General features: G+C 43.7%; 48 protein-coding genes. 23 read left to right on the top strand and 25 right to left on the bottom strand.

The annotated features are described in order from the left end of the window. Positions 1–104: 104 nt before the first annotated feature. The 10 genes from AC27HD_RS00005 to AC27HD_RS00050 form a co-directional block, all read right to left on the bottom strand. Entirely contained in the window at positions 105–839 is a 735-nt protein-coding gene (locus AC27HD_RS00005; protein WP_032094844.1) for an SIMPL domain-containing protein, read from the bottom strand. Between the two features lie 149 nt (positions 840–988). Further along, positions 989–1,204, bottom strand: a complete 216-nt coding sequence (locus AC27HD_RS00010) for a hypothetical protein (protein ID WP_487102976.1) — start codon at positions 1,202–1,204, stop codon at positions 989–991. A gap of 1,344 nt (positions 1,205–2,548) precedes the next feature. Next, positions 2,549–2,911: a hypothetical protein gene (locus tag AC27HD_RS00015; RefSeq protein ID WP_487102978.1), complete on the bottom strand. Its 363-nt coding sequence runs from the start codon at positions 2,909–2,911 to the stop codon at positions 2,549–2,551. A 116-nt stretch (positions 2,912–3,027) separates the two neighbouring features. Further along, a complete protein-coding gene (locus AC27HD_RS00020) occupies positions 3,028–3,360 on the bottom strand; it encodes a hypothetical protein (RefSeq protein ID WP_487102980.1) in 333 nt (110 codons plus the stop codon). Between the two features lie 87 nt (positions 3,361–3,447). Continuing rightward, positions 3,448–3,858 (bottom strand): hypothetical protein, encoded by a 411-nt coding sequence (locus tag AC27HD_RS00025; protein ID WP_487102981.1) that lies wholly within the window; start codon positions 3,856–3,858, stop codon positions 3,448–3,450. Positions 3,859–3,973: 115 nt separating this feature from the next. Further along, positions 3,974–4,411 carry a hypothetical protein gene (locus AC27HD_RS00030; protein ID WP_487102983.1) on the bottom strand — a complete coding sequence of 146 codons (438 nt, stop codon included), beginning with the start codon at positions 4,409–4,411 and terminating at the stop codon, positions 3,974–3,976. A 564-nt stretch (positions 4,412–4,975) separates the two neighbouring features. Continuing rightward, complete coding sequence (locus tag AC27HD_RS00035; protein ID WP_487102985.1) at positions 4,976–5,638, bottom strand: hypothetical protein; 663 nt, start codon at positions 5,636–5,638, stop codon at positions 4,976–4,978. Positions 5,639–6,948: 1,310 nt separating this feature from the next. Continuing rightward, positions 6,949–7,335 carry a hypothetical protein gene (locus AC27HD_RS00040; RefSeq protein WP_152561492.1) on the bottom strand — a complete coding sequence of 129 codons (387 nt, stop codon included), beginning with the start codon at positions 7,333–7,335 and terminating at the stop codon, positions 6,949–6,951. A gap of 140 nt (positions 7,336–7,475) precedes the next feature. Next, on the bottom strand, positions 7,476–7,775 hold the full coding sequence (locus tag AC27HD_RS00045; RefSeq protein WP_032095867.1) for a hypothetical protein: 300 nt from the start codon (positions 7,773–7,775) through the stop codon (positions 7,476–7,478). A gap of 275 nt (positions 7,776–8,050) precedes the next feature. Then, on the bottom strand, positions 8,051–9,019 hold the full coding sequence (locus tag AC27HD_RS00050) for a Gfo/Idh/MocA family protein (RefSeq protein ID WP_487102987.1): 969 nt from the start codon (positions 9,017–9,019) through the stop codon (positions 8,051–8,053). 566 nt (positions 9,020–9,585) lie between these two features. Here AC27HD_RS00050 and AC27HD_RS00055 point away from each other — a divergent pair. From AC27HD_RS00055 to AC27HD_RS00065, 3 genes are read left to right on the top strand one after another with little or no spacing between them, the layout of a single operon-like run. Continuing rightward, positions 9,586–10,173 (top strand): FlgO family outer membrane protein, encoded by a 588-nt coding sequence (locus AC27HD_RS00055; RefSeq protein ID WP_487103868.1) that lies wholly within the window; start codon positions 9,586–9,588, stop codon positions 10,171–10,173. Between the two features lie 4 nt (positions 10,174–10,177). Beyond that, positions 10,178–10,942, top strand: a complete 765-nt coding sequence (locus AC27HD_RS00060) for a FlgO family outer membrane protein (RefSeq protein WP_487102989.1) — start codon at positions 10,178–10,180, stop codon at positions 10,940–10,942. Next, positions 10,942–11,676: a FlgO family outer membrane protein gene (locus tag AC27HD_RS00065; protein WP_487102991.1), complete on the top strand. Its 735-nt coding sequence runs from the start codon at positions 10,942–10,944 to the stop codon at positions 11,674–11,676. Before AC27HD_RS00060 ends, AC27HD_RS00065 begins: the two co-directional genes overlap by 1 nt. A 2-nt stretch (positions 11,677–11,678) precedes the next feature. Here the strand turns inward: AC27HD_RS00065 and mnmC1 are convergent, their stop codons facing one another. Then, positions 11,679–13,859 carry an FAD-dependent 5-carboxymethylaminomethyl-2-thiouridine(34) oxidoreductase MnmC1 gene (gene mnmC1, locus AC27HD_RS00070; RefSeq protein ID WP_487102993.1) on the bottom strand — a complete coding sequence of 727 codons (2,181 nt, stop codon included), beginning with the start codon at positions 13,857–13,859 and terminating at the stop codon, positions 11,679–11,681. Between the two features lie 440 nt (positions 13,860–14,299). Here mnmC1 and fabB point away from each other — a divergent pair, with 440 nt between their 5' ends. Continuing rightward, positions 14,300–15,514 (top strand): beta-ketoacyl-ACP synthase I, encoded by a 1,215-nt coding sequence (gene fabB, locus AC27HD_RS00075; RefSeq protein WP_032096740.1) that lies wholly within the window; start codon positions 14,300–14,302, stop codon positions 15,512–15,514. A 152-nt stretch (positions 15,515–15,666) separates the two neighbouring features. On the opposite strand, the gene AC27HD_RS00080 is transcribed toward fabB, so the two are convergent. Continuing rightward, positions 15,667–16,356, bottom strand: a complete 690-nt coding sequence (locus tag AC27HD_RS00080; RefSeq protein WP_487102995.1) for a Crp/Fnr family transcriptional regulator — start codon at positions 16,354–16,356, stop codon at positions 15,667–15,669. A 94-nt stretch (positions 16,357–16,450) separates the two neighbouring features. Here AC27HD_RS00080 and AC27HD_RS00085 point away from each other — a divergent pair, with 94 nt between their 5' ends. From AC27HD_RS00085 to purF, 10 genes are all read left to right on the top strand, one after another. Next, entirely contained in the window at positions 16,451–17,206 is a 756-nt protein-coding gene (locus AC27HD_RS00085; protein ID WP_487102997.1) for a class II aldolase/adducin family protein, read from the top strand. A gap of 158 nt (positions 17,207–17,364) precedes the next feature. After that, positions 17,365–18,561: a 4-phosphoerythronate dehydrogenase gene (locus AC27HD_RS00090; RefSeq protein WP_487102999.1), complete on the top strand. Its 1,197-nt coding sequence runs from the start codon at positions 17,365–17,367 to the stop codon at positions 18,559–18,561. Between the two features lie 149 nt (positions 18,562–18,710). Further along, positions 18,711–19,727 carry an aspartate-semialdehyde dehydrogenase gene (locus tag AC27HD_RS00095; protein ID WP_334062696.1) on the top strand — a complete coding sequence of 339 codons (1,017 nt, stop codon included), beginning with the start codon at positions 18,711–18,713 and terminating at the stop codon, positions 19,725–19,727. A 550-nt stretch (positions 19,728–20,277) separates the two neighbouring features. After that, on the top strand, positions 20,278–24,354 hold the full coding sequence (locus AC27HD_RS00100) for a FimV/HubP family polar landmark protein (RefSeq protein WP_487103001.1): 4,077 nt from the start codon (positions 20,278–20,280) through the stop codon (positions 24,352–24,354). 114 nt (positions 24,355–24,468) lie between these two features. Next, positions 24,469–25,260, top strand: coding sequence for a tRNA pseudouridine(38-40) synthase TruA (truA, locus tag AC27HD_RS00105; protein WP_487103003.1), 792 nt, complete (start codon positions 24,469–24,471; stop codon positions 25,258–25,260). Between the two features lie 371 nt (positions 25,261–25,631). Beyond that, positions 25,632–26,477: an acetyl-CoA carboxylase, carboxyltransferase subunit beta gene (gene accD / locus AC27HD_RS00110; protein WP_487103005.1), complete on the top strand. Its 846-nt coding sequence runs from the start codon at positions 25,632–25,634 to the stop codon at positions 26,475–26,477. Continuing rightward, positions 26,477–27,778: a bifunctional tetrahydrofolate synthase/dihydrofolate synthase gene (folC, locus tag AC27HD_RS00115; RefSeq protein ID WP_487103007.1), complete on the top strand. Its 1,302-nt coding sequence runs from the start codon at positions 26,477–26,479 to the stop codon at positions 27,776–27,778. The genes accD and folC overlap by 1 nt, the downstream gene beginning before the upstream one ends. A 65-nt stretch (positions 27,779–27,843) precedes the next feature. Next, the gene (locus tag AC27HD_RS00120) at positions 27,844–28,470 is read left to right on the top strand and encodes an SPOR domain-containing protein (RefSeq protein WP_032096731.1); all 627 of its coding nucleotides are present in this window, start codon (positions 27,844–27,846) and stop codon (positions 28,468–28,470) included. 165 nt (positions 28,471–28,635) lie between these two features. After that, positions 28,636–29,124, top strand: a complete 489-nt coding sequence (locus tag AC27HD_RS00125) for a CvpA family protein (protein WP_032096730.1) — start codon at positions 28,636–28,638, stop codon at positions 29,122–29,124. A gap of 14 nt (positions 29,125–29,138) precedes the next feature. Next, a complete protein-coding gene (gene purF / locus AC27HD_RS00130) occupies positions 29,139–30,659 on the top strand; it encodes an amidophosphoribosyltransferase (protein WP_487103010.1) in 1,521 nt (506 codons plus the stop codon). 180 nt (positions 30,660–30,839) lie between these two features. On the opposite strand, the gene AC27HD_RS00135 is transcribed toward purF, so the two are convergent. Further along, positions 30,840–31,439 (bottom strand): Yip1 family protein, encoded by a 600-nt coding sequence (locus AC27HD_RS00135; RefSeq protein WP_032096728.1) that lies wholly within the window; start codon positions 31,437–31,439, stop codon positions 30,840–30,842. A gap of 548 nt (positions 31,440–31,987) precedes the next feature. Here AC27HD_RS00135 and AC27HD_RS00140 point away from each other — a divergent pair. From AC27HD_RS00140 to AC27HD_RS00150, 3 genes are read left to right on the top strand one after another with little or no spacing between them, the layout of a single operon-like run. After that, positions 31,988–33,340 carry a CHASE2 domain-containing protein gene (locus tag AC27HD_RS00140; protein ID WP_487103012.1) on the top strand — a complete coding sequence of 451 codons (1,353 nt, stop codon included), beginning with the start codon at positions 31,988–31,990 and terminating at the stop codon, positions 33,338–33,340. After that, on the top strand, positions 33,337–33,711 hold the full coding sequence (locus AC27HD_RS00145) for a hypothetical protein (RefSeq protein WP_052010237.1): 375 nt from the start codon (positions 33,337–33,339) through the stop codon (positions 33,709–33,711). The genes AC27HD_RS00140 and AC27HD_RS00145 overlap by 4 nt, the downstream gene beginning before the upstream one ends. Then, positions 33,701–35,296, top strand: coding sequence for a M48 family metallopeptidase (locus tag AC27HD_RS00150; RefSeq protein WP_032096727.1), 1,596 nt, complete (start codon positions 33,701–33,703; stop codon positions 35,294–35,296). Before AC27HD_RS00145 ends, AC27HD_RS00150 begins: the two co-directional genes overlap by 11 nt. A gap of 176 nt (positions 35,297–35,472) precedes the next feature. Here AC27HD_RS00150 and miaE read toward each other — a convergent pair whose 3' ends face one another. Continuing rightward, positions 35,473–36,267 carry a tRNA isopentenyl-2-thiomethyl-A-37 hydroxylase MiaE gene (miaE, locus tag AC27HD_RS00155; protein ID WP_081926682.1) on the bottom strand — a complete coding sequence of 265 codons (795 nt, stop codon included), beginning with the start codon at positions 36,265–36,267 and terminating at the stop codon, positions 35,473–35,475. A 180-nt stretch (positions 36,268–36,447) separates the two neighbouring features. Here miaE and AC27HD_RS00160 point away from each other — a divergent pair, with 180 nt between their 5' ends. From AC27HD_RS00160 to AC27HD_RS00180, 5 genes are all read left to right on the top strand, one after another. Beyond that, positions 36,448–37,032: an acyl carrier protein phosphodiesterase gene (locus AC27HD_RS00160; protein ID WP_032096726.1), complete on the top strand. Its 585-nt coding sequence runs from the start codon at positions 36,448–36,450 to the stop codon at positions 37,030–37,032. Positions 37,033–37,190: 158 nt separating this feature from the next. Next, positions 37,191–38,738, top strand: coding sequence for a S10 family peptidase (locus AC27HD_RS00165; RefSeq protein WP_487103015.1), 1,548 nt, complete (start codon positions 37,191–37,193; stop codon positions 38,736–38,738). Between the two features lie 14 nt (positions 38,739–38,752). Next, positions 38,753–39,763, top strand: a complete 1,011-nt coding sequence (locus tag AC27HD_RS00170) for a zinc-binding alcohol dehydrogenase family protein (RefSeq protein ID WP_487103017.1) — start codon at positions 38,753–38,755, stop codon at positions 39,761–39,763. A 180-nt stretch (positions 39,764–39,943) separates the two neighbouring features. After that, on the top strand, positions 39,944–41,329 hold the full coding sequence (locus AC27HD_RS00175) for a GGDEF domain-containing response regulator (protein WP_487103870.1): 1,386 nt from the start codon (positions 39,944–39,946) through the stop codon (positions 41,327–41,329). A gap of 198 nt (positions 41,330–41,527) precedes the next feature. Then, the gene (locus tag AC27HD_RS00180; protein ID WP_487103019.1) at positions 41,528–43,936 is read left to right on the top strand and encodes a PAS domain-containing hybrid sensor histidine kinase/response regulator; all 2,409 of its coding nucleotides are present in this window, start codon (positions 41,528–41,530) and stop codon (positions 43,934–43,936) included. Positions 43,937–44,049: 113 nt separating this feature from the next. On the opposite strand, the gene AC27HD_RS00185 is transcribed toward AC27HD_RS00180, so the two are convergent. Then, positions 44,050–45,045 carry a YhdH/YhfP family quinone oxidoreductase gene (locus AC27HD_RS00185; RefSeq protein ID WP_487103021.1) on the bottom strand — a complete coding sequence of 332 codons (996 nt, stop codon included), beginning with the start codon at positions 45,043–45,045 and terminating at the stop codon, positions 44,050–44,052. 126 nt (positions 45,046–45,171) lie between these two features. Here AC27HD_RS00185 and AC27HD_RS00190 point away from each other — a divergent pair, with 126 nt between their 5' ends. Further along, positions 45,172–45,582 (top strand): winged helix-turn-helix transcriptional regulator, encoded by a 411-nt coding sequence (locus AC27HD_RS00190; protein ID WP_487103023.1) that lies wholly within the window; start codon positions 45,172–45,174, stop codon positions 45,580–45,582. Positions 45,583–45,767: 185 nt separating this feature from the next. Here AC27HD_RS00190 and gtfA read toward each other — a convergent pair whose 3' ends face one another. From gtfA to AC27HD_RS00240, 10 genes are all read right to left on the bottom strand, one after another. Then, positions 45,768–47,267: a sucrose phosphorylase gene (gene gtfA / locus AC27HD_RS00195; protein WP_487103025.1), complete on the bottom strand. Its 1,500-nt coding sequence runs from the start codon at positions 47,265–47,267 to the stop codon at positions 45,768–45,770. 395 nt (positions 47,268–47,662) lie between these two features. Continuing rightward, the gene (locus tag AC27HD_RS00200; RefSeq protein WP_487103027.1) at positions 47,663–48,424 is read right to left on the bottom strand and encodes a type 2 periplasmic-binding domain-containing protein; all 762 of its coding nucleotides are present in this window, start codon (positions 48,422–48,424) and stop codon (positions 47,663–47,665) included. 96 nt (positions 48,425–48,520) lie between these two features. Next, a complete protein-coding gene (locus AC27HD_RS00205; RefSeq protein ID WP_081926690.1) occupies positions 48,521–48,694 on the bottom strand; it encodes an oxidoreductase-like domain-containing protein in 174 nt (57 codons plus the stop codon). 153 nt (positions 48,695–48,847) lie between these two features. After that, positions 48,848–50,605: a flotillin family protein gene (locus AC27HD_RS00210; protein WP_487103029.1), complete on the bottom strand. Its 1,758-nt coding sequence runs from the start codon at positions 50,603–50,605 to the stop codon at positions 48,848–48,850. A gap of 17 nt (positions 50,606–50,622) precedes the next feature. Further along, a complete protein-coding gene (locus AC27HD_RS00215; protein WP_487103031.1) occupies positions 50,623–51,237 on the bottom strand; it encodes an OB-fold-containig protein in 615 nt (204 codons plus the stop codon). 155 nt (positions 51,238–51,392) lie between these two features. Continuing rightward, the gene (locus AC27HD_RS00220) at positions 51,393–52,160 is read right to left on the bottom strand and encodes a hypothetical protein (protein WP_487103033.1); all 768 of its coding nucleotides are present in this window, start codon (positions 52,158–52,160) and stop codon (positions 51,393–51,395) included. 166 nt (positions 52,161–52,326) lie between these two features. Continuing rightward, positions 52,327–54,246: an alkaline phosphatase gene (locus AC27HD_RS00225; protein ID WP_487103035.1), complete on the bottom strand. Its 1,920-nt coding sequence runs from the start codon at positions 54,244–54,246 to the stop codon at positions 52,327–52,329. Positions 54,247–54,260: 14 nt separating this feature from the next. Continuing rightward, positions 54,261–55,844, bottom strand: coding sequence for an alkaline phosphatase (locus AC27HD_RS00230; RefSeq protein ID WP_487103037.1), 1,584 nt, complete (start codon positions 55,842–55,844; stop codon positions 54,261–54,263). 308 nt (positions 55,845–56,152) lie between these two features. Next, complete coding sequence (lpxH, locus tag AC27HD_RS00235; RefSeq protein WP_487103039.1) at positions 56,153–56,878, bottom strand: UDP-2,3-diacylglucosamine diphosphatase; 726 nt, start codon at positions 56,876–56,878, stop codon at positions 56,153–56,155. 136 nt (positions 56,879–57,014) lie between these two features. Further along, complete coding sequence (locus tag AC27HD_RS00240) at positions 57,015–57,506, bottom strand: peptidylprolyl isomerase (RefSeq protein ID WP_032096712.1); 492 nt, start codon at positions 57,504–57,506, stop codon at positions 57,015–57,017. Between the last annotated feature and the right edge of the window lie 165 nt (positions 57,507–57,671).

The raw sequence follows: 57,671 nt of genomic DNA on the forward strand, positions 1-57,671 counted from the left end.
TTCCAAATATGGGGCGCATACATGCAGGCGACAATGGCGAAGCCGCCTGTATGTTTGCGTCCCAGCGAGCGATAGCGAGTGCCATAATTTGTTTGTTATACGCCTTACTCAATAGTAAATACAACATAGACAGTCGCAGACGCTATCATTTCACCTATTTCAAATATCGCACCTGGTGGAGGTGGTGGTACACGATTTCTTGTTTGAACAGATGCATAATTTGATGATTGGCCATAAATTCCTTGAGTAGGTATCAAGTCATATGAGCTTTCGTCCCTCGTTTTGAACTCTGAAACAGAGTGAACGTCCTTAATTTTTTTTCCATTCAAATTCGCAAGTTGTTCTGCTTTTTCTCTGGCATCTTTTAAAGCTTCGAACAAAACTTCTTTTTTAACTTCCCTAGGATTAACAACTTTGACTTCAGCATTCAGCTTACCTGATATACCAGAGTCTACTAAAACTTGATTAAGTTGATGATATAAAGATATGTCTCTGAGTGTTATATCGATATTTCTTGAGACACTAGTGCCTTTGTCAATTCTTTCTCTGTCCTTGTACTCATAGTGTGGAGAAATTTGTAAAGGTGTGGTTTTGATATCCTCTCGCAAGATTCCAATCTCTCTTGCTGCAGTGATGAGGGTTTTAGACTTTTTGTCCACTTCCGACTTAGCGAGCGATGCGTCTGCATCATGGTGCTCGATGTATGAGCTAATGACTATGATCTCGGGTTTTACTTTCTTTTCTGCATACCCTTCGACATAAATGTGAGGGCTTGCAGGGATAACAGAACCCCATGAAGAAAAGCTTATTAGTAGCAATGGGAGTAATCTTTTAATCATACAAAATTCCTTTTAAAACTTTGATTTATCTAGAGGCGTATAACTTTCCAATAACTGGCGCAGACATGTGGGGCATAATGGCGAAGCCGCCCCGCATGTCTGCGTCCCAGCGAACGAAGTGAGTGTGTTGATTGGGTTGTTAGGTGCGTTCATGAAACGACAGTGTTTTCTTTTACATCTTTTTTAAGAACCAACACAATTAAAAATATTAGTGCTATGGGCGGGACGAAAGCCGTGAAAAAAGCAATCACGGAGGTTAACACAGGTGTTGTGGTTTTACGCTTTCCTAGATAATAGCCAGCTATTGCCATCAATATAGCTAAAATGATTACGATTTGACCGAAAAGTGTCGCGTTGATATTCATGAATAGTTCCTTCTACTTTTGATTATTTTGGTAGCACATAACGCTAAGCTTTGGGGCGCTAGCACGTGGGCTAAAATCCGAGCGAAGCGAGCCAGCCCACGTGTTAGCGTCTCCAGCGACCGGAGGGAGTGCCAACAGCGTTTTGTTAGGCGTACAAAGAAACGTACGCAGCATTGCTGCCACCACTAGCCAAATAGACCGCGTGTTTAAATTATTGAATTTAAGATAAAACAACCCTGTGCGAAATGCCAGATGTTAAAGATATTGCTGGATAAAAGAACGAGTTTAGAAAGCTGCGGATGCAGAATGTTGGCGTTGCGGTGTTGATGAAAAGCGCGTTGCTAAAGCCGTTGAAACTGCCGAAAAAGCAAGCTGCAAAGACAACCTAGCGAAACAACCTTGATGCTGGAGTGTCACAGTTAAACCTACTTTTTTATGCTGTAAGAAAATGACGCCTAACTTTCCAATAACGGGCGCAGACATGTGGGGCATAATGGCGCAGCCGCCCCGCGTGTATGCGTCCCAGCGAACGCAGTGAGTGTGTTAATTGGGTTGTTATAAGTCATTTTTGAAAACAACCTTCCTAGATTACTCAAGTAAAAGCAAAATTTTAGTTATAGCAACGACAATAAAAAGAACTGTAAGCGAAACCACTACAGCGGTATGTTTTGATTTTAACCAAATAACACTTGGTGATTTTCTGGAAATAGAAAAAAGGCCATTGATGTGAGCAGTGGCTAAACAGCATATAACCACGACGAGGATTGTATTAAAAAGCTCTGACATCAAAAGTTATTCCATTGACTTATAACTTTAAGCTAAGGGGCGCTAGCGCGTGGGCTAAAATCCGAACGAAGTGAGTCAGCCCGCGTGTTAGCGTCCCAGCGACCGAAGGGAGTGAACTTGAGCGCTTTGTTAGAAGCAGAGCCTGTTCCCTTGGCATGTTTAAAAACTAATAAAGCCAGCATACGACTGATTATTAACACAAACAAGCAAAATGCCAATGAAGTGATGTAGGTGATTTGACTGAAGCAAACCGCCACACGAACTAACAAACGCAATGGCGCTTGCTGGCCTCGAATAAGAACTTGGCGGTAAAGCGCCTATTGCGCAACCTTTGAAGTAAGCGCGGTGACATTAAAACTACCAGTGCTCGGGCGATGTTGGAGACAACAGGTGAGGGTAGTTGAACTGGTATTTTTATAAAGCCAAACGCAGTTAAGGCTGACGCCTTCTAACTTTCCAATAACGGGCGCAGACATGTGGGGCATAATGGCGAAGCCGCCCCGCATGTTTGCGTCCCAGCGAACGTAGTGAGTGCGTTTATTGGGTTGTTAGGTGCGCTCACGCCAAGACCCCATTTAACAGCATACTAGGCATAAAAAAGTAAAAAGCCAATAAGCCCGAACTTGTAAATAGAAGTGCTACGGCACAAAAAGAAGCTTGAACAAAAAAGACGGAAGGTTTAGCAGACGCACTATGCCTAAAAGCTACTACTGATGTTTTTAAACATTCATTAGCTGCTTGGTATTTAGTTGAGAACCAAGAAATGAGTGGAGCAAGGCTAGCAAAAACGAGAGCAAATGCGACTTCCATCCCGCCTAATTGAACTAAGAAGGCTATCTCTGGCAAAAATGCCGCCGCAACAACCATTGCGATGCCGATAACTGCGCGTTGTAAATTAGTTAATTCATTCCATGATTTCATAATTTTTCCTTTTAGCACCTAACTTTTAAATAAGGGGCGCAGACGCGTGGGCTAGAATGCGAAGCAGCCCACGTGTATGCGTCCCAGTGACCAACGGGAACGACTTAATTTTTTTGTTAGGTGCGTATGTCATTTCTGCCGCTCCAGCAAATTTTTACGAAAACAAATAAGGAAAACAATGTTGATATAGGAAGTAATAAAATTAATGGGATAACTTTGATTTGCTGAATGGCCCAGAGGATTGCTAGTAATCCTACAACACAAGCTAAAAAAATAGCTTGATATAGAATACTCTTAAAACAAAACTTACCTACAGTTTTGAAGTTATACTTTCCACTGTTAAAGAGTGAAACAATAAAGAGTAAAATACAAACAACACAAGCTAGTAACGGTACTGGGGCTAAAGTAAAAATAGCAAATGCAATATTTTTCGAAGATGTGATATCCATATTTTCTCCAAGCACCTAACACCGCATTAAGCGGCGAAAATCGCTCTTTATTTTTGTCCGCTTTAATGCTTTGTTATTTGCCAATTCTCAAACGCCCAAAGAATTTAAACGACTATTCAAATCTAAGATTTCTGACTCAGACACTTCCAATGGATACGTTGTGAGTTCATTTTTAATAGACCTTAAAACCGTTAAATTACGTCCACTCACGCTAGGGATTGATATCATCAGATTTAGGTGTTCTAAAAGCTTTTCGTCTATTTCTTTTTGAATTGAGATAAAGCCTTCATCAATAGACGAACGCCTTATTTGCATTAAAGTTGTTACAGAATCCAACTGAATTCCAAAAATGTAGTCTCGAACATCCTTTTTGACTTTAGATTCATAAGAATCGACTTCAATCATGCAAGACTCACTCAAATTGGGCAATGGATAAAACGTCTCTGCAGACACACCTATACTGCTGAAGGCAAGTAATAGATACATAGTAGGTTTCAAAATATCCTCCTTGGCAAATAACTTTTAAATAAGGGGCGCAGACGCGTGGGCTATAATGCGAAGCAGCCCACGTGTATGCGTCCCAGCGAACGAAGTGAGTAACTTAATTTTTTTGTTAGGTGCACTCATTTAAAACTGCCATCCCTAAATCAATGTGCGCGACAATATAGCCATATTCTTTGTTTGAAAGGTAACCATCTTTAAACTGCTTCTTCGCGATGGGATGCGTCCAAGCTTTACCGCATGGAGCATCGGGTATAGATGTATCAACTGATAGCAGATGAGTGTCGTTTATTGTATTACCTTTTTTAACAATACTTTTTGCACATAAGCTCAGTGCGTATTCAACAGCGTATTTATCGACGCTTGGTAAACCAACGAACTCAACGTCACAACCGAGTATATTATTACCTTGGGCATCAACATAATAAAGTTGACCGGTGGTGCATCCAGTCAGGGATATCAAAGTAGATATAGCTAAAATTTTTATTGAATTCAAAAGTCTTTCTTGGGCACCTAACTTTTCAATAACGGGCGCAGACATGTGGGGCATAATGGCGAAGCCGCCCCGCGTGTATGCGTCCCAGCGAACGTAGTGAGCGAATTGATTGAGTTGTTATATGCGTTGCTCATTTAAACCACTCGTCTTTGTGGGACTTGATGATAACTTCCTCAATCTCTGGAAGTTCGCTTAACTTTAAGCCACATGAATTACATGAGACAGCCCACATTCCTGATTTTGAATAAAAACTACCGTTGAATACGATGTTTAACAAGGAATAAAAACGTTTATTGCAACGCGGGCAAGTAGATAACGACAATCGAAACATTAAGAAGGAAAACAGGTAGATAGATAGCGGCGCAATTAAGCCTAATGGTGGAAATAAAAGACCAAGAAAGATTCCAATTGATGCCATATAAAAGCAAGGCCAACGAGCGGCGTGCACGTTGTCAGAACGAAGCTTGATTCTTCTTAGGCCAGCGAAATATTCTTCCATGAGTTAAACACCATTTAGCATATAACGCCTTACTAAGCGGCGTGAAATAGTTGGCTAAAATTGCAAGGAACGAAGCTAGCCAACTGTTTAGCGTCCGTTTGAGTTACTTGTTATACGTGTTAACACACAACCTCAAAAACACTTTCTACGACAAATTGTTCTTTTTCTATCTCGAAATAAACAGATAGTCCATGACACTGTATACCGAAATCAATTTGAGCACTATACACATTGTCATTCATTCGATTTGTTATGATTTCTAAACTGGAAACCTTTAGTTTATTGGCTTTTAAATACGCTGTAAAAACAGGATGAAGTTTAGGTTTCTTTAAAAGTGCACTCTCAACTAAAGCTGTTTTATTTCTCAAAATATTAAATAGATCTCGTTCAGGTATTAAATTACTCGCTATCGTTTTTTTGCCATATGCATAGCTTTTACAGGCACTTTCGTTGATATCAAGAATCCATACCATGGTCGATTTAAGATGGTCCTTAGGGTACTTATAATTGGGTACATCGTTTTCGAGATATTCAAATTCTAAATCTGCGATATTACTCTTACATATTCTTTTCGTCGAAAGTCGAGGATTAACCATTACTCGCACATATGTATTCCACTTTCCATCAACTAGGTGCTTTTGAGCATTTACCAAAGAGAAAGCGGTTTTACTTTTCAAGTATTGGGAGTTGAGTAAATCTAGCTCATAATTATTTAGCTTTTCTGCATTTACACAAGTACTGAAACTTATCAACAAAAGGGCTGCGAATAATCTATGAGGCATCATTGACTCCAATTACACGTATAACACTAAGCTTTGGGGCGCTAACATGGGGCTATAATCGCGAAGCGGCCCCGTGTTAGCGTCCCAGCGACCGAAGGGAGTGCCAACAGCGTTTTGTTAGGCGTACAACTGAACGTACGCAGCTTTGCTGCCACCACTAGCCAAATAGACCGCATATTTAAATTAGTGAATTTAAGATAAAACAACCCTGTGCGAAAAGCCAGATGTTAACGGCATTGCTGGATAAAAGAGCGAGTTTAGAAAGCTGGTGATGTTGAATGTTGGCGTTGCGATGTTGATGAAAAGCGCGTTGCTAAAGCCGTTGAAACAACCGAGAAAGCTAGCCGCGAACACGACCTAGCGAAACAACCTTGATGCTGCAATGTCACAACTGAACCAACATTTTAATGCTGTAAGTAAATGACGCCTAACGCTAAGCTTTGGGGCGCTAGCACGTGGGCTAAAATCCGAGCGAAGCGAGCCAGCCCACGTGTTAGCGTCCCAGCGACCGAAGGGAGTGCCAACAGCGTTTTGTTATGTTCGTTTTTCACGAAGAGATATTTCACCCCTGTTGTTCTCCATAATTTTGAGGAACAGTTTTCTTGCTAGAGCTGATGGGTCATTTAAGCAATTTGAAGGATATTTATTCCAGATCTTGTTCAGTAACCAATTTGGTAACTCTGTACCTTCTCCATCCCACTCTTCCGTTAACCACCTAGCCAATATTCTCTCATGAGGTGCCATGAGGTTTTGATATTTGGTTAAAACAATTAGGTGATGATTTTTCATAGAAGAACATAACACTAAGCTTTGGGGCGCTAACATGGGGCTATAATCGCGAAGCGGCCCCGTGTTAGCGTCCCAGCGACCGGAGGGAGTGCCAACAGCGTTTTGTTAGGCGTACAACTGAAAGTACGCAGCTTTGCTGCCACCACTAGCCAGATAGACCGCGTGTTTAAATTATTGAAATTAAGATAAAACAACCCTGTGCGAAATGCCAGATGTTAACGGCATTGCTGGATAAAAGAGCGAGTTTAGAAAAGTGGTGATGCAGAATGTTGGCGTTTCGGTGTTGATAAAAAGCACGTTGCTAAAGCCGCTGAAACTACCGGAAAAGCAAGCCGTAAAGACAACCTAGCGAAACAGCCTTGATGCTGTAATGTCACTGCTGAGACTACTTTTTAATGCTGTAAGTAAATGACGCCTAACTTTTAAATAAGGGGCGCAGACACGTGGGCTAAAATGCGAAGCAGCCCACGTGTTTGCGTCCCAGCGAACGCAGTGAGTGACTTAATTTTTTTGTTATGTTTTTAGCTAAAAACAACCTGCTTTGTTACCGCGACGGCATCACAACCTTCACCACTATAATCTACTAAAATATATTGTTTTCTAATTAATTCTCGTTTTACCGAATACCAAGCTACATATTTTCCGTCCACTTGATTGGCATAGAGCATAGTAAATAATGTTGGATCATCCATACTGTCGATAAATAACCCAATCATTTTAAAGGGAAAGCTTTCTATCTCTAAAGGTGCTTCGATCTCGACAGTGTAGCTTTCTGGCAATGAATAAGCAGTTACACTAACGAGATGTGAATACTTTTGATTCCAAATAAAGCTCTTATCTTCGGTGTCAATGCAGGTCGAAGAAAGGGCTTGAAAAGGTATTAATAATATTAAGAACATCCATCTCATTTAATTTCTACTCCTGAAACATAACCTTTAAATAAGGGGCGCAGGCATGTGGGCTAAAATCCGAACGAAGTGAGCAGCCCACATGTTTGCGTCCCAGCCCGCGCAGCGAGCGAACTTAATTTTTTTGTTATACGCCATACCTAAAGCTTCAATTCTTCATCTACCGGATCTTGGTAAGTAATAACACTAAATCTGTTCTCTTTAGCATAGTTAAAGGCTTGCTGAAGCAAAGGTTTTGTAATTTCTGCATCACTTGCCACTTTTCCAGTTTTTTTAACGTCAATTTCATTCCAGCCCAAATCGCCAAGATAAAGCGCAACATCCTCGATTATTTCTTTTAAATTCTCATCTCTGGAAAACATATTAAATGCATATCGTTTTCCCTTTTCGAAACGTCCATTTTCTTCTGTAAACTCAGCTGTTCCGTGTAATAAAAGCATCAGGTTCCAATCTCTGGCGTATAACAATTTAATGTACGGAAAAAGTCCTTTATGCAAGGTGGAATATTTCCGTCTATCACTCAAGTAATTATTCCACTTTCGCACGTAACTGCATTTGCATCAATATCCTACGCTTTCTTATAAAACGCTCATGGGCGAAAAACGGAAAATGCCCCTTTTATTTTCCGTTTAAATCAAATTTGCATTAACTGTGTTTGTATACAGTTAAATTTTTTGCCTTGGTACGCCTTAGTTTGCTATTTCAAGTTTCAGGCCTAACGCTTTATATTCTCGCTAACACCGCGCAAACGCTCTTGAAACCTGCGTGATACGGAGAAGGGCATTATATCAGATTCGTGTGTTTTATTTAAAATGTGCTTACACGCGTGGCTTATTTCAAACTCAAAACCACTGCCTTTGCGTTCATCCGAAAAGTGCGCTTCTACCTCTAATCCTTTATAGAGTATGCACTCTGTTGCCTTCCAAAAGTCCGGTATCTTTATGGTTCCTTCAGTGCCTATAAGAAGCGCGTCATTTCCTAAGTTGCTTTTAAAACTGCTGTGTAGCACCGACACAACTTCGTTATATCGATACATCCAAAGTACATCGTTGTCAGCGCCATTTGGTGCTACATCGCTGTTTAGCACAGCAGGGGGCGCATCATCTGTATTAAAAAGCGCATCCAAAGCAATAGGGTATATCCCCATATCTAGCAAGCACCCGCCTCCTAACTCACGGGCATACTCTCGACTTGTAGCAGAGTAGGGCATGGTAAATCCAAAGCTAGCTTTAACGTGAAGCAGTTTGCCTATTCGGCCGGCGTTAACCCACGCTAGCGCCTCATTAATTGCTGGTAAGAAGTAGGTCCACATTGCCTCCATGAAAAACCGATCTTTTGTTTTCGCCACGCTTATAATACGCTCTAACTCTTCCGGAGACGTAGTAGCTGGCTTTTCACATAACACATGTTTGCCCGCCTTAAGTGCGGCTATCGCATTGTCTGCATGAAGGGTATGAGGAGTGGCAATGTATATGGCATCAATATCTGGGTCGTTGAGTAAACCTTCGTAACTGCCGTACGCATGAGGTATATCGTGTGCTGCTGCAAATTCTTGCGCGCTATCGAGGTGCCGAGAGCCTACTGCCACTAACTTGGCGCTTTCACAGTGCGCAATGTCTTTTGCAAATGTATGGGCAATTCTCGCTGTTGATAATATTCCCCAGTTAACCGTTGTTTTTGACATTCGTTAAATCCTTTATTGCCTGTATAAGCGTTGAAATTCCACTAGCGATAGAATTCGCTTTGCGTTGGTACCATAACAACATGCTTGTTCAGTATTGCCAATACAATACTAACGCAATGTGCTGTGTGACGATGTTTTTGTAAAAGCTTTGTTAAGAGGCTTTGTGATGAAGTTTTACTAAGAGGCTTTGTAATTCTATTCTGTCTTTGCGTCTTTTAGGCGGCAAATATCTTCCGCTAATCAGTTCCTTTTTCTCCGCTTTTTTGTTCACTTCGATGTCGCTTGGCGAATAGTCATTACCATGGCCGCCCTTTATCCCACTCACTGCATGTCATTTGAGCCAGTTCACACTAACAAAAAGCGTAAAAACCTTGGTGTAAAACTTGCTACACAACGTTAATAGTAGGGTATTACGTACTGATTTAGTCCATCCTTGCCGCTTTTTTGACGGGCAGGTTGATAACACTAAAACCTGGCGTTATTCGAAACCGCGCTTTATTTGGAAACGTATTATGTTTAAACCGCTTAACATCAAGGCATACAGAAGTGCTGCGCTAGTTGTTGCAATGAGTGCTGCAATAGCCGTTGCCGTCACGGGGTGCTCATCGTCAAGTAACGACAATGCACAGAGAATACAGTCAGACCCCTCCATTTCTGCGTTAGGCAATGTGGAATATTACACATACATGCTGGCCAACGAGCTGTTTTCAGATGTGCGCACACCCCGTCAATCTCGCTACGCAGTTGTTGGTTTTGTTCCGGTCGATACAATGAAATATAACGCTGAACACCAACATCCTCTAATGTTGCTCGGCCATCAGCTTGAACAGGGAATGATGACAGAGGCCACAAAAAGAGGCTTTTCTACTCAAGAATTTAAGTTATCGAACGATATAATTGTTAGTGAAGAAAGCGATAGGATCCTGACACGGGATATCGAAAAGCTCTCGGGTATTGAACGGGTCGATTTTTACATCACCGGCACTATGGTGTACCAAGAGTCTGGCGCCATGGTAAATGCCCGCGTTATTGATGCCCGAAATAAAGATGTTGTTGCTGCTGCTACACGCTTCTTTCCTGCGGAAATTTTTTGGCAAAAAGAGCAAGTCACAACCCGCAATGGAAAGCTGTACAGAACTGAAGGTGTAAGGTAAGCCCATGAAAAAATTTAATAGCTCGGTAGCCTATATTCTATCCGCATCGTTTTTAAGCCTTAGCGGCTGTTCTATGATGATGGGCGACGAAGAAGTAGCAGAACAGGTACCTGCGCGTCCAGCAATGAATGTTATTGATATTACGGCTGAAGATCGCGCGCCTGTTGCGTCGCGCAAAGCTGATGACGAGACACAAGAGCAGGGGATGGATGCCTACGGCGCTATTGGTCAACCGCCACTGTACTCAAGTGTACAGGGTGCATATAAAGGCCGTCCGTTAACCAAGCATATCGGCGATTACGTAAAGAATATGACGCAAGATCTCATTGCTAATATGGAATACGTAAACAACAAAACGGCCATTGGCGTTACGCATTTTGCGCTATTAGACACAGACCTTCAGCAAACGGATTTACTTGGCCGACAAATGGCTGAGTCGTTTGTGCATGAGCTGCATAAGTTTCGCGTGCCGGTTATCGACTTTAAAGCTACTGAGTATATTCGCATTACCGAGGGTGGCGACTTTGTATTAAGCCGCGATTATCTCGAACTCAGCAGTAGCCTGCCTATTGAGTATGTATTAACGGGCACCATGACTAAGCATCAAGGCGGTGTATTAGTGAATGCTCGCATCTTGGGAATGGAGTCTCGCGCGGTTGTGGCGAGCGCACAAATGCTTGTGCCATTTTATGTTGTCGATGCCCTTATACCCAGCGATGGTAGTGAGAGTAATTCCATGCGTGATGGTGTGAAGTTAAGCCGAGGCTAATGATGAAGCTAACAGCGTTTTTTTATATTGCAGCTGTATCAAGCGTTTTAGCACTAACGGGGTGCTCAAGCACGGAATCAATCGGTTCATTTTGGTTAGGCGAAGACGGTGAAATTACCCATGATGCTGAGCCTGTTTCGGTACCAAGTCGCTCTGGTCTGGTTTACACCCCAGACTCTAGAGACAGAGAGTATCAGCAACATGTTGCGGTAAACCCCGGGTATAAAGATCCTATTCATTCAGGTTTCTTTCCTGCTAAAACCCACAAAGCATTAAACGATTACGCGTCGCAGTTGGCGATGGAGCTAATGGGCAACGCCACAAGACTCACTCAGCAGCACACTGTGGGTATTGCGAGTTTTGTACGTTTAAATGCGGGGCTAAGCGACAGTACAGTGCTGGGCAACCAATTGTCTGAATACTTAATTACTGAACTGCAAGATTTTGGCTTAGCCATCGTCGATTTTAAATTGACTGATGGCATAACAGTGACGCCGCAGGGCGACTTTGTAATGTCGCGAAGCGGTAATCGTTTGGCCAAAAGCGTTGAGATGGACCATGTAGTAACGGGCACCATCATCGAAGACGACAGAGGCGTTAGAGTGAATGCCAGGATCGTTTCACTGCAAAATAAGCAAATTGTTGCCAGCGCAAATGTGTATATTCCAGCGTTTATCGTAATGGATCTAAATAAGATGGCGCGGGTTGAAGCGCCATCATCCATCAACGAGTAAATTTAAAACTCGCCTCGCACGGCCTCACGCACCATAAAGCGTGAGGTGTTAACCGCATTAAGTAAATCGTTGTTCAGCGGCAGTGGCTCTCTTAATAATGTGCTTACCAATACTTCGGCTAACAGTGGGGCAGTAGTGAGGCCTCTTGAGCCTAAGCAGCTTAATGTAGACACATTGCTTTGCGGTAACGTACTCACCTGTTGAAACGGTTTTCCTACGCCTAAATCGGCATACTCTTGCTTTAGCGTTTTAAAATTATGCAGTGCGCCAACAACAGGCTGATGATCTGGCGAGCCAAGACGCGTCGCCGCTCTCGCCGTACCGTCATGCTTTAATTGGCTCACTATATCCGTATTCGCAAGGGCCTGTTCATGAGTAGCGAGGTTTTGCTCGCTTTCGTCTTCGCGAGGCTCAACGGCCAAATCATTTTTCACATAGGTAGAGCCCAGTGCATGGCGTCCTTCCATTGCAGGAGTCATATACCCTTTGTGGCAAAGCACTGTTTTTAATGCGTCAATAGGTTGTTGTGATGCAATGGCTTCAACCTGTCCTCGCACAGGCCGCAAAGGAAGACTATCGAATGCATCTGTGCCCACGGCGCCTGCGCCTAATGCAAGCACCACATGATCTGCCTTTATGCTTTTACCATGCGTAAATTCAACGTTTCCATCGCTAGTATGAGACACATAACAATGGTTGGGTTTTAGCGTTAGCTTTCCTGTTGCCTTGGCCAAATCGATAATATCGCTAACAAGTTGCGGGGGCGACAACCATCCGCCTTTGGGAATAAACAAACCTTCATAGGGTAAATCAACCCCAGCGATACGGCGTACTTCTTCACTGTCTACGTGCCTAATAAGCGCTGAAGGCCACACGTCGTCGTTTACCAATTTCGCTTGTCGTACACCCACTTTGTCATTAAATCTAAGCTGAATAACGCCACAAAAATCGTATTTATTTTCTTCTTTTGTGGGCTCTTGCTCGTTTACTTCGATGTTTGTTTTAGTGATGGTTTTGGTGCTGGTTTGCAATTGAATGTTGCTGTTAACGCTGTCGTAATAATCTCTTGCATATAAGAAGCAGTGAGCCTGCAAACGACTAGCGATACTCGCTTCACTATGAAGCTGAGGATAAAAGCCACCCTGAGGATTACCCGAAGCGCCTTGCGCTAGGCTATCGCCGTCAAAGCAAAGCGTTACGCGAATATCGCGCTTGGTTAGCGCCAAACACATTGTTGCAGCCGCAAGCCCAGAACCCACCACAACCACATGGTGTTCTTCTTTAAGGGGCGCGTTGTTATATCGATAGTAAGGCCCCTCTGGCAGTCGCAATTTCTGAGAGTGCTTCTTTTGTGTAGCTTTAGGTAAAGACTGGGGTGAGAGTTGTAACTCAGACTCAGGTGAGGACCGTACTGCCGTTTCTACATTATTGTTTTCATTTTCACTTGCCGATGTAAGTTGAAAATAACCGGTAAGCATATCTCGTTTGCGACCAAATCCTGCGCGTTTGTTTATCACAAATCCAACATTGGCCAACCCACGCTTTACAATACCCGCCGCCGTGAAGGTACCAAATGTGGTGTCATTTTTTGACAGCCTAGCCATTTGTGAAAACAAGGCATCGGTCCACATGTCAGGGTTTTTACTTGGCGCAAACCCATCTAAAAACCATGCATCTACAAGACCTTCTTCTGGTGAATGCCATTGCCCAAGTAACTGATGCACATCGCCTATCCACAAGTCTAGGGTGGTATCAAATGCAGTAAAATGCAGCCGATGGCACCCATCAAGCCCTATCGGATACAGCGCTATTAATGCCTCTGTTTCGGCCTGTAGCGACGGAAACGTTGATAACGCACGCTGAATATCGGCCTTTGGTAGCGGGTATTTTTCGGTAGTGATAAAAAATAAGCGCTTGAGAGGGTGGTGAGGGTTTGCCTGCCTAAACTGCTTAAATTCATGCATGGCTACCAAGAAGTTTAAACCAGTACCAAAACCGGTTTCAGCAATAGTAAAGTGTGGCTTATCCCATAACGCCCAGCGCTGATGAAGGTCATTACCTTTTATAAAAACATGCTGGGTTTCATTAATGCCACTGTCGTTAGAAAAATAAACGTCATCAAAATGATCGGCAATGGGTATGCCGTTTTCATTAAAATGAACTTGCGCATGTTTAGACTTCACTACTTATCTAACCTCTTCTTAAGCTATGTATTTCGTTGTGTTTCTACGTGTCATATTGGCGTCACTTGCCAAGGCTATATTCTACAAGGCCTCAAAAAACTTTACCGTAAAAGTTTTTAATTTATCTAAAGCGCGTTAACCATTGCTGAATAAATTGTGATGTGCAGCGTGTATAGAAGCGTTAATGAAAGCTTTTTCATTTTCTTAAAGCGTTGAGGCAGCGCGATATTCTAAGCCGAAGTTTCATGCTACCTTAAGAACAAGCTGTTTACACAGCGACAGCGTTACCGATAGAAGTAACGCATTAACAATCAAGGTGCGGGGGTTTGATTTAACCGTTACAGGTGTTCATAAAAAAGGGTTTTGTGTTGAAGTGCAAAGCAGACCACTTTATCTCGTAAAATCGTTAACATATGCCGCATCAACGCAAAGGGTAAACTATGAGAAGAGCAGTTATCACCGGCCTCGGTATTGTATCGAGCATCGGCGTAAATAAAGAGGACGTACTTGCATCACTAAAAGCAGGTAAGTCTGGGATCACATTTTCAGAGCAGTTCGCCGAGATGGGCCTGCGCAGTCAGGTGTGGGGTAATCTTGATATTGACTTAAAAGAGCACATCGACCGCAAAGCCATGCGCTTTATGGGTGATGCGGCTGCATACGCGTATGTTGCTATGCAGCAGGCTATTGCAGATTCTGGCCTTGAAGAAAGTGATATTTCAAATGATCGCACAGGTATTATTGCCGGCTCTGGCGGTGCGTCTTCTGAAAACCAAGTGCTATCTGCCGATATTCTTCGCGAAAAAGGGGTTAAGCGAGTAGGGCCATATATGGTTCCACGATGCATGGCGTCTACGGTGTCTGCATGTTTAGCCACACCGTTTAAAATTCGCGGTGTTAACTATTCAATCGCATCAGCCTGTGCCACAAGTGCACACTGTATTGGTAACGCACTAGAGCTTATTCAGCTTGGTAAACAAGATGTAGTGTTTGCCGGTGGCGGTGAAGAGCTTCATTGGTCACTTTCGAGTCAGTTCGACGCTATGGGCGCACTCAGCTCAAAGTACAATGACAACCCATCGGTAGCCTCTCGTACCTATGATGCAGCGCGAGATGGCTTCGTTAGCTCTGGTGGCGGCGGTATGGTTGTTGTTGAAGAGCTTGAGCACGCTCTCGCTCGTGGCGCGACAATTTACGGCGAAGTAACCGGCTACGGCGCTACCTCAGATGGCTTCGACATGGTCGCTCCTTCCGGTGAAGGCGCTATTCGCTGTATGAAGATGGCAATGCAAAACGTAGACGGTCCAATTGACTACCTAAACACTCACGGCACGTCAACGCCTGTTGGTGATGTAAAAGAGTTAGCGGCTATTCAGGAAGTGTTTGGCTCATCGGGCGTGCCCATCAGTGCAACGAAATCTCTCACTGGCCATGCGCTAGGTGCTGCTGGTGTCAACGAAGCTATTTACAGCCTGCTTATGATGCAAAACAACTTCATCGCGCCATCAATCAATATCGACACGCTAGATGACGCAGCCAAAGGCCTAGATATTGTTACTGAGGCAAGAGACGCTCAGCTAAATACGGTTATGTCTAACAGCTTCGGCTTTGGTGGCACAAATGCTACCTTAGTTATGCAGCGCTACAACCGCTAAAACGGTTTGTGCTTTTGATAAAAGCAATGTTGTAGTTCAGACGCCTTAATAAAAATCCCCCAACGAGCTTAATCGGTCTTGGGGGATTTTTTTATGCACTATTTTTCATGCCCCATTTTTTATAAACCATAAAAAACTGCGTTATTTAGCGACTACCTAAACCTGTAGTCGTGAAACAGTTTGTCGGGGTTGGGGATAGTTATCTTACCGTAGTGTAGTAAAACGAGGCCTTCTTGCTGCAGCTCACCTAAAAGCCGATTCACGGTTTGCCGACAGCTATTTATCATTTGCGCCAATGACTCTTGAGATAGTGTTAATGTAATGGCGCTGTTTTCAGGCACGTGTTGCCCGTAACTGGTGGTTAACATTAACAGTCGCTTTACCAATTGATGCTTTAAACTAAGCCCGGTGCTTGAATCGATAAACTGAAAGGCACTTCTTACCCTAGCGCAAAGTAGCCTAGCGAAATAAGGGTACAGTTCTGGAAATTTTTTCAGCAGTTCGTTAAACGCATTTTTAGGGATAACGGCAATGGTACTGTCGGTTTCGCAAAAATTATCGTGGGTGCGGGGAAGGTTGTCAAACATAGAAATTTCGCCAAACCAGGTTCCTGGGCCTAAAAGTGCAAGCAGCATCTCACTGCCATCTACGCCAATCGTGGTCACACGAAGTCGACCTTCGCATATTCCGTAAAAACCAACGCCGTCCTCGCCTTTAGCGTGCAGCTGTTGACCGGCTTTAAAGTGCTTAAGTCGCACTTTGCCTAATAGCTCATTTTGCAAATATTCAGGTAGCGAAGAAAACCAAGAAGAGCTTATCAGTACAGGTTTAAAATGTTCCATTTAACAAAATTATTACAATGTCGTTGTTACGACAGTCTATACCGGTTTTCAGGGGTAAGGTAGCAAAAAATTACAACACTATTTGAGGTGAGTTATGAGTGAATCTGTAAAGTCTCAGGTGAGCGAAGAAGAGTGGCAGGCCCGTGTAGATTTAGCCGCATGTTATCGTGCTGTGGCCATGTATGGCTGGGACGACCTTATTTTTACTCACATATCTGCTCGGGTACCCGGACCAGAGCATCATTTTCTTATTAATCCATATGGAATGATGTTCGACGAGGTAACGGCATCTAGCTTGGTAAAAGTAGACCTTCACGGCAATAAAGTGATGGACAGTGAGTACGACATTAATCCTGCAGGGTTTACCATTCACAGTGCAGTGCACGAAGCCCGTGATGATGCAAAGTGCGTCATGCACCTTCACACTGCTGAGGGCGTGGCTGTATCGGTACTCGAAGACGGGCTTCAGGCCTATTCACAGCAATCGCTATTTCCGCTTGCGTCGCTGTCTTATCATTCCTATGAAGGCGTCGCCTTGAATCCCGATGAAAAAGTACGCTTGGTGAGAGATTTGGGCGATACCCAATTTATGATCCTGCGCAATCATGGTTTGCTAACTTGTGCAGACAATATTGCCGACGCATTTCTGTTTATGTTTATTATGCAGCGAGCCTGCGAAATTCAGTTAAAAGCCCAGGCCACAGGCCAAAAGCTTATTCCTATCCACTCTGCAATACTGCAGGGGATTAAAGCTCAGGCAGCCCAAGTCACTAAACAGGCTGGTGGTTCGTTGGCATGGCCTGGTATAAAGCGCAGAGTAGAAAGGCGTTTCCCAGGCTTTGACGCCTAAATAAAGAAGCACAAAAAACGACGTTTTTCTGATTAAAGCAAGCCTTGAGAAAAATGTTCGATTAAAAAAACGCCTAGCGCATGCAGTGCTAAGCGTGAGCACAAGTTTACCCGTCTAATTGGGTTACTATCGCCCTATTTTGGGGTAAACTTGTAACCATGAAAATACTTCTTGAAGACACTATCCCATTTGGCGAGAGTTACCTTGACAACGTAGGCGAGGTAATCACTTACGCATGGCAAAATTTAGTGGCAAGCGACCTTGCTGATATCGATATTTTAGCCCTTCGCTCTACCACAAAGGTAACGCCCGAGCTGCTTAAAGATGCAAACAAACTTCAGTTTGTTACTACCGCCACCGCTGGAACCAATCACATCGATAAGGCCTGTTTAAACGCTAACAATATAGCGCACAGTTCAGCCGCCGGATGTAACGCCGTTGCGGTGGCCGAGTATGTACTCAGCGTTCTGCTGCACGCCCAAAAAAGCAAAACGCTGGATTTATACTCGGCAACGGTTGGTATTGTGGGTGCGGGTAACGTGGGTACTGCGCTTTCTGTATTGCTTGACGCTGTAGGCGTTAGCTATGTGCTGTGCGATCCGCCGCTTCAAGAAGCAGGAGATAAAAGAGCGTTTGTAGAAATGGATGACATTGCACGTTGCGACGTGATTACGCTACACGTACCGTTTGTACGCGGTGGGCCTCATCCAACAGGTAAATTAATTGATAGTGCATTGCTAAACCAACTTAATGAGCATCAGTTACTCATTAATGCCTGTCGCGGCGAAGTCATAGACGAACTCGCTTTACACGCTCGTTTAACTTCACCCTACGCGCCAACCGTGGTACTCGATGTTTTTGATAACGAGCCAGGTATCGATACCCGTCTCTTTGACCACTGCTGGTTTGTTACGCCTCATATTGCCGGTCATTCGGTTGAGGGAAAAGTGCGCGGCACACAAATGATATACGAGCAAATTTGCCACCGCACAGGCCAAAAAGCGACCAAAACGTTGTCTGACTTTTTAGAGTCAATTCCGCCTATCAAGGTATCTTTGCAACACCCGACACAAACGCGATTATCCGTAGATGATTTAATGGATGTGTTCCACCGAATTTACGATATCGCCATTGACGATATAACAATGAGGCAGTCAGTTAAACAAATAGAAAACGCTGACGCCCATACCCACGGTGAAAGTGTGGCCTCGCAGTTTGCAGCATTGCGCAAGCGGTATCGGGTACGAAGAGAGTGCAGTGCACACACATTAGTGGTGCCACATAATACCAGCGAAGAAATTGCGAAAACCCTTAAGAACCTAGGGTTTTCGGTACAGCGTGAGCAAGCGCAGTAGTTATTGTTTCGAATTTAGAGCCAATCACTTGCTGTACGCGCGGCCTAACTGGCAGTAATGCGAGTGAAGATGGCGTTATATCAATATTTTAAATACCCCATTAGCTAAGCGCGTAGTGTGCTTACTAAAATTTAGGAGAAGAAAACATTATGTCGCAAGCGTTTGACGTTGCAGTTCTTGGCGCAACAGGTTTAGTTGGGCAAACGATGATTGAGTTATTGGAAGAGCGCGGCTTTCCCATAAACCGTTTATACCCTTTAGCTAGTAAACGCTCTGCAGGCAGCACGGTTTCATTTAAAGGCGAAGATATTGAAGTTGAAGATGCTGATGAGTTCGATTGGTCACGTGTTCAATTTGGATTTTTCTCTGCAGGTGGCAGTATCTCTGCGAAATTTGCGCCGCTAGCGGCCGAAGAAGGCTGTATTGTTATCGACAATACCTCAGAGTTTCGATACGACCCCGATATTCCATTAGTGGTTCCAGAGGTAAATGCTCACGCGCTCGCCGATTTTCGCAATCGCAATATCATTGCTAATCCTAACTGTTCCACTATTCAAATGATGGTGGCGTTAAAGCCTATCCAAGACGCAGTGGGCATATCACGCATTAACGTATGTACGTATCAATCGGTATCTGGCGCAGGTAAAGACGCTATGGAAGAGCTAGCAAAGCAAACAGCTGGTCTGCTGAATGCGCGCGAAGTAAAACCCGATGCCTTTAGTCGTCAAATAGCGTTTAACGCAATTCCTCAAATTGATGCATTTCAAGATAACGATTACACCAAAGAAGAAATGAAAATGGTGTGGGAAACTCAGAAAATAATGGGTGACAATAGCATTTTAGTGAATGCCACAGCAGTACGTGTGCCTGTGTTTTATGGTCACGCTGAAGCTATTCATTTAGAGACGCATTCCCCCATTGATGCAGAGCAAGTTAAGCAGTTGCTTGCGGATGCACCAGGCGTAACCCTGTATGAAGGTGCAGAGCAGTTTCCAACTCAGGTAAGCAGTGCCAGCGGGAATGATATGGTGCATGTGGGCCGCGTAAGAAATGATATTACGCATCCTTGCGGCCTAAACCTTTGGGTAGTGTCGGATAACATTCGAAAAGGTGCTGCAACTAACAGTATTCAAATAGCAGAAACGCTCATTCGCGACTATATGTAACAGCACACTGCTATCACAAAAGCATCACAGCAGCATCACAGTATCAGGGTGGCCGCAAGGGCTAGATAAGGGTAAGCCCTAGATAGGTTGTTGTATCGGTAAGTAAATAATAAACATTTTTCACTACTTGCCGATATGACACTATGAGAAGTACACGTTACTCGCGATACAGGTTGTTTCAAACCAGCATGTGACAAGCGAGTGGTTTCGAACAATTAGGTTAGTAAAGGGCACTCAGCACGCATTTAGTGAAAATGGCGCTAAAACGGCACCGCTCACTAGATTGCCCTGGTTAACTGGTTTATAGTCTAAAGATTGGGCTTTTAAACTTGCGAAAATTAGTATTCAGTCAGACACTTAGCGAAGCCATTCGACTTTTTTTGTATTAGGCGGATGGTCAAGGCGATGTGTACATCGCTATTCACTATGAATGACGACACGAAATTGAAAATAAAAATAAAAGCCAGCACGTTTTATTTGGAATAAGCTGGCGCAAAAATCCATCAACCTAAAAGGGTGGTAAAGACGCTTGAGGGCATATAGGACTGCTATGAAATTGCATTTGACGGGCTTACTTTTACTTACATTTTGTTTGTTTGCCCCTATATCTTCAGTAAATGCGCAAGAAACAGCGACCTTATTGAAAGGACCAAAAGACGCTAGCGATCAATTCTCTGGTCTTGAGTACGGCCCCATCGACTCTAGCGATACGCTTTGGCGCATAGCCGAGCGCTACAGACAGAACAATAATCTTAGCGTGTATCAGGTTATGACAGCTATTTACGAGCTGAACCCCGATGCATTTGAAAACGGTAACCTCAACCTGCTAGTTAACGGCGCAACGCTTAAACTTCCCTCAGAGCGATACATTGCCCGCATCAGTAAAGAGCAAGCGCAATTGCGTGCCGAGCAGGACGAACGTGAATTTGCTGAAGCCCTTAATAAGCCAGGCAGCAGTATCAAAAATATCAAGCCGTCTTCACCGCTTGTTAATCAAAACGACCTTTCACAAACGCAAACCGACATCGAGAAAAAAATAACTCGATTAGATGCAGAGCAAACTCGACAGTTTGACGAATTGCGTATGCAGTTCGCAGCGTCACTCGACAATGTTCAAGAAATATTGAACGAAAATAGAAAGTTGTATGAGCGCGTTGATGCGGTAAATGGCGAGCTTGAATCGTTAAGAGGGCAAGTAGAGGGCGACGTAAAAGAACAGCTTGATATGCAAGTGGCACTGCAGCAAGAACTGCTTGATATGATAAGAGCAGAGCAGGCAGAAAGAGCCGCAGAAAAGCAAGACTCTATTTTAAATAAATTAATGAGTCCAATTAGCTTGATAATAGGCACGGCAGTGTTGTCTTTGCTACTAGTTGGTGGCCTTATTACATGGTTGCTTAAGCGCAACAGCAAGCCTGAAGATGCGCCAGCAGCGCCACCTAGTGCATTGGGCGACGATGATGATGTACCGGTTCCAGACAGCGATTTAGGCGACCTATCAAGCGCGCTAGCGCCCGATTTAGACAATAATAACGAACTCACTGACGACGACTTGTTTAACGATGACGACTTGCTCGATGACGTATTAACATCAGACCTTGAAGAAAGCTTAGACGATGAGCTTGAAAACTTTGCCGACCTCGAAGACGATCTGTTGGTACCAGATGATGATACAGACGACTTATTCGAAGCGGGTGATGATGAGCTCGACCAGAGCGAGTTAGACAGTTTATTCGACGACGATGATTTGTCTGACAAAGTGCTGAATGAGAATGAAACTGAAGGTTTAGACGGTATCGACTTATCTGAAGACGATGATCTGTTTGATGAAAGCAACGACAGTGATAACGACTCTGACGATCAAGAAGGTGCTGAAGCAGAAGAAGACACATCCGCTTCAGACGATGATTTTGATATTGATGATTTGTTAGACGATGTGCAAAGCCAAGACTCTTCAGATGAAGACTCATCAGAAGAAGTAGACCCTGACGATATATTAGACCAGTTCGGCGAAGACGACTCATCCGCGAACGAAGATGTGGATGTAGATGACATAGATGCGCTGCTTGAAAACAGTGGGGGCGATGCATCACAAGATGATATTGACGATTTATTAGATAGTGCCACAGAAACGGCGTCACTACCTACTGTTGACGATGAAGACGAAAAGCCCGAAATCAGCATTGACGATCTGCTAGAAGAAAACGCGCCAGATACGGCACTGACTGACGAATTAGACAGCAAAGATGATCTTATTGATGAAGAAATGCTCGAGAAACTCGACGACGAGATACATCAACAAGACAAAGAAATAAGCAAAATTACCGACGATTTACTCAATGAAATTGAGCAAATTGAAATGATGGGCGGCCTTGATGACGATGAAGACTTTGACGACGATGAATTAGAAGAAGAGATCACTTCGGCAGCACCTTCGCCTCAATCAATACAAAACTTCGATTCCATCACTGACGGCCTCGATGAAATGTTAGATGATGAAATTGAAAGCGACGATATAGAAAACGCTGACGATTTCTCAGATCCCTTGTCAGATGAGCTAATTGCCGAGCTGCAAAGTGAAATGCCTGATGAGGATGAGTCTGCTGACGCTGCTCCCGCAACTGAAGAACCAGTAGACGAGCAACCTGAAGATGCCGCTCAACAAGAAGACGACTTTAATGACTCTCTTTCCGACGACTTATTAGCTGAGCTAGAGGCAGAACTTGAGCCAGAAGCTGAAGAAGATATAGAAAGCGATGAGACTGATGAGGACGTTGAGGGCGAACAAGACTCTGCCAACCCAGACTATGAAGACGCGGCCTTTGAACAAGAAGTAAGCGATCCTTTAACTGATGAATTGCTTGCAGAATTGCAAAGCTCAGACTCTGATGATATTCAAGAGCCTCTAGCGGAAGAAGAGCCATCAGCGGATGGGGAGCCATCAGCGGAAGAGGAGCCATCAGCGGAAGAAGAGCCTTCAGCTGAGGAAGAGCCATCAGCGGAAGAAGAGCCTTCAGCGGAAGAAGAGCTTTCAGCTGAGGTAGACGCATCCTTTGATGAAACTGCAGAATCTGACGTTTCCGAAGAAGCTGGTGAAGAGCTTGCTCCTGAAAAAGATGAAGAATTAGATGCGCCCGAAGATGTAAGTGAAGCACTAGTTCCGGAGGATGATGAAGAGCCTTCAGTGGAAGAGGAGCCTTCAGCCGAAGAAAAAACCTCTGCGGAAGAAGACTCATCCAATGATGAAACAGCGGAACCTGATGCTTCCGAAGAAGCTAGTGAAGAACTAGCTCCTCAGGAAGATGAAGAGCTAGATCTAGAGGAAGAAGAGCTTTCAGCTGAGGTAGACGCATCCTTTGATGAAACTGCAGAATCTGACGTTTCCGAAGAAGCTGGTGAAGAGCTTGCTCCTGAAGAAGATAAAGAATTAGATGCGCCGGAAGATGTCAGTGAAGCACTAGTTCCGGAAGATGATGAAGAGCCTTCAGCTAAACAAGAGCCTTCAGCAGACCCATTAGATGATGCGTTAAACGACTTCGAAAAAGACATGATGGATGATATTCCGTCGTTTGGAGACGCCGAGCCTGATTCAACAGAGCCTGATTCGACCGAGAGTGAATCTGTTGAGCCCGAGGCATCCGAATCGGATTCGTCAGAAGAGCAGGACGAAAATGACTATGACGATAGCATCCTCGATGATGCATTCGATGACGTAGACGCTTTTTCGCTAGAGCAAGAAATTGACGGCGAAGAGCCAAACAAAAACAAAGAGCCTGAGCTTCAGCAAGAACCTGAACAACAAGAGCAATCAAACGACTCAGCTGATTCAGAAAAAAGTGACGACGATATTAACGAGCTGGGCGATGTACCAGGTCTTGATGATTGGCTGTCTGGTGAAAGTGATGACGATATTGAAGATGAAGAGATTTTCGATGAGTTAGATAGTGCCGAGTTTGACGAGTTACTTGAAAGCTTAGAGGCAGATACACCAGCAGATTCAAATACTGTTCAAAGCAGCGATGAATCTACCGTTAAGCCGGAAGAATCAATAGATCCGCCAAAAGAAGACGATACCTTCGAGCTAGATGATGACGCATTTGAACTAGACGATGATGACAGCGAGCTGGATGACCTATCATTGCCTGATATTGACGTCGATGATGTTGACGGAAATGATAGCTCGGACGAGGCGCAAGAAGCTTCTTCGCAAGAGGAGCTTGAGCAGGAAAATAAAGAAGAGCTAAAGTTAGATAATCCAGACCTTGATTTAGAAGCCTTACTTAACGATGTGCCTTCCGTTGAGATGGGTGGCGATAGTAACGGCGCTGAAGACTTCTTAGATGTAGAGGCGCTAATGGATGACGGCGATGATACAACGTTTAACGATCCAGATAGTCAGCCTCTTGATTTAGATGTGAGTCTGTCCGACTTTACAGGCGTTAACGATACAGATTCCGTTATCGATATTGATAAAGACGCAGGACAAAATGCGAACCTAGATTTAGCGCGTGCGTATCTTGAAATGGAAGATGTAGATGCTGCAAAGGAGCTTCTCGAAGAAGTCATGCGTGAGGGAAGTGAAGAGCAAAAGCAGGAAGCTGATACTATTTTGAAGACCATCGACTAATCCGACTATTTGTATGTTACGTGCCATCTTATCTGTCATCTTATCTACCACATATTGCATGTTAAGTGCCATATGACTAAACTTGGCGGCTTTTAGTTAAGAGGTAGCAGAATCATGGGGCGAATTGCCTTAGGGATTGAATACGACGGTGCTTCTGTTTTTGGTTGGCAACGCCAGCGAGAAGTGCCCAGTGTTCAAGAGTATCTTGAAAAAGCGTTATCAAAAGTGGCTAATCAGCCAATTCAAGTTCAGTGTGCAGGTAGAACCGATGCCGGTGTGCACGCCACAGGGCAGGTGGTTCATTTCGACTGCGATGTCCCTCGCGCTGAACGTGCCTGGACTCTTGGTGTTAACGCCAACTTGCCAGACACTATCGCCGTAACTTGGGCACAAGGTGTCGATGATAATTTTCATGCGCGCTTCTCAGCTACCCATCGCCGCTACAGATACATTATTCACAACAGTAAAATGCGACCCGCAATTCTGAATCACGGTGTCACTCATGTTCACAAGCCCTTAGATGCTGCGAAAATGCATGAGGCAGCTCAAGCGTTACTCGGCGAGCATGACTTTACTTCTTTCAGAGCCTCTCTTTGCCAAAGCAAAACCCCTTTTAGAAACGTGACAAGCGTGAGCGTTTATCGACAAGGACGCTATGTTGTCATTGATATTAAAGCCAATGCATTTCTACATCATATGGTGCGCAACATAACGGGCTCGCTGGTTGAAGTTGGGGCGGGAGAGCAACCCATAGAATGGATTACGGAATTACTGGCGCTAAAAGACAGAAGCAAGGCGGCATCTACAGCAAAGCCGAACGGTCTCTATCTTGTTGATGTGACTTATCCCGGTGAATACGGGCTTCCTAAAGGGCCGCTTGGTCCATTATTCTTGCCAGAAAGCTAACGTTAAAACCTAGTGCTTGCCTCTAGCGCTAAAGATTAGCGCTGAAACTTAGGTCCAAAGCTAAGTTTAAAATGTAAGTTCAAAGCCAGAGTTCAAAGGCTAGGCCCAAACTTGCGCTTCAATTTCATACAGTAAGCTAACTGCTTAAACACAGCTATCACACAATCAAAACTGGTCCGAGTTAACTTCTTAGACCAGTTTTGTTTTTTCCATTTCGTTGTATTGTGGTCTAATAGCGCGCTATATTAGATAGCTGCTTTTTCAGGTTACGCATTTTTTCTTGTAACGTTGTCAAAGACATAAATTAATGTATTGCTGGTACTCAAGATTAAAAACAAATACCGGCAGTCAAAACAAAGGATTCAATTTCCATGAGCTGGATTCAAAAAATACTTCCACGCACACAAACTTCAACAAAGGGCAATGTACCTGAGGGAATTTGGACAAAGTGTGGCTCTTGTCAGGCAGTATTGTACAAAACTGAATTAGAAAAATTACAAGAAGTCTGCCCTAAGTGCGACCACCACATGCGTATAACAGCCCGCCGTCGTATTGATGCGTTCTTAGACGAGGGCGATCGCGTAGAGCTTGGTGCCCAGCACGAGCCTCAAGACTTATTAAAATTTAAAGACTCCAAGCGTTATAAAGATCGTATTGCCGCGGCGCAAAAGTCGACCAATGAAAAAGACGCGCTAGTGGTTATGCAGGGAAAAGTGAAAGGTATGCCTGTTGTGGTGGCGTGTTTTGAATTTGCCTTTATGGGCGGCTCAATGGCCTCTGTAGTTGGTGCGCGTTTTGTTGCTGCAGTGAATGCATGCCTTGAAAACAATACGCCGCTTATTTGTTTTTCTGCCAGTGGCGGCGCGCGTATGCAAGAAGCCCTTATGTCGTTAATGCAAATGGCGAAAACCTCCGCTGCACTGGCCAAAATGAGCAAGAAAGGTTTGCCATATATATCAGTACTTACTGACCCAACAATGGGCGGTGTGTCTGCAAGTTTAGCAATGCTAGGTGACATTAACGTTGCTGAGCCTAAAGCCTTAATTGGTTTTGCGGGTCCTCGCGTTATTGAACAAACCGTTCGTGAAAAACTTCCTGAAGGGTTTCAGCGCAGTGAATTTCTCGTGGAAAAAGGCGCAATCGATATGATTGTTGACCGCAGAGATATGCGTGATAAATTACACGGCTTGTTGACCAAGTTGCATTACAAAAATTAGTGAATAACGAAAACAATAAACACAGCGGCTCAGAGCAAACGCCATCTGGTGATAAAAAAAGCCTGGGCCAATGGCTATCCTACCTAGAATCAATTCATCCTAGCGCCATTGATATGGGGTTAGAAAGAGTGAAGGACGTGGCAAACGCCATGTTGCTTAACCTCAGTGAATCACTTGTCATTACTGTTGCCGGTACCAATGGCAAGGGCACAACATGCCGCCTTCTTGAACAGTCGTTGCTGTCGCAAGGAAAAACGGTAGCAGTGTACAGTTCTCCCCACCTTATTGATTATTGCGAGCGCGTTCGTATTAATGGTGAACTTGCTCAACAGCAAACCTTTGTTGAGGCGTTTGAATTTATAGAAAATGCAAGGGGCGACATAACGCTCACTTACTTCGAGTTTAGCACCCTTGCCGCAATGAAAATGATGCAAGACTGGCAGGTGGATATCGCCATATTAGAAGTAGGCTTGGGTGGAAGGCTAGACGCCACAAATATTATCGACCCCGATTTAGCTGTGATTACCACCATCGACCTCGACCACCAAGATTGGCTTGGCAATACGCGTGAAAAAATAGCCCGAGAGAAGGCCGGCATAATGCGGTTAAACGGCAATGCAGTTATCGGGGATTTGTTCCCACCGTCAACATTGTATGACGTTGTCGATGAGTTACAGGTGAACGCTCGCTGGGCAACAAAAGATTTCACCGCTGCTGTAGAAGCTGATCATAGTGAATGGCAGTGGAAAGGGGAAAAGCATACTTTTGCAAAGCTTCCTTACCCAAATATTCCGCTTCAAAATGCCAGCACAGCATTAGCGGCCCTGGAAATGCTTGGTTTATTACCCGATGAAGCCGCGTTGAATACCGTTATGCGCAACACAACCATGCCGGGGCGACAGCAACAAATAAGCGAGCAACCTCTTGTGGTTGTAGACGTGGCGCATAACCCTCAAGCCACTGCGTCAATGCAAGAGTGGCTATCTCGGTATAAGGTCGATAAGTATCGCGTTGTGGTAGGCATGTTGAAAGACAAATCAATCGCTGAAACGCTAGCACCCTTATCGTCACTCAATGCTTCTTGGTACGTTGCAAGTACCCAAGGTTTTAGGGGCTGTGAAGCGCAGGTTCTTGAAAATGCCCTTGTGAATGCCGGCACAACCATAGAGAATATAGCCACATACGACAATGTTACCTTAGCTTATGAAAGTGCACTTGCAGATTATCAGGCAAATGAGCTTATTTTAGTGTTTGGATCATTTGTTACCGTGGCAGACGTGCTTGTAAAGCAAAGCCAATAAATCGCGAATTCGCCCTTTCAATTTTTAAAAGGGAACGGGCGCAGTCATTCAAGCAGGAGACAGCAGTGACATCGGCATTAAAGAATAGATTGGTAGGAACCATTATCATAGTGGCTCTTGCCGTTATTTTCTTACCTGACTTTCTCGATGGCAAAAAACAGACGAACCGAGAGCCTTTCGTTTCAGTGCCTGCAAATCCACCGATAAAGCCAATAGTAGAGCCTGAGCCGTTTCCTTCTGAGCGCGTTGCACGAGCCGCCGTGCCAGAAGTAGAAGTTGAAGAAGCCGAAGCGCTTGACGATGTATACGAGTCTCAAGAGAAGGGCGAGTTGCAGGCAAGCGAATTGCAAGCAAGCGATGACACGCAAACGACTTCAACTTCTCCTAAGCCCAAAGATGAGCTTGCCAGCCAAACCGTAATAGAAGCTAGCAATGATCTTGCCGAAGAAGATGCAGGGTGGGTCATTCAGCTGGGAAGCTTCAGACACGAAAAAAATGTAAAAAGCTTACTGGCGAAGCTTGAACGCGCTGGTTATCGAGCGTTTAGCCGTAAAATCCAAACCAGCTCAGGGTTACTGAACAAAGTTTTTGTCGGTCCAGATTTAGACAAACAAAAGCTTGAATCGGCACTGCCGCATTTAAAGGAACTCACTAAGCTTAAAGGCAAGGTCACGACCTTCAAAGTAGAATAACCTGAAAAATTAAAGGCGCGTTTTTATACTAATGGAGGAGCTAATTTGTTACAGACTGTTTACTACAGACTAGTAATATTTTTGGCTTCTGTTAGAATGCGCGCCATCTCGCCAACGGCAGTTTGTCTAGCATAGGTTAGGCAACATCAACGCAATAAAGAGACAATGAACTGGGTTGACTTCTCCATATTGGGTATCATTGCGGTATCGACCTTAATAAGCCTTATCAGAGGGTTTGTTAAAGAGGCCATTTCGCTTGTGGTGTGGTTTTCTGCACTCTTCATTTCCAGTAATTTTTATGCCGACCTTGCCATTTACTTTACTGCCATAGACGATCCTTACATTAAAAATGGCGCAGCTATTGCGGCATTATTTGTCTCTACACTTATACTAGGTGGCATGGTTAACTATGTGTTTAGCCAGCTAGTTCAAGCCACAGGCTTATCAGGCACCGACCGTGCACTAGGCATTGTTTTTGGCGCATTGCGCGGTGTTCTCATTGTTAGCGCTTTACTCTTTTTTATGGATACCTTTACTGGTGCTGCAACCGCATTGTGGTGGCAGGCGTCAGTACTAATTCCTGAGTTTGGTGTCATTATTGAGTGGTTTTTCACGTATGTGAAAGGCTCATCCAGTTTCTTAAATCCCGTTTAAAATAGGTAACGCACATGTGTGGTATTGTCGGAATAGTTGGTAAAACCCCCGTAGCTCAGTCTCTTTATGACGGTTTGACGGTTATTCAGCACCGCGGGCAGGATGCTGCAGGTATAATGACTATCGATCAGAATATGTTTAACTTGCGCAAGGCCAATGGTTTGGTGCGAGACGTTTTCCACACCCGCCATATGAAGCGTTTAACGGGCAATATGGGGATTGGGCATGTTAGATACCCAACAGCGGGAACATCAAGTTCAGCAGAGGCGCAGCCTTTCTATGTAAACTCACCGTTTGGTATAGCCTTTGCTCACAACGGTAACTTAACTAATGCCCACGATCTTCAGCAGGAAGTATTCCGCATTGCCCGTCGCCATATCAACACTACATCCGACTCTGAATTACTGCTTAATATCTTAGCCCACGAGTTACAACAAGTTGCTGGCTTAAGCGTAAGTGCCGAGCACATTTTTGAAGTGGTCACAAAGGTACATAAGAAAATTCGCGGTGCCTATGCGGTGGTTGCAGCCATCATTGGCCAGGGTATTGTTGCTTTTCGCGACCCACACGGCATTCGCCCGCTTGCGTTAGGTAAGCGAATGACAGAAGTGGGTGAAGAGTGGATGGTAGCCTCTGAAAGTGTCGCTATTGATGCAGTAGGCTTTCAATTTGTTCGCGACGTTTCGCCTGGTGAAGCTGTATTTATCACCGAAGAAGGCCAGTTGCATACTCGTCAGTGTGCGGAAAACCCAATCACCTCTCCCTGTATTTTTGAGTTTGTATACTTTGCGCGCCCCGACAGCTTTATCGACGGCATCTCAGTGTATGCATCACGTGTAAATATGGGCCGAAAACTCGGTGAAAAGATTAAGCGTGAATGGTCTGACTTAGAGATAGACGTAGTAATCCCAATTCCTGAAACGTCGATGGATGTAGCGCTGCAAATTGCTACTACCCTTGATTTACCTTACAGACAAGGTTTTGTGAAAAACCGCTACATTGGTCGCACCTTCATTATGCCGGGCCAGACGCTACGTAAAAAGTCGGTTCGCCGAAAGCTAAATGCGATTTCGTCTGAGTTTAAAGGTAAGAGTGTACTGCTAGTTGATGACTCTATCGTTCGCGGCACGACGTCAGGCCAGATTATCGAAATGGCAAGAGAGTCGGGAGCCAAAAAGGTTTACTTCGCTTCAGCAGCACCTGAAATACGTTTTCCAAATGTGTATGGCATAGATATGCCATCAGCTAACGAACTCATTGCTTATGGTCGTGAGATTGATCAAATAGCAGACTTAATCCAGGCAGATGGTCTTATCTTCCAAGACATTTCAGACCTAGTAGAAGCAGTTCGTGAAGAAAACGAAAGTATTCAGCGTTTTGAAACATCAGTGTTTGACGGAAACTATATTACTGCAGACATAGACCAAGAATATTTAGAGCGAATTGATATGTCTCGTGGTGAAAAATCGAACCAAGCGCCGACCATGCAGGCTGAGCTTAGCAATTTAGATGTTCACAACATGGACTCTAACTAGTTGATGCAATCACGAGTACTTTGGTGAATGCTGTTTTGAACACTATTGTGCTTACTATTGCGAAGGTCAGTGTGCAGAGATGACACTTTGGAAAAGAAACCATTAAAAATGCCGCTTTCAAAGCGGCATTTTTGTGTTTATTACTAATACGATAACGTCAAACCCGTTAACATCACCACGTTAGTGAATAAAAACAGGCCCACCTGATAATCCCCATACTAACACCGAGCCGGTCATTAATATGACTAACAACACAAGGCCGCAGGTGACCACCGAGCTAGAATAAATAAAGCCCTTGTCTTCATGCATGTGCATAAGAATGGGAACACCAGAGTAAAGCAAATAAACCGAGTAGCTAATGCCCACTAAAAGTGCCGTCATCACCACCCATAATTCAGGGTAAAGACCAGCTAAGCCCACCATAAATAGGGGAGTGGCTGTGTAGGCGGCAAGCTCAAGTGATTGTGTATAGGTAGGAGTGCTATCAAACGCCTTTGCAAGCTCATGAATTAAAAGCGCAAGCGCAACCACTCCAGCTATTAAACCGAAGTACATGCCTATACCCATCATAATAGCGCTGTTTTCGCTAAGTCTTATAACGTCGCCTGCACCAATACTCCAGCCTGTATGGGCGCTAGAATAATAAGCAACGACAGAAGGAATAAGTGCAATAAATGCAATATGGGTAAGCGCGTAGAAATAGTTTTCGTGTTTAGTATCAATTGTCTGCCACTCTTCTCTTGGATGAGTGTAGATACCGATGAGGTGATTTAAAATCATAGTCCCTGCCTTCTTAACAACGTTATTATTATAAAACGAACGAGTGTATTGTTTTGGCAGTGAGGTTTTACCCTTAAGTGAACGCGGTATAGCGGGCACAAAAGGCGAACTCGGTAAGGCAAACACAGCGGTTTATTTGTATGTAAACCAGTGACCGCCTGTTATTGACTCAAAATACATAAAGCGTGCTTGCTGTTTCTCAAGTTTTCCAGCTTTAGAAGCTGTAAGTTCCAAACTTGCACCTCTCTAACTTACATTGGCGCTTACATCAGAACTTACATAAGAACTTAAATTAGCACGCTGCTAACTGCCGTTAACAATATTTTTACAATTTTAGTGTGCAGTAAGATCATACGGGCGTCAATGAATATTGACTAAATAATCATCTGTTTGGCGGGGCAGTGTTTATAACGTTTTGAGTTTTTCGGCCAAGGCTATATATCTGAAGACTGAGTTTATTCAATCAAACTTTTAAAATCAGTACATTTTTACAGCGTTATTGACAAATACACACCCAACGGTAAATACTAAGCTGAACAATGATAGATATGGACATAATCATTAAAGCGCTCGTATTGTATTTTATAGCATTTGCTGAAAGTCGGCATTGGGGAAGACTAGGGTTATGGATTCGCTCTGCAGCGCTAGTATTCTTAATCCTTCTCGATCCGTTCAAGATAACCACTGCGACTGACAATGCATCTGCAGATATCCTAAATAGGGTAAATGCCCTTTACTATAGCAGTAAAGGGCAAGACGAAATTGTCGTGGTGCTCATAAATGATGATTATCTCAATAACAATGGATTGAGTTGGCCCCTCTCTTACGTTCAGCAAGCCGGTTTATTTAAGCGAATTTTATCATACGAGCCAAAAGGGCTTTTTGTTGATCTACTTTACACACATGATAGGTCTGCGCGGGGAGATTCCCCCGAGCCATTAGCCAATATTTTCGATAGGTACAGCTCAAGAGTACCGATCTATCTTCCACGTGTTAATAATTCGGCGCTGTCCGGCTCCAATTTCTTTTCAAGTACTGATCCAGTTATAGTTCAATGGGACGGTTATGACAGCTACTATCCCTCACAGATTGACTCTTTATCTACCCCTGCCTTTGCCCTATACAGCCAATATTGCAACGGCGACTCTCTGTGTTCTATTCCTGAAACACCACCGCCAATTGCTTTGCAGTGGGGAATGGAACTATCTAGCGCCCAGTATAGCTTGACGAATAATGCAAGCTGCATGACAGAGCAACATACGCTGACAACAATGTCGCAAATTCTTCTGTCAGAGGTATTTTGGAAATTTGTTCCAGAGTGGCGTCAACGTTGTGCTTACTCCACTACATTGCCACCAGACTATCTATCTGCCACTAAAAGTGAGGATAAAAAGATTCTGAAAGATCTTTTAAAAGACAAGTTCGTGATGGTTGGCGCATTAATTCAAGGTGCACGTGATGAAGTATATTCACCTGTACATGGAAAAGTAGCCGGAGTTTATTTTCACGCAATGGCACTTGATAACTTGATAACGTACAAAGAGCATTATTTCAGACCTGCACCAACGGTTTTGGGTAATATCGATTTGGCAGATATAACCGATTGTTTATTGTTTCTGCTGGTCTTTATGTGGCGAGAGAAGGTTGCTGAAAGGCAGTCTGAAAATAAGAATATTGGTGCAAGCGATAAAAGGTTTATAGCGGTCTCGGCCATAATTCTTATTGTACTTCTCTTAGCTGTCGTTATCGTTTTTTCATATCTACTTAATTTTGAACCAATCAATTGGGTAGCACAGTTAACACTTATCCTCTCTATTTTTGCAGTAAAAATAAGGTTATTCACACCGTTAAAAACATCTATTACATACCTTAAAGGTCTTACCAAGGAGAAAATCGTATGATGAAAAAATATTCTGCCGCACTAACGTTACTCATGACGTTTAGTGTAATAGCAAATGAACCGTTAGCCATTACAGGCTTTAGTGTTGATGAAATTGAAACACTCGATGCAAAAGGGAAGGTAATTGCAACAGTCGCCGTAGACACTCTTCCAAGTACTGACATACCCGTACTTGAGAGAAACGATGTACTCGACCTCGTTAAAATAAAGAATTCAAAGGGAGAGGGAGTGTGGCTGGATACATATTTCGTACAGCTGAATAAAGGAAAGGTAGTCGATTTACCCTGTTATAAAATAAGTGAGACAGGGGCAAAGGATAAAAGAGAAACCGGCACCATGGGTTTTGGGGGAGCGTGTGAAGATGCGAATTAATTCTACTTTTACTAAGCTAACCATTATTTTGGGCTCTTTATGCGCGATCAGTGCTTGCCAAAGCACTATTGAAGGAATGGGCGATGCAGTGGGTAACCTCACTGGCAAGAGTATTCACAATAGCTTCGATGGAAAGTACATCTCTCAACCACAAGTTGCTGAATACAAACAGCGAGAAGATGAATTTAGTGGCACTGAAGGAGTGATCAGTTACTCTGGAAAGGATATCCCAAAGCAGCAAATTCGGCAGTCTCACGTCGTTCATTCTCCGAGATTAAAAAAATACCTAGACGGTATTCTTGATAACCTCATGGCTCAATGGGATGGCAGTCCAGTAAACGTTCAAATTCAAGTGGTTCATTCTCAGTCTTTTGCGCCCTATGCTGATTCCTTCGGTATGATAAGCATTCCCATTGGTACACTGAACAATGTGGAAAGCGAAGACGAGTTAGCTATTCTTATTGCGCATGAGGTTAGCCACATTCTTATGCGTCATCACGAGCGGGACGCTGTAGTTCAAGACAATAAAGAAAACGTTAATATGCTAGCCAGCGCAATCGTTATGGCAAACGTTGCGAAAGACACGAGCTTTGTAAAACAGGGTAAATCAAGAACACTTGAATATAATCCAAGCGAGCAGGGCAGTGACAATATTTCAAAGGCAATGGTTTACAATGCTGTGATACAAACGGTGTCTGATAGTGTTTGGAATACGGCTTGGAAGAGAACTCAAGAAGATGAAGCGGATTTGTTAGGGTTTGACCTTGCAATTGCTGCTGGATATTCTCCGCGAGCTCACTCTCATGTGCTAGAACGGCTAGAAAACTTTCAAGGAAAGCAAGAAGGCATGCTGTCTGCTTTTTGGGAAAAGCAGCAAGAAGCTCTAACTGGAGCCTTCAAAGCAGGAGATTTAGGAGGGATCAGCCAGCAGTTTAACGCATTCCTAGTAGAAGGACTAAGCACATCTCTTTCAACTGCCGCTGATTACTTTCAAAAACGCCACATGGCGCCTGATGTGAGAGAAGAAAATATAAAGTCTTACGCATTAAGAGTGTATCGTGATGAGGTAAGGCGCAAAGTAGATCGTCAGAAATGGAATGAAGTAAAAGAAGTTCCAGAAGTTGCAACGGTACTGAGTAGTTATAAGGTAGCGTTTGAAGCCTCTAATGCTTTGTCTGCGGGCGATATTGATACAGCGATGTCGCTTGCTCGTGAATCACAAACTTCACTCACAAAAAACCACCCCTATATGCGAGAGCTTATGTACAACATACGTATGGCCAAAGGTGACAGCATCAAAGCAATGCAGAATTTAGATTTAATTGAAAGATGGCAGGATGCGTCTCCCTCTCTTGTAGAAATAAGGGTTGAGCGTTTAATGAAGCAACAAAAATTTGAAGATGCTCTTGCTGCTATTGAAAGTGCGGAAAATACATTCGGTAATGAAAGCTTATTTATAATACAAAAAAGTATCGCTCTTTCGAATACTGGTAATAATGAGGAAGCTCTTTCTACTCTCGATAAATGTGAAAAATACGACGAGTTTAAAGTAAGCTGTCAGTCGTTAAGAGAAAGGATAAGTTAATTAGTGATTATAAAGTTGGAAATACTCACTAGGTAAAAGCTGTGTAGATTTAATTCAGTTCTTCTATCGCAAAAAGTTTCTAAGGCTTTTAACAATAAAAAACGGGCTGCGCTTAATTCAAGCGCGGCCCCTTTTTTTAAATAAAATGAGGTCGATCAACTAGTTTACGATCGTAGTTAAGCCATTAAGCTTTCAATAGCAGGGTGTCCACTATGAAATCTAAACACTTCATCTGGCGTTTCGATAAGTACTGCTTCTGCATCTCCGAACAATCTTATACGGTCTGAAATGTCTTTACCCGCAATTGTTTCGGCAAGGGTCAAATAGTCCTCAAAATGGCGTGCTTCTGAGCGTAATAACGACACATAAAACTTGCCGAGTTCATCAGACACATGTGGAGCAAGCTTGGCAAAACGCTCACAGGAGCGCGCTTCAATGTAAGCACCGCAAATGAGCTTATCCACCAACTTCTCTGGCTCGTAGGTGCGAACGTGTTTAAGTAGTCCGTTAGCGTAGCGACTAGAGGTTACCGATTTATACTCAAACCCAAGGCGATGCATTATCTCAAGCACTTGATAAAAATGGTGAAGTTCTTCTTTAATCAACATGACCATTTTATCCAACATGTCTTTTTTAACGCTGTCTAAGCCATCAACATTGAACACGCTCTTTGATAAATGCTTCGTGTTTAGCGACTGCCAGTCGCCAACGTGTCTATACGTAAAGTCTTCATAAGGTTTAAGCCAGCCTAGTAGTACTTTACTGGTTTCTTCATCTGCTACATAACGGCGAAGTAAGTACATTGCGCTCTGGGCAGCTTTCAACTCACAAATTAAATGGTCGGTAAGCAGCATACGAAGGTTCTCTTCTTTCTTTGCTTCATCTAACCATGCGTCTGGTGTATTACATTGCAAAAATGCATTTACTGGCTCAAGGAGAGAAGATATTTCTGAAGATGATATTGCAGACATTAATGTACTTACCTGATGAAATGACGTGAAAACTGTTACGATTAGCATTCTTGTAATAATGCTGGATGCATGTACTGACAGCATAAGCGCTGACTACTTGGCAGCGTTGCTGACCATTTTTTATAAATTTTACCTGATGGCCCCTGTTACACACAACCGAAATAAGAACCAAACAACATTATGAATTATTTAGCTCATCTTTTTCTCGCTAAACCAACGGCAGATTCCCAATTTGGTAATTTGCTAGGCGACTTTCGTCGGGGAGTCGATGTCACTTCTTTCTCATCGGATGTGCGGCGGGGGCTTGAGAATCATTATGTAGTGGACAAATTCACTGACCAACACGACTTAGTGAAAGAAGCGAAAACACTGTTTCATCAAAGCAGGCGTCGATACGCTCCCGTCGCTATTGATATCTATTTTGATCACCTGTTAATTAAGCATTGGGCTCGTTTTTCTGACCAGTCATTTTCATCATTTTGCTCTCAGCGATTTGAACTGCTAGAAATGCGGCTGCCGCAAATGCCACGCACAATGCAGCATAGCGTTGGTCATATGATCACTCATAACTGGTTCGACGATTACGCAAGAGAAGAGGGAATTGCTAAGGCCATTACGGTGGTAGCAAAACGCATTCGCTTTAAAAACGACTTTCATAAAAGTGTGGATGATATTGCAAGCAATAAAGCTAAATTGGAGAGCTTGTTTCTCTCGTTTCTTCCTGAGCTTATTGAGCATGTTAATGAAAAGGCGATAGAAAATTAACCGCCCTTAGCGGAACCGCATTCTCTTCGAGCATATGTGTGAATAAGCCTATACAGAGGTATATCGACTAATTTCGTTAACTTATCGTTCTAATTAGAGAGAATAAGCCACTAGGGTTATAGTGTTTGTGTCAATAATCCAAACAAAAAGAAGCGTGTATGAAAATGACAATATCCTACTCAAGCACTCGTAAAGCGGCAGCGACGTATTGCCTGCTGTTTCTTTCACTATTTACGTTTAACACTATTGCACAGGAACACGACCGTGCTATCGAAATAGACAGTAAAGTTGTTACCGAACATGAGACCAAAATTTTAGGCAAGCGCGTTAAATACAGCGCCACTACTGGCACCCAGCCAGTGTGGAATGGTAAGGATGAAGCTGTCGCAACGCTTTTCTATACTTACTACAAGCGCACAGATATAAAAGATGATGCCAAAAGACCCCTGATCATTTCATTTAACGGCGGGCCTGGTTCTGCGTCAGTATGGATGCATGTAGCGTATACAGGGCCTCGTATTCTCAATATCGATGATGAAGGCTATCCAGTGCAGCCTTATGGCGTACAAACCAACCCATACTCAGTATTAGATGCCGCTGACATTGTATTTGTTAACCCGGTTAATACAGGCTATAGCAGAGTGTTGCCAAATGCCGAGGGCAAAATGCCGTCACAAGAAGAGCAGAAAAAAATGTTCTTCGGCGTTAATGCCGATATTAGCTACCTTGCAGATTGGGTAAATACCTTCGTTACCAGAAACAATCGCTGGCGCTCTCCTAAATATCTCATCGGCGAAAGCTACGGTACTACGCGGGTGTCAGGCCTTGCCCTTGAACTACAAAATCGTCAGTGGATGTACTTAAATGGCGTTATTTTAGTTTCTCCAACCGATATTGGTATTGAGCGTAATGGCCCGGTAAAAGCGGCTAACCGCTTACCTTACTTTGCTGCTGCAGCGTGGTACCACAATAAGCTTGATTCAGAGCTTCAAAGCAAGGACCTGCTTGAATTACTTCCAGAAGTAGAAGACTTTACTATTAACGAGCTAATACCGGCATTAGCGAAAGGTGGCTTTATCGAGCCAGAAGAAAAGCGCAAGGTGTTGGCAAAAATGGCTCGTTACTCTGGGTTAAGTGAAGATGCCGTTTCGCAGAATAATTTAGATGTAAGTACCGCGTTTTTCTGGAAAGAGTTGCTGCGCGATGAAGGCAAAACCCTTGGCAGACTAGACAGTCGTTATTTAGGTATTGATGCTAAGCAAAGTGGTGATAGACCAGACTACTGGGCCGAGCTTACCTCTTGGTTGCACTCGTTTACGCCGGCCATTAACTACTATCTTCGCGAAGAGCTAGCGTATAAAACCGACATTAAATACAACATGTTTGGTCCAGTTCGCCCGTGGGACAGAAGTAATAACAATACGGGAAGCAATTTGCGCCTAGCGATGGCTCAAAACCCCTATTTAAATGTCATGATTCAAGCTGGTTATTACGATGGTGCAACCAATTATTTTGATGCCAAATACACCATGTGGCAGCTAGATCACAGCGGTGCAATGAAAGACCGTTTAAGTTTTAAAGGCTATAGAAGTGGGCATATGATGTACCTTCGTCGTGACGATTTGAAATCATCGAATCAAGATTTACGCGAGTTCATTAAAAACAGCACGCCTGGTGAAGGTATGCCTGCTATGTATAAACGTTAATTAAGGAGTTGATAATGAAGGCCGTAGGCTACACTCGCTCGTTGGCGATAGTTGATGACAATGCGCTAGAAGATATCGAAGTTGAAAAGCCCAGTGCAACAGGCACCGATCTACTTGTAAAAATTAGTGCCATCGCCGTTAACCCAGTAGATTGCAAAATTCGGCAACGGGTTGAGCCACAAGGACAACCAAAAATACTTGGTTGGGATGCCGTTGGCGTAGTGGAGGAGGTAGGAAGCGATGTCACGGCATTCGCGGTGGGCGATCGTGTGTATTACGCAGGAGACCTTACTCGTCAAGGCACCAACGCAGAGTATCAATTGGTTGATGAGCGCATTGTAGCACTAGCGCCAAAGTCGTTGTCTGATAGCGAGGCGGCAGCGCTGCCGCTGACTACCATTACGGCTTACGAATTACTGTTTGATCACCTGTTGCTAAAACAGCAACAAGAAAAAAGTGATGAAGTGGTGCTCGTGGTTGGAGCCGCAGGCGGAGTAGGCTCTATTATGCTGCAGTTACTGAAGGTGCTAACTGGCGCTACAGTTATCGCCACAGCGTCTCGAGATGAGACGAAATCGTGGGTTAAATCCCTCGGCGCTGATCATGTAATCGACCACAGTAAACCGATGGCCGAGCAAATAAAGGCACTTAATGTAGGGCAGGTCACTCACGTTGCCAGCTTAACTAATTCCGAAGCCAATATAGAGATGTTTGTTGAGGTAATGAAACCGAAAGGCAAGCTAGCGTTAATTGACGACCCTGAAAGTATTGATGTATCGAAGCTTAAGCAAAAAAGCTTGTCGCTGCATTGGGAGTTTATGTTCACTCGCTCCATGTTTGAAACCGACGATATGATTGAACAGCACCGTCTGCTAAAACATGTCGCCGATTTGGTTGATAATAAAAAAATCAAAACCACAGTGGGTAAGCATTTAGGGAAAATAAATGCCGAAAACCTTATTACTGCGCACAAGCAGCTTGAGGCCGGAACCGCTGTCGGTAAACTCGTGCTAGAGGGTTTTTAAAAAATACCTATCACTAAGTGACAAGAAGGGCGTTTATACGCCCTTTTTTGTGCCTTTTTTCGTGCTCGACGAGTGTTTCATTAATGCAGCATGAGTGGGAGTATTTGAATTTTTGCGCTAACCGACTATTTTTTAGAAGTGGTGATTTCTAAAAATAGAGCGGAGTAGAGCTTGAAGAATGTGAGCGATATTACTGACGGTTCAAAAGATTTCAGTGGTTTTGAACAAGAAAAAGAAAATATCGATAAACCATCAATTCTCTGCGTAGACGATGAAGTGTTTATATTGCACGCTTTGCGCCGCCAGCTTCGCTCTCTTGGCGACATTCACATTGAAGAATCTTGTCTCAGTGCACTTGAACTTATTAAGTCTCAAACCTTCGATATTATAATCACCGATATGAAGCTACCCGACATGACTGGTGCTGAATTTTTAGCAGAGGTGAACGGGTTGGAGCTTGATGATGTGCCAGAGTGTCTTCTCATTACAGGGTATTCAGATAGTGATTCGTTGGAATTTGCGATTAATACCGGTTTAGTTCAGCGGTTTCTAAATAAACCATGGAAACAGAGCGAACTAATCGTTGCCGTTCAAGATCTTCTTCAAAAACGAAAACTAAAACAGGAGAACCGAAAGTTAAGCTTTGAAATACATCAACGCAACCAGCAATTAAATAGCACAAATAAGCGGCTCACTCGCGCTCAAGTATTGGTCGATAAGCATGTCCTATCTGCCAATATTAACGCAGACGGACGTATTGCTCACGTGTCTACTGCGTTTTCTGAGCTTACCGGTTTTAGTTCTTATGACCTTGTTGGAGAGACTCATAAAGTGCTTTGTGAGCAAGATACACCCTCTGATGTGTTAAAAGATATGTATTCTACCCTTTTGAATGGCAAAGCGTGGTCAGGTGAAATTACTGCACGGTCAAAAGATAACACGGTGATTTATGTGGATGCGTCCATCGAGCCAGAAACTGATAGTACGGATGAATTACTAGGCTTCACTGGGTTCTATCAAGATATTACCGATAAGAAGCGCATTGAGTTGCTGTCTGTTACCGACCAGCTTACTGGAATTTATAATCGTCGAAAATTTGAGCTCGAACTAGAGCATGAGTTAAGTAGGGCGAATCGCTATGAAAATAGCCTAACGTTAATCGTTATTGATATCGATTTGTTTAAACAGGTTAATGATACTTATGGTCACCAAGTTGGTGATAAGGTTTTAGTGTCAGTGGCAAATCTTATAAAAGACAATATTCGGCGCTCGGATATTCTCGCCCGCTGGGGCGGGGAAGAGTTCATTATTATGAGTACGCAAACTGCACTGGCCGGCGCGTTAAAACTAGCTGAAAAAGTGCGAGGCTTATTAGCGTCTTGCAAGATGGATGTAGTTGGCTGCATTACTGCTAGCTTTGGCGTAGCAGAATATCGACAAAATGAATCTACAGAGAGCTTGTTTAAACGAGCTGATACCTTACTTTATAAAGCGAAAGAAGCGGGTCGTAATCGAGTTGAAGGTGAATCACTTTCACTTGATGAGAAAAATCATCTCGATGGCTGAATGTGTGCATAGTAGATATAACTACCAAGCTGACGATATCACCTTGATGAAATCCATTAACACTATTTTTTAATCTATCCCTCCTCAAATCAGTATAAATAGATGTTATTACAAGTTTTATTTAGCCTGATATTACTGCTATGCTGGTTTTAATATAACGTTTACAACCCTCTGTAAATGTTCTTCCTAATGAGTGAGATGAGTTTGGCCTTAACTAATTTTAGTAGCGATCATTACCTCTTCACTGAATTGAAAGATTTATTAAAAAGTGATGACCGCTTGTTTAACTTCATTGAGAGTTCTGCTCTTGATGGGGTTTGGTTTTGGGATTTGGAAAATCCTGAAAAAGGCTGGATGAGTCCCACCTTCTGGAAAATACTCGGTTACGACCCTACCAGTAAACAACACCTTCGGTCGGAGTGGCAAAATATTGTCAATCAAGACGACGTTAAAGTAGCCCTTCAAAATCTAGAAAATCATTATGCCGACGAGGACTCAACCTTCGAGCAGGTAATGAGATACACACATAAATCGGGACACACTATCTGGGTTCGCTGTCGAGGCGTTGCTATCAGAAACAGTGAAGGCAAGCCTATTCGGATGCTTGGTGCGCAAACGGATGTTTCCGATATTAAAGAGCAGGAACGGGCGCGAACAGAGGATGAGGAAAAACAGAAACTTGCTTTTCAAAAGCAGGCTACGCTGCTAGATGAACTCGAAAAAACCGCCAATATCGGTACGTGGGAAGTCAATTTACAAACAAGCAAGGTAGTGTGGAGCGACCAAACAAAACGCATTCATGAGGTGCCGCTCGACTACGAACCGAATCTAGAAGAAGGCATCAATTTTTATAAGCCAGGAGAAAGCCAAAGGCTTATTACTGAAGCGGTAGAGAAGGGGATTAGCAAAGGTGAGCCTTGGAACTTGGAGCTTGAACTTGTTACTGCAACTGGGCGAAACATTTGGGTAAGGGCTCAAGGTAGGCCTCAATTTGAAAATGGCGAGTGCACCGGGCTATTTGGCGTTTTTCAAGATATAACGCCGCAAAAGCAGATAGAGGCACAGAAACAAAAAGTTCGCGAGCGGGCGGTAGCAGAATCAATACGGCTAAAGGTCGCTAACGATGCCCTTGGTATGGGAGTGTGGGAGTTCGACCTCATTACCGAAGAGCTGCTTTGGGATAAGTGGATGTATTTGCTGTACGGTGTGTCTGAAGAGCACTTTACCGGTGCTTTTGAAGTATGGGAAAACACCATACACCCAGATGACATTGATGATGCAAAAGCATTACTCGACTATTCAATAGAAAACGATATTAAATTTGACACCCAGTTTCGTGTGATAATGCCAAACGGTAACATTAAACACCTTAAGGCCAACGCTATTATTCTTCGTAACGACGCAGGGGAGCCAGTTAAAGCCATTGGTGTTAACTACGATATTACCGATAAAGTCGAAACTATGAAGGTGCTTGAGCAAGAAAAGCAGCGTGCAGAGGCGGCAGCAAAAGCGAAAAGTGATTTTCTTGCCAATATGAGCCATGAAATACGCACACCTATGAATGCCATTCTTGGTGGTCTTCAGTTGTTGAGAAACTCAGATATCCAAGGAAACCTTCGTACCATTCTCGATAACTCCGCATTCTCAGCACAAAGTTTGCTCACCATTATCAACGATATTCTCGACTATTCAAAAATTGAGTCGAATAAACTCAGTATAGAGCTTGCGCCTTTTTCGTTACTAGAGGTACTTAGCGCCGTTAAATACGACATGGATGAAATGCTAAGCAGCAAGGGCGTGGCCTATTCTGTCGATATAGATGATAACTTTGAAGATGGCTGGATTGGCGACATTGTTAGGGTAAAACAAATAATTTTGAACCTTGTTTCAAATGCAGTGAAGTTTACCAGCAAGGGCTCAGTGAGAATAAAAGTTGCCAATCGCAAACACAAAGGCAATCAAATGATAGCCATAAAAGTTATCGACTCTGGCATAGGCATGAGCAAAGAAGCCCAACAGCGGATATTCGAACGGTTTTCACAAGCCGACGCCAGCACCACACGGCGCTATGGTGGCACAGGACTTGGAATGGCTATTACATTAAGCTTAATAGACTTGATGAATGGAGATATTAAGCTCAACAGTATTGAAGGTACAGGCACAACAGTAACCGTGTTTTTGCCACTTGAGCCAACACAAATCGATACGCAAACTAGAGCCAAAAAATCATTGTCTGCCCCATTGATGTCTAACAAAAAGATACTGATTGCTGAAGACAACGCTATTAATCAAGTTGTTATTCAAACCATGCTAGAAGATACGATGGCTGCAATAACCATGGTAGATAACGGCAAGCAAGCGGTTGATGCGGTACAAAAAGAAGACTTTGACCTTATTCTTATGGATATACATATGCCGGAAATGGATGGTGTGGAAGCCCATCGACAAATAAGCGCAATGAAAAAGCATATCCCTGTTATTGCGCTTACCGCTAATGTGATGCCTGAAGACGTAGCCTATTATTTAGAGGAAGGGTTCGACAGCCACTTAGGTAAACCAATAGACATGAATCAACTGTTTGGCATGTTAAAGCAATACAGTCGATAGATTGCCTCTAAGCGGTACAGTTATTATTTTCGGCTGTAGGCCTTTAAATAACTCACATCTTAAAAAGTGCATTAGACTCCTGTCTTTTGCACTTTCGCCTTTTGAACCCTTGGCTACAGGGCTAAATTTACAAGTGTACGACCAGACAACTGACCTTTTAAAATAGCGTCAATTTTTTCGTCTAGCTGAGATAAACCGACCTCAGTGGTTAATGCTTCAAGTTGATTGAGTTTCCAATCACCGGCAAGCTTATCCCATAGCCTTATTCTAGGAGGCATAGGGCACTGTACTGAGTCTATGCCTAGTAATGACACTCCGCGCAATATAAAGGGAAATACGCTTACATCAAGCTGAGCTGAAGCGGTAAGCCCGCAACAGGTAACAACACCACCGTATTGAGTCGACTTAATTGCCTGAGCAAGAAACTCACCGCCGACTGTATCCACCACACCAGCGTATTGCTCTTTAAGCATTGGGCGCTCTTTATTCTCTAGCAAGCTATCGCGATTTATCACACGGGCAGCGCCTAGAGACATAAGGAAGTCGGCCTGTGAGTCTTTACCCGTGCAGCCTACCACGCTAAACCCTGCTTGGGCGAGCAACGCCACGGCGACGCTTCCAACGCCTCCCGTTGCACCCGTTACAAGTATTTCGCCGTCTTCTGGCGTTACATTGTTTTCAACTAGCCCTTGTACAGACAACCCAGCGGTAAAGCCTGCAGTGCCTAATACCATGGCTTCTTTTAACGACAGACCGTCTGGTTTAGCAACCGCCCATGACGAAGGAATTCGAATATATTCTGCAAACCCCCCAGAAGTATTCATACCCAGATCGTAGCCCGTAATGATGACATCATCACCCTCGTTAAACGCGTTATCATCGCAAGACACAACAGTGCCTGCTGCATCAATACCTGGAGTGTGAGGAAAGTTTCGGCTTACGCCAGGGTTGCCTGAAGCAGAAAGTGCATCTTTATAGTTAAGCGAGGAGTATTTTACTTTTACAAGAAGCGCCCCTTCAGGAAGTTCATCTACATGTCGCTCAACCACAGAACGTGAAAAGGTTTTATCTTCAGATTTCTCTACAAGCAATGCTTGAAATGTTGTCATTGTAGCTTTCCTTAACTGTTAATTACTTGCAGCCCATTCTGACGGTAAATTTATTTTGTGCAAGTATGCACTTTTTAGTAGGGTAGTACCCAAAATGATACTATTGAGCTTTATTGAGGGTGCAACATGGCGCAAGTATTAAAAACGGACAGTGCTCGCTTAAGTGAGCATAAGACTGAGCTCGAAGTAGAAAAAGAAAGCGAGCGTGAGAGCAATCAAGACACTCCGCAATATATTTGCGGTGTGGCTGTCTCACTTGAGATTATTGGTGGTAAGTGGAAAGGCGTAATTTTATGGCATTTATGCCATAAAACACTTCGATTCAGCCAGTTAAGACGCCGATTGCAAGGGGTGACACAAAAAATGCTCACCCAGCAGCTGCGAGAATTAGAGAGAGATAAACTCGTAAATCGTAAGGTTTATGCCGAAGTGCCGCCGCGGGTAGAGTATTCGTTAACTGAACTAGGACGAACATTAGAGCCCACGTTACGTCAGTTATGTGAATGGGGGAAACAATACAATGATGACCATCGCTAATGAGCATCGTTAAACGCCGGTTATCCAGAGTAACTGCTTTGAAGACGTAATTTTTGGAAAAGGTCAACAGCATAAAATGCCGCCGTAGCATGGATGTGACACTTGGACCCTTAAATTAAAGAAAGGCCCGAAACAGAAGTTTCGAGCCTTTCGTATTGACGGAATCCGTGGTGTCTTCGCTGTAATTAACCTAACAGCTCTCTAATTTTTATCGTAGACGCTTTTTCTGCGTCTTTTATATGGATAGCGGCATCCACAGCATTAATATCAGTAGTATTAAAGTCGATTTCAAGACGAGCGCTATCTCCCTGATTTTCCCAGTTCAAAGCAAGCAGGCTTTCTTCATACGACACAGAAAAATCACCATTAAAAGCGTTGCTGTGATTTCGTAACTTAATGAGCTCAAACAGCCCTTTAACAACCGGCTTTTCAACGGCTTCTTCTACTGTTTTAGTCGACAAATAGGGGCGGTTTATATCGCGGCCTACATTCGTTTTAGCCAGAAGCTCCATGTCGTTATCGGCGGCGAGTAGCCCTCCGTAATAAACTTGTGGAATACCAGGGCTGAAGAATTGGATGGCGCGAGCTAAAAGATAGCTAAAATTGTTCTTACCCAGTGCATCGTAATAGGTACAGTTTACCTGATATAAATCCACATTATTCGCTGCAGCCCCGGTGGCTTTTCTCGACTCGCCGTTTGAATTTGCATGTATTTGTTCGACAAGCGCGTTTATCGCCTCGTTTTCAAGGAGCCCGGGCTTATCACCATTTGCACCAACATCAACAATGCCAATACCGTCGTGGGTGTCTAAAACAGTAAAGCAGTTGCGTGGAGAAATAGATAACCAGTGGGCTAGGGCACTCGCATCTTGGGTAAACAGGGTATGCAACACCAATGGTGGTAATGCGAAGTCATATACGCTGTCGCAGCGTGCAGCAATATCAATTTGCGTTTGATAGTGACTGTGAATTTCGACAAGACATTGCATGTTCATAGAGCGCGCACGGGTGCTCAATTCTTCAATAAACGCAAAAGTCTCTTCAAGCATAAAGCAGTTAGTACCAGCTCGTTTAATTGCATAACCCGCAGCATCAAGGCGAATCAGGTCCACATTACTTTCGGTAAACGAAGTAAGGATAGACGATAAGTAGTCTTTCCCAAGATCAGACTCAACATCTATATCAATTTGGTTTGACGTGAATGTCGTCCAAAAAGGTACCGTTTCATTGCCTGCAATATCATAGTCGCTAAAAAACGGTGTTGGGCGAGGTCTAAAAACCTGTGCAATCTGCGCATCAGTTTCAGCGTCGTCGTTGCTGGTGAAAACGTCTTGTTTAGTCAAAAAGAGAGGCCAGTATGTTGAGTCTCTACCGTGCTGTAGTACATCACGAAACTGCTGACTCTGCGCTGACATATGATTAACAATAAGGTCTGCCATAATATCAACAGATTCACCCATTTTCTTCACATGGCCCCAATCACCAAGGCGTTTATCGACACTTGTATGGTCAATAGGGTCGAAACCGGCATCTTCACCATCGTAGGGATAATAAAATGGTAATAAGTGCACACCCTTAAATAAGTTCGCCAGTGCACCATTTAAAAGGCTATTAAGGCTTTCGATACTGCCATCGCCCAATCTATCTGCATAAGTAATTAACTGAACGCCGTTGCTTATAGACATTGAAATTCTCCGAAAATACGGTTGTTACAGTAGGCGCAGTCAGTACGCCTTGGTATGTAATGAATACCATTAAGCAAGAACCGCTTTATTAAAGTCACTTTCAATAAGGTAGAGGTTTAGCTTAACAATCAGTGACACGAGAGTAGAGTCGTTAATCCTAATGACTTAACAACTCGAGCCTTTCTTAATCGATTAAGTTGCTAAGAAGGAATATAGCAATGGATTACTGATTTGTAAATGAGATGTTTATTTGTACAAGGCAGGGTTTGGTAGAAAAAGATTAAGCTAATCAAAAAACCGTAACTTTTTATGCAGGGACAATACTATTAACCAGTTAGTGCACGGTTTTATCCAGTGCACCTGTTGAATATAGATGTTTTTCAACGGCACTTACGTTATTGCTTCGAATCGAAGATGTCTTTTCTATGTTTCAGCAAGCTAATTTCATTTTGAGAGGCGACAAGAAACGCATCAAAATCTTTGATTATTTCTGGGTGAGTTATAGTTGATAGAGCATAGGTGTATTGAATACTGGGCGCTTCGGTCGAGGCCACAAAGTCATCTTTGTTATAGCCCAATTCTTTAGCATGATGACGCACAACGGTAAGATTAACATCAAGTCCGTCAACCATCCCTCTTTTAAGCAAACCCACTAAAACAGGCATTGAGCTTTCAAATACAAACTTAGTTTTGCCGCTATTGATACGGTTCTTCCAGTGAGGACCAGGCATAAAACCATACAGTGAGCCAATCACTTTCAACGTCGACAACGGTTTATGTTGGTTCTTTTTCAATACAACCGTATCTGCGCGTAATTCAATGATGTCACCGCTAAACACCAGGTTTTCCGTGTTTACATTCCAGATGGGGTTGTCGGGTAGGCGAAAATCAATGCTGTCTTGTTGATACCACTCTTCAAATCGAGTGATGGGGAGATGAATATATTCAAACTTTACGCCGCGCTTCTGTGCAAATAGCTCCATCACGTCGATTAAAAAACTGGTTTTATACCGACCGCCTTTTTTTGTGAACATAGGGTAGTAATCAACATCTTCAACACCCACGCGATAAATTGGCTTATCCTCCGCTTGAACGGAAGCACTAAAAACCGCCACTAACAGAAGACTACTTAATATTATTTTTATTAGACTAATCATAAACCCCAACACACCAAGCGACAGCGTTGTTAATAACCTTATGTATATTGTTTAGTAAGTATACACACGGCGATTAGATATGGCGCCTTTTTATGATTAATTTGTCTTCTCTTGTTCTTGTTCAATTTTTTTTACTTTATCTTTCCACTCGTCTAGCTTTTCAAAATAGGCGTCCCAAACGCATGGGCAGCAGGAGCCGCCGCCACAGCAATCGTCTTTTAGCGGTTTTTCAGGCTCTGGAGGCAAGTTGTTTTCGGTGTGCTCACTCATACATTGTTAACAATATGTAGGCTTTGGCTGATTATGTCGTGCTGTGAAGGGGAATTCAAATAAAAGGCCTCCATGCTAGGCATAGAGGCCTTGTTTATAGGCTAATGGATTAGACTAGGTGCTTTGTGGCACGTGTTTATTTCACGCTCAGGCTCATGCCTCAGGTGTCGTACTGCCGTTTAACTTCGTATCGTTTGCGTTGGTTTGTTTTGGCGACGTTGCTGTGCCCGCAAGTAACTCACTGTTTCCGGTTATTAAGTCGCTTAACGTACCTTTTTCACCATCAACGAGACCCACTTCTCTTAGCATTGAATCTACTAATGGGGCGTTGGCGCGATAGTTAAGTGCAGCTTGAGTGACTTGCTCGGCCAGCCCACTGCCCGATGTGGCAACTGTATGGCTTCCTGTGCTAGACGTGCCTCCTTGACCATAGCCTTGAAGAATTTTAATGCCTTCGATATTTTCAAGAGGCTTCACAGCTTGCGCAACCAATTCAGGCAGTACTTTCAGCATGGCTAATGATTTTTGTAGCTCTATTTGCTCATTTTTCAGCGTATTTTCAGCTTCATATAGCGCTTGCTTACCTTGCGCTTCAACTGCAAGCACTTTTTCATCGGCTTCAGCTTGAAGCATTTTGGCATCTGCCGACGCTTTTGCTTCTGTCAAAATGGCCTGAGCGCTGTTTTCTGCGGCTTCTTTTTTAGCTTCTGCTTCAACAGTAATACTTACCGCTTCGCGCTCTGCTTCTTTGCGCGCATCAATAACTTCAATTTGCTTCTTACGTTCGGCTTCAGCTACCGACCTGGCGGTTAATACCGCTTCTTCTTTTTCAACTTTTTGCTTTTCGGCTTCCGCTGCTTTTGCTCGTGCAGCAGACTCTTCCTCTGATTTTGTAGCAACAGCAATTTGCTTAATTTGCTCAGACACTTCAACTTCTTGTTGTTGGCGAATTCTTGCTTGTTCAAGGGCTTGGCGTTTGGCTATCTCTTGGGTTTCAATCTCTCGAGACTTTTCAATTTCAGCGGCTTCAATCGCACGATTTTTAGCAATTTCTGCTTCCCGTTCTTCACGCTCTTTCATTTCACGCTGTTTAGCAATTTCCGCTTTTTGCTCCTGACGCTTAAATGCAAGTACCTGCTCTTGAGTAAGACGCGCTTCTTCTTCGTCACGTTTAACATCAAGAGACTGCTTTTCAGCAGCAAGGTTACGCTGCTCTATCAAAATACGGTTTTCTTGTTGTATATCGTTTGTTTCTTTGCGCTTTTCTTCAATTATTTTGGCTAAGCGAGCTCGGCCTTCGGCGTCAAAGGCATTATTTTCATTAAAAAACTCAAGGTCAGTCTGGTCAAAGCCAGTCAAACTTACCGACTCTAGCTCTAGTCCGTTTTTCTCTAAATCGTTCGCCACACTTTGCTGCACTTTTTGCACAAAGTCGGCTCTTTGTTCATGCATTTCGGTCATGCTCATTTCTGCGGCAACGGCACGCAGTACATCAACAAATTTAGACTCCATTAGCTTTTTAACTTCCTCTGCACGAGTGGTTCTCGTACCTAGGGTTTGCGCTGCCATTGAGATCCCACCGGCATTAGGCGCCACTCGCAGATAAAAATCTGCTTTCACGTCTACGCGCATTCTGTCTTTCGTTATTAATGCGTCTTTTTGGGTTTTCTCTACTTCAATGCGAAGGGTATTCATGTTCACGGGAATAATTTCGTGAACCACAGGCAGTACTAATGCGCCGCCATCTTTAATCACCTTTTCGCCACCGAGTCCGGTTCTGACAAAGGCCGTTTCTTTAGTGGCTCTTTTGTATAACTTGGCAAATATTAAACCTATAACAATAAGTCCAATAACAATAGCGCCGGCAACAAATATAATCGACGGCATATTAGTGGTTTGAATTGTATCCATACTTCTTCTCTTTTACGTTATTGATAGCGGGTAGCAAACCAGCTGTGGGGGTTCTTCTGAACCAATATTACCCGTTCGCCTTTATCAAAAAGCTCCTCCGGTTCTAATGGCTCAACTAAAACAAAATGGGGTTGTGAAAAGTTGTCAGTAAACTTGGCTTCTGCAGGGTTGCCTCTCGATGCTCGCCCGATAGTAATTTGTGCAACGGCTCCTACGAAATCGTCGCTGTGCATAGCACTTGTTTCTACACTTGGGAGAAGGAGAGCAATGATAAATACAGATTTTGAGGTGATAAAAAGGCCCAAGACTACTGCGGCAGGCACTGATATAAGTTTAGGCAGTGCCGTATTGAAAGTCAGTGAACTTATGCCGTTAATCGTAATACCGCTTAGCCCGAAGCAGGTAAGAAAAACCACTAGCCATACAAGAAACGGCACTTTGTTTATGTTCAGCCAGCTTGCCAACTCAGTTCCCATAAAACCGTCGGCATTAGTCTCGCCAATCTCATCGCCAATACCGAGTAAGCTTAACCCAAATAGCATGCTTACCAGTTCCAGTACGGCTATAAAGGCTATGGCGGTTAGGGCTATGCTGAACCAAAGATTTGAGGGGGATAAAAGAAGGTCTGTCATGTACATCATCCGTGATCGTGTTGACTTTTTATACCACAGCCTAAAATATATTCCAGTAATAAAAAGCAACAGAATGTAAACGACAACATGGTGAGCAAGCAGCGGCATGCTCACTCACTAGGCTAGTAGGGTATTAACGTGAGTTCGACATTTCCTTAATGGTTATGCTCTCCTTCAAGTGCACGGCCGTGTTGATCGTAGAAGCCACTTGCACCAGCTTCAATGAAGCCTTGAGTGACCATTTTTGTGAGAAATGGATCGGTATGATCGTCACCAATATCAGCATAATCAGTTGACTGATAATCAACCCGACGAGCGAAAAAGCTGCTTACGTCTGCTTCATAATCTGCATTGGTTAGTGTCCAAGTGCGATGCATACTGCCTTGCTCAATATCAAAGCGTTCTATCAATCGTTGCTGTGGTAGCCAAACTAATGAGAAAGAGCCTGTCGCGGTTTTAAGCGCGTAAGTGTCTTTTTGATTGCAGTGTTTACCTTCAGAACTGACAAGCGTCATAGTATCGATAAACGTGTCGCTAATAAGCTGATAACGAAAAGAGAAATCAGTCTCTTTTTTGCCATGAATGGTCTCACCAGGTTGATATTCGATAGCGCGCTGGTGGCCATCAAAGTAACGAACGGGTTTAATCAGTTTATTGCGAACCAATGTGTAAACTTCAGTAATTTGGGTCGACGGATATTGGTGTGCCACCTTGTTGTCCATGCGCCACAACGATAACGTGCTCTCACGCACGCTGTTGTGCACATCGCCACCCATGTCGATATGTTGAGTACTTTTAATTGTATAGTCAGCTTTAACCTGTTTACCGTTTTCTTTGCACATTGCAGAAGTGTCATCGGCATTTACCGCGTGCGCAGTGGCAGTAAAGCTAAAAGCAGTGAGAAGAATGAGTAACTTTTTCATTTTCGCTCCAGTTTCGCTCAGATAACGAGAGGAACGGCTGGCTCCTCTCGTACATATAAATGGAAATACAAATGGCCCTAGCTGGTAAGCTAAGGCCATGTTTTTATTTTATTTTTATTTAATTAAACATTGCTTAAATATTGCCTAAAAATGACTTGGACAATACTTATTCCAGCGTACTTTCTGCTTGCGACACATAGTCACCCGCAAAGTCCATCACATGGAAGATGATGCTTTGCTCATTAGTACCATTCACTAAGAATGCACCTGGGCCTTTGGCATAAATGCCAACGTCTTCGCCCGAGTGTGTTTCTGAGCCAAGTGGCACTAACGCTTCTTGGTGATAACCCGGAGTCGTCGTGTCTACGTCGGTGATATCTTTACGACCGGTGTCGGCTGCAGCTAGGTAAGATGCGTCTGAATTAGTCACGTCGCCCAAGTTTCTGTAGCCAAGACCATTGGTGTAACCCAAAGTCGTGTAAGGCGTACCGTCTGCGGCAGTTGCTGCCTCATCAGAGCCTACGTTGACTACTTTTCCAAGAATGGGGTTGCCGCGTTTTGGATATCCTGCAATGGTGAACACGTGGCCGTGGTCAGCGGTAACAATGATAAGCGTGTCTTCATCATTAGTTAGCTCGTCTGCCGCAGCGACTGCTTCAGCAAATGCAATCGTATCGTGCAGCGCACCGAAGGCATTTCCAGCGTGGTGAGCGTGGTCAATACGACCCGATTCAACCATTAAGAAGAAACCTTCATCGTTGTTATCGAGTACTTTAATGGCCGCGCTTGTCATTTCAGCAACCGATGGTTCACCTGCAATATCATTACCGCGGTCAGCTTCATATTGCATATGCGATTCGTTAAATAGTGCGAATACGCGCTCGGTAGTTTCTGTGTCTAAACCATCAAAACCTGACTGGTCAAAAACGTAGACACCGTTGGTGTACAGGTCTTGCCATTCTGCCGTTAAGTCGCGTCCATCTGTGCGGTCGCCTTCAGTGCTGCTTGCAGCATCAGGGCTATTAAACGCAGCGTCACGTGGTAAGAAGTGACGACGACCGCCACCCATTACTACTTCGATACCATCAACGTCTAAACCGTCAAATTTAGCTTCAAGGTTAGCCTCAAATTTTACCAACTGATCGGCAATATCAGTACAGCCTGCCGTAACTGCTGCTTCAGGCATATCTGAAATGTCTTCCCAGTTGCGATCTGCAGATTTAGCATAAGTAGCAGCAGGTGTGGCATGGGTAATACGAGCTGTAGAAATGATACCCGTAGATTTCCCTGCAATTTCAGCAAGCTCTAGTGCAGTAACCAACTCGTTACCTGCTACAGTAGTGCAATCGCCGCGCTCAATGTCTTCATCAACGCCAATTACACCCACATCGGTCTTAATACCGCTCATCATCGCGGTCATTGTGCCCGCGGAATCTGGCGTTTGTGCATCAACGTTATAGGTTTTTGATAAACCAGAGAACGGGAACGCATCGAAGCTCAATTGATTCTCTTCTCCCTCTAGCCCTTTCATTTGGCCGTCGAGAATACGTGCTGCGGTAACGGTTGAAACACCCATGCCGTCGCCAACGAAAAGGATAACGTTTTTGGCTGTGCCTCGAAGGCTCTCAACCATAGCGTTAAGCTCTGCTTGGGAATTAGCGGTTGCAACACTGACATTGGATGAAGAAGCAGCACTACCAGAGGTTGCATTCATCCATACGCGTTTGTTGTTCTCAACTTCTGCCTGCCCATCAACAAACCAGTCGTTGTTTAAGCTGGTAAGAATTTCACTGCTACCTACAGAGTCGACCCCTGGCACACAAACAAAGCTTGTCGATGTGATTTCAGCTTCTGCAAGCGTGCCATCGCTATCGCTGTCTAAACCAGAGTCGATGCGAACACCACTATTAGGGCAGTTTGCATCGCCCACAGCTAATTCGGTTTGTACAGTAAGGCTGTTTACGCCATTACTTCCGTCAGCACCCGCGGCGCCATCAACGCCGTCTTGGCCGTCGTCGCCTTCTAAAGAACACGCAGACAAACCTGCGATAGCTACTGCAATTAAGCTTAATTTAAATACATTCATTTTCTTATCTCCACTTATTCGTTAACAAGGCCAAGGGCTTGATTAATTAAGTGGAAAACAACGTTTTGCTCTACCACGCCTTGTGCAAGTTGACTTCCAGGTCCTGTTGCATGCAATGAAATGTCTTCACCCGAATGCGTTTCAGAGCCCAATGGAATGAGTGCTTCTTGGTGAAATCCTGGAGTTGTTGTGTCGATATTGGTTAAATCTACACGGCCAGCGGCATTATCTAACGCGTAGGTGGCGTCTGAATTCGTTTCATCGCCTAAGTCGCGGAAACCAAGACCATTTGTGTAGCCTAGGGTAGTGTAAGGTGTGCCATCTGATGCAGTTGCTGGCTCCTCTGAGCCTACATTCACAACTTTGCCTAAGATAGGGTTACCACGCTTAGGGTAGCCTGCAATAGTAAATACGTGGCCGTGGTCGGCAGTAACAAGAATAAGCGTTTCTTCTGGGTTGGTATTTTCAACGGCTGTCATTACTGCTTGTTCAAAAGCAAGAGTATCGGTAAGCGCGCCTGCGGCGTTGCCTGCATGGTGGGCGTGGTCAATTCGACCAGACTCAACCATCAAGAAAAAGCCATTGTCGTTGTTATCGAGAATATTAATAGCGGCTTCTGTCATTTCTGATACTGAAGGCTCGCCTGCAATGTCGTTACCGCGGTCTGCTTCATACTGCATGTGCGATTCGTTAAACAAGCCAAATACGCGCTCTGTTGATTCAGTATCGATAGCGTCAAAGCCTGCTTGGTCGAATACATAGACACCGTTTTCATAGGTATATTGCCATTCTGCTGTCAAGTCGCGCTCATCAGTACGATCGCCTTCTACATCGCTTTGTGCATCAGGGCTGTTAAAAGCCTCATCGCGGGGTAAGAAGTGACGACGACCGCCGCCCATTGCTACTTCAATACCGTCAATGTCTACGCCTGTATAACGGCCTTCTACATAAGATTCGAAGTTAACAAGCTGGTCAGCAATATCTACACAACCCGCTGTTACAGCCTCTTCAGGCATATCTGAATTGTCTTCCCAGTTACGATCGGCTGATTTCGCATAGGTAGCAGCTGGCGTAGCGTGAGTAATACGAGCAGTAGAAATAATACCAGTAGATAGGCCTTTAATTTCTGCAAGTTCTAGCGCGGTAATCACTTCGTTACCTGCCACAGTAGAGCAGTCGCCCCGTTCTATGTCTTCGTCAACACCAATCACGCCTACGTCTGTTTTAAGGCCTGACATCATCGCTGTCATGGTGCCAGCAGAATCTGGAGTCTGTGCATCTACGTTGTATGTTTTCACAAGCGCAGTATGGGGAAAAGATTCGAAGCTTAAGTAGCCTTCTTCACCAGGGTTGCCAGCTAATTGCCCTTTGTGAATACGAGCAGAGGTAAGAGTAGAAATACCCATACCGTCACCAACAAAAAGAATAACGTTTTTGGCTTTGAATTTATTATTCGTTGCTAGTTTCTCAGTCAATTTCGATTGCGCATCGGTGTACCAAGCGCTATTTGTTTGATGCTCTGGCAATACTGCAGCCTGTAGCCCAGCGGATACCGCCATTGCTACTGCTGTGCATGCTACTTTCCAGTTACGATTCATGGTTGTTTCCTAAACGTTTTATTAAAATCGGTTGTGGGTAGGCGTGTTGTAAAGCAAATAGCTATTTTCCATTGTGCCTTTGCTTAAACGCAGGCTGGAGGTTAGGCAGGATTAGTGACATTTATTTGACAGATATATTGCTAAACTGTCACAACTGTCACATTACGTTAATAGAAAGTGAGCATTAAGAAAGGAAGTTGAAAAATTCTATATATTTATTAACTGTTTGCGAGAATGTGCAAAAAAGAATGATTAACAAAAATTTTTTATAGGTTGTGGACTGACCAGTTTGTAAGTGTCAGATAAACTTACATAAAATTGTGATGTTGTAACATAACTTCAGATGGAGTGACCTTCAAAACACTGCCTTGGTCATACCAATCACCAAGTACTATTCGCGTTGCAGATTTACCGTTTGCTTGAAGTGAGTGGATCTTAGGACGGTGCGTGTGCCCGTGGATCATTCGCTGCACATCCCATTTTTCGAGTGCATCAACCACTTCAGAGGGGGTTACATCCATTATCTCTGGCTTGAGGCTTTGTTGGTTTACTTTGCTCTGGGCTCGGCCATTGCGAGCAACTCTGCGTCGATACCATAAAGGGAGGGCAAGCATGAGTCTTGGCCACCACCATCCGCGCGATTTTTTGCGAAACTTTTGGTAAGCCACATCTTTTGTGCAAAGCTCGTCGCCATGAGTGAGCAGTGTTGGAGTGCCGTACAGGTCGACAACTTCCTGTTCATTTAACAAGGTCATGCCTGCTTTATTTAGCCAGTTGTGCCTTATCGCAAAATCACGATTGCCGTGAATAAAGTAAATAGGGCAATGCTGACTTACTTGCTTGAACGCTTTTGCCACTGCCGTATTGAATGGGTTTACGTCATCATCGCCAATCCAGACTTCAAAGAGGTCGCCCAACACATAAAGCGCATCCGCGTTAATAGCGTCTTCTTCTAAAAAGCGCATTAAACAGTCGGTAATATCAGGTCTATCGGCGCTAAGATGAAGGTCGGCAATAAAGTAAGTGAAAGGCATAGTGTGTCTTTTTTAGATTAAACAGGCCGCACCTAAAAGATGCGGCATTCGCTTTATTTATGAAGCTGTTCTAACAATATAGCGGCCGAAATCAAAGCGGTTATTTCACCATTTATCTAACCGCTAATTGATTAGCTTATACAACAAACGCTTTTTCAATAATTACTGGCTCTACCGGTACATCTTGGTGATAACCGTTGTTGCCTGTTTTCACGGCTTTGATCTTTTCTACCACATCCATACCTTCAGTTACTTTACCGAACGCACAATATCCCCATCCGTTAGCACTTTCGCTAGTGTGGTTAAGGAAGTCGTTATTGTTAACGTTAATGAAAAACTGTGATGTAGCTGAGTGTGGGTCTTGCGTACGCGCCATAGCAACGGTACCAACTTCGTTTGCTACACCATTGTTAGCTTCGTTTTCGATAGGAGCCTTAGTGTCTTTTTGCTCCATGTCTTCTGTAAAACCGCCACCTTGAACCATAAAGTTGTTGATTACACGGTGAAAAATAGTGTTATCAAAGAAACCGTCTTGAACGTAAGAAAGAAAGTTTGCAACGGTATTAGGCGCTTTGTCTTCGAAAAGCTCTAGCGTGATATCACCATAATTTGTTTTTAACGTAACCATTGAAGATGTCCTATATATTGACTGTAAAAATGTGCGCTAATGGTAGCGCAAAAGCGTTGTTTGGGGAAATAGCGACGCATAATTAAGCGGTCACAGGATGTTATTACTCATTTAGGCCAGTTTTGGCTTTTTATGCCAGTGAAATAGGGGGTTAAAAGCCTTACC

This window comes from Alteromonas sp. 4NS20-0143 (genome assembly GCF_057542855.1).

Coding starts and splice junctions, on each gene's coding strand:
- AC27HD_RS00005 (WP_032094844.1), bottom strand. CDS start 839: ATGATTAAAAGATTACTCCCATTGCTACTAATAAGCTTTTCTTCATGG.
- AC27HD_RS00010 (WP_487102976.1), bottom strand. CDS start 1,204: ATGAATATCAACGCGACACTTTTCGGTCAAATCGTAATCATTTTAGCT.
- AC27HD_RS00015 (WP_487102978.1), bottom strand. CDS start 2,911: ATGAAATCATGGAATGAATTAACTAATTTACAACGCGCAGTTATCGGC.
- AC27HD_RS00020 (WP_487102980.1), bottom strand. CDS start 3,360: ATGGATATCACATCTTCGAAAAATATTGCATTTGCTATTTTTACTTTA.
- AC27HD_RS00030 (WP_487102983.1), bottom strand. CDS start 4,411: ATGCCCCACATGTCTGCGCCCGTTATTGAAAAGTTAGGTGCCCAAGAA.
- AC27HD_RS00035 (WP_487102985.1), bottom strand. CDS start 5,638: ATGCCTCATAGATTATTCGCAGCCCTTTTGTTGATAAGTTTCAGTACT.
- AC27HD_RS00040 (WP_152561492.1), bottom strand. CDS start 7,335: ATGAGATGGATGTTCTTAATATTATTAATACCTTTTCAAGCCCTTTCT.
- AC27HD_RS00045 (WP_032095867.1), bottom strand. CDS start 7,775: ATGCTTTTATTACACGGAACAGCTGAGTTTACAGAAGAAAATGGACGT.
- AC27HD_RS00050 (WP_487102987.1), bottom strand. CDS start 9,019: ATGTCAAAAACAACGGTTAACTGGGGAATATTATCAACAGCGAGAATT.
- AC27HD_RS00055 (WP_487103868.1), top strand. CDS start 9,586: ATGAGTGCTGCAATAGCCGTTGCCGTCACGGGGTGCTCATCGTCAAGT.
- AC27HD_RS00060 (WP_487102989.1), top strand. CDS start 10,178: ATGAAAAAATTTAATAGCTCGGTAGCCTATATTCTATCCGCATCGTTT.
- AC27HD_RS00065 (WP_487102991.1), top strand. CDS start 10,942: ATGATGAAGCTAACAGCGTTTTTTTATATTGCAGCTGTATCAAGCGTT.
- fabB (WP_032096740.1), top strand. CDS start 14,300: ATGAGAAGAGCAGTTATCACCGGCCTCGGTATTGTATCGAGCATCGGC.
- AC27HD_RS00080 (WP_487102995.1), bottom strand. CDS start 16,356: ATGGAACATTTTAAACCTGTACTGATAAGCTCTTCTTGGTTTTCTTCG.
- AC27HD_RS00085 (WP_487102997.1), top strand. CDS start 16,451: ATGAGTGAATCTGTAAAGTCTCAGGTGAGCGAAGAAGAGTGGCAGGCC.
- AC27HD_RS00090 (WP_487102999.1), top strand. CDS start 17,365: ATGAAAATACTTCTTGAAGACACTATCCCATTTGGCGAGAGTTACCTT.
- AC27HD_RS00095 (WP_334062696.1), top strand. CDS start 18,711: ATGTCGCAAGCGTTTGACGTTGCAGTTCTTGGCGCAACAGGTTTAGTT.
- AC27HD_RS00100 (WP_487103001.1), top strand. CDS start 20,278: ATGAAATTGCATTTGACGGGCTTACTTTTACTTACATTTTGTTTGTTT.
- truA (WP_487103003.1), top strand. CDS start 24,469: ATGGGGCGAATTGCCTTAGGGATTGAATACGACGGTGCTTCTGTTTTT.
- accD (WP_487103005.1), top strand. CDS start 25,632: ATGAGCTGGATTCAAAAAATACTTCCACGCACACAAACTTCAACAAAG.
- AC27HD_RS00125 (WP_032096730.1), top strand. CDS start 28,636: ATGAACTGGGTTGACTTCTCCATATTGGGTATCATTGCGGTATCGACC.
- purF (WP_487103010.1), top strand. CDS start 29,139: ATGTGTGGTATTGTCGGAATAGTTGGTAAAACCCCCGTAGCTCAGTCT.
- AC27HD_RS00135 (WP_032096728.1), bottom strand. CDS start 31,439: ATGATTTTAAATCACCTCATCGGTATCTACACTCATCCAAGAGAAGAG.
- AC27HD_RS00140 (WP_487103012.1), top strand. CDS start 31,988: ATGGACATAATCATTAAAGCGCTCGTATTGTATTTTATAGCATTTGCT.
- AC27HD_RS00145 (WP_052010237.1), top strand. CDS start 33,337: ATGATGAAAAAATATTCTGCCGCACTAACGTTACTCATGACGTTTAGT.
- AC27HD_RS00150 (WP_032096727.1), top strand. CDS start 33,701: ATGCGAATTAATTCTACTTTTACTAAGCTAACCATTATTTTGGGCTCT.
- miaE (WP_081926682.1), bottom strand. CDS start 36,267: ATGTCTGCAATATCATCTTCAGAAATATCTTCTCTCCTTGAGCCAGTA.
- AC27HD_RS00160 (WP_032096726.1), top strand. CDS start 36,448: ATGAATTATTTAGCTCATCTTTTTCTCGCTAAACCAACGGCAGATTCC.
- AC27HD_RS00165 (WP_487103015.1), top strand. CDS start 37,191: ATGAAAATGACAATATCCTACTCAAGCACTCGTAAAGCGGCAGCGACG.
- AC27HD_RS00170 (WP_487103017.1), top strand. CDS start 38,753: ATGAAGGCCGTAGGCTACACTCGCTCGTTGGCGATAGTTGATGACAAT.
- AC27HD_RS00180 (WP_487103019.1), top strand. CDS start 41,528: ATGAGTTTGGCCTTAACTAATTTTAGTAGCGATCATTACCTCTTCACT.
- AC27HD_RS00185 (WP_487103021.1), bottom strand. CDS start 45,045: ATGACAACATTTCAAGCATTGCTTGTAGAGAAATCTGAAGATAAAACC.
- AC27HD_RS00190 (WP_487103023.1), top strand. CDS start 45,172: ATGGCGCAAGTATTAAAAACGGACAGTGCTCGCTTAAGTGAGCATAAG.
- gtfA (WP_487103025.1), bottom strand. CDS start 47,267: ATGTCTATAAGCAACGGCGTTCAGTTAATTACTTATGCAGATAGATTG.
- AC27HD_RS00200 (WP_487103027.1), bottom strand. CDS start 48,424: ATGATTAGTCTAATAAAAATAATATTAAGTAGTCTTCTGTTAGTGGCG.
- AC27HD_RS00205 (WP_081926690.1), bottom strand. CDS start 48,694: ATGAGTGAGCACACCGAAAACAACTTGCCTCCAGAGCCTGAAAAACCG.
- AC27HD_RS00210 (WP_487103029.1), bottom strand. CDS start 50,605: ATGGATACAATTCAAACCACTAATATGCCGTCGATTATATTTGTTGCC.
- AC27HD_RS00215 (WP_487103031.1), bottom strand. CDS start 51,237: ATGACAGACCTTCTTTTATCCCCCTCAAATCTTTGGTTCAGCATAGCC.
- AC27HD_RS00220 (WP_487103033.1), bottom strand. CDS start 52,160: ATGAAAAAGTTACTCATTCTTCTCACTGCTTTTAGCTTTACTGCCACT.
- AC27HD_RS00225 (WP_487103035.1), bottom strand. CDS start 54,246: ATGAATGTATTTAAATTAAGCTTAATTGCAGTAGCTATCGCAGGTTTG.
- AC27HD_RS00230 (WP_487103037.1), bottom strand. CDS start 55,844: ATGAATCGTAACTGGAAAGTAGCATGCACAGCAGTAGCAATGGCGGTA.
- lpxH (WP_487103039.1), bottom strand. CDS start 56,878: ATGCCTTTCACTTACTTTATTGCCGACCTTCATCTTAGCGCCGATAGA.
- AC27HD_RS00240 (WP_032096712.1), bottom strand. CDS start 57,506: ATGGTTACGTTAAAAACAAATTATGGTGATATCACGCTAGAGCTTTTC.